General features: G+C 69.6%; 47 protein-coding genes and 3 pseudogenes (1 of these 50 running past the window's edge). 25 read left to right on the top strand and 25 right to left on the bottom strand.

Annotated features, from left to right (window positions below; translation table 11 throughout):
* On the bottom strand, positions 1–194 hold the 5' end (the start) of the coding sequence (locus ACI2LP_RS09815) for an AIM24 family protein (RefSeq protein ID WP_404723996.1). Its footprint begins 457 nt before the window's first position; only the first 194 of its 651 coding nucleotides appear in the window; it begins with the start codon at positions 192–194; its stop codon lies beyond the left edge, outside the window.
* Positions 194–832, bottom strand: a complete 639-nt coding sequence (locus ACI2LP_RS09810; protein WP_324982002.1) for an AIM24 family protein — start codon at positions 830–832, stop codon at positions 194–196. The genes ACI2LP_RS09815 and ACI2LP_RS09810 overlap by 1 nt, the downstream gene beginning before the upstream one ends.
* 196 nt (positions 833–1,028) lie before the next feature.
* Between ACI2LP_RS09810 and ACI2LP_RS09805 the strand changes: the two genes are divergently transcribed.
* Positions 1,029–1,373 (top strand): DUF3817 domain-containing protein, encoded by a 345-nt coding sequence (locus ACI2LP_RS09805; protein WP_404723995.1) that lies wholly within the window; start codon positions 1,029–1,031, stop codon positions 1,371–1,373.
* Complete coding sequence (locus tag ACI2LP_RS09800) at positions 1,370–1,663, top strand: MTH1187 family thiamine-binding protein (protein ID WP_385405816.1); 294 nt, start codon at positions 1,370–1,372, stop codon at positions 1,661–1,663. The genes ACI2LP_RS09805 and ACI2LP_RS09800 overlap by 4 nt, the downstream gene beginning before the upstream one ends.
* A gap of 18 nt (positions 1,664–1,681) precedes the next feature.
* Here the strand turns inward: ACI2LP_RS09800 and ACI2LP_RS09795 are convergent.
* Positions 1,682–1,975 (bottom strand): annotated as a pseudogene (locus tag ACI2LP_RS09795) (ArsR/SmtB family transcription factor); the annotation flags it as partial.
* Here ACI2LP_RS09795 and ACI2LP_RS09790 point away from each other — a divergent pair.
* The 4 genes and pseudogenes from ACI2LP_RS09790 to ACI2LP_RS09775 form a co-directional block, all read left to right on the top strand.
* Positions 1,933–2,340 (top strand): annotated as a pseudogene (locus ACI2LP_RS09790) (MFS transporter); the annotation flags it as partial. The pseudogenes ACI2LP_RS09795 and ACI2LP_RS09790 overlap by 43 nt on opposite strands.
* 10 nt (positions 2,341–2,350) lie before the next feature.
* The gene (locus ACI2LP_RS09785; protein WP_404723994.1) at positions 2,351–2,860 is read left to right on the top strand and encodes a MarR family winged helix-turn-helix transcriptional regulator; all 510 of its coding nucleotides are present in this window, start codon (positions 2,351–2,353) and stop codon (positions 2,858–2,860) included.
* A gap of 117 nt (positions 2,861–2,977) precedes the next feature.
* Positions 2,978–3,301, top strand: a complete 324-nt coding sequence (locus tag ACI2LP_RS09780; protein ID WP_404723993.1) for a DUF3817 domain-containing protein — start codon at positions 2,978–2,980, stop codon at positions 3,299–3,301.
* Positions 3,302–3,376: 75 nt separating this feature from the next.
* The gene (locus ACI2LP_RS09775; protein WP_404723992.1) at positions 3,377–5,077 is read left to right on the top strand and encodes a methylmalonyl-CoA mutase; all 1,701 of its coding nucleotides are present in this window, start codon (positions 3,377–3,379) and stop codon (positions 5,075–5,077) included.
* A 187-nt stretch (positions 5,078–5,264) separates the two neighbouring features.
* Here ACI2LP_RS09775 and ACI2LP_RS09770 read toward each other — a convergent pair whose 3' ends face one another.
* Positions 5,265–5,912, bottom strand: coding sequence for a TetR/AcrR family transcriptional regulator (locus ACI2LP_RS09770; protein ID WP_404724436.1), 648 nt, complete (start codon positions 5,910–5,912; stop codon positions 5,265–5,267).
* 230 nt (positions 5,913–6,142) lie between these two features.
* Between ACI2LP_RS09770 and ACI2LP_RS09765 the strand changes: the two genes are divergently transcribed.
* The 4 genes from ACI2LP_RS09765 to ACI2LP_RS09750 all read left to right on the top strand — a co-directional run bounded on the left by ACI2LP_RS09765 (position 6,143) and on the right by ACI2LP_RS09750 (position 10,341).
* Positions 6,143–7,111: a tetratricopeptide repeat protein gene (locus tag ACI2LP_RS09765; protein ID WP_404723991.1), complete on the top strand. Its 969-nt coding sequence runs from the start codon at positions 6,143–6,145 to the stop codon at positions 7,109–7,111.
* A 654-nt stretch (positions 7,112–7,765) separates the two neighbouring features.
* A complete protein-coding gene (locus tag ACI2LP_RS09760) occupies positions 7,766–8,422 on the top strand; it encodes a DUF6230 family protein (protein ID WP_404723990.1) in 657 nt (218 codons plus the stop codon).
* Positions 8,423–8,519: 97 nt separating this feature from the next.
* A complete protein-coding gene (locus ACI2LP_RS09755; protein WP_404723989.1) occupies positions 8,520–9,074 on the top strand; it encodes a DUF6114 domain-containing protein in 555 nt (184 codons plus the stop codon).
* Positions 9,037–10,341, top strand: a complete 1,305-nt coding sequence (locus tag ACI2LP_RS09750; protein WP_404723988.1) for a hypothetical protein — start codon at positions 9,037–9,039, stop codon at positions 10,339–10,341. The genes ACI2LP_RS09755 and ACI2LP_RS09750 overlap by 38 nt, the downstream gene beginning before the upstream one ends.
* A 91-nt stretch (positions 10,342–10,432) precedes the next feature.
* Here the strand turns inward: ACI2LP_RS09750 and pyk are convergent, their stop codons facing one another.
* From pyk to pta, 3 genes are all read right to left on the bottom strand, one after another.
* Positions 10,433–11,863 (bottom strand): pyruvate kinase, encoded by a 1,431-nt coding sequence (pyk, locus tag ACI2LP_RS09745; RefSeq protein ID WP_404723987.1) that lies wholly within the window; start codon positions 11,861–11,863, stop codon positions 10,433–10,435.
* Positions 11,864–11,951: 88 nt separating this feature from the next.
* Positions 11,952–13,166: an acetate kinase gene (locus ACI2LP_RS09740; RefSeq protein ID WP_404723986.1), complete on the bottom strand. Its 1,215-nt coding sequence runs from the start codon at positions 13,164–13,166 to the stop codon at positions 11,952–11,954.
* A complete protein-coding gene (pta, locus tag ACI2LP_RS09735; protein WP_404723985.1) occupies positions 13,163–15,244 on the bottom strand; it encodes a phosphate acetyltransferase in 2,082 nt (693 codons plus the stop codon). The genes ACI2LP_RS09740 and pta overlap by 4 nt, the downstream gene beginning before the upstream one ends.
* 302 nt (positions 15,245–15,546) lie before the next feature.
* Between pta and ACI2LP_RS09730 the strand changes: the two genes are divergently transcribed.
* A complete protein-coding gene (locus ACI2LP_RS09730; RefSeq protein WP_404723984.1) occupies positions 15,547–16,572 on the top strand; it encodes a 6-phosphofructokinase in 1,026 nt (341 codons plus the stop codon).
* A 210-nt stretch (positions 16,573–16,782) separates the two neighbouring features.
* On the top strand, positions 16,783–17,784 hold the full coding sequence (locus ACI2LP_RS09725; protein ID WP_404723983.1) for an RICIN domain-containing protein: 1,002 nt from the start codon (positions 16,783–16,785) through the stop codon (positions 17,782–17,784).
* Between the two features lie 33 nt (positions 17,785–17,817).
* Here ACI2LP_RS09725 and ACI2LP_RS09720 read toward each other — a convergent pair whose 3' ends face one another.
* The 6 genes from ACI2LP_RS09720 to ACI2LP_RS09695 form a co-directional block, all read right to left on the bottom strand.
* Entirely contained in the window at positions 17,818–18,429 is a 612-nt protein-coding gene (locus tag ACI2LP_RS09720) for an XRE family transcriptional regulator (RefSeq protein ID WP_404724435.1), read from the bottom strand.
* A gap of 209 nt (positions 18,430–18,638) precedes the next feature.
* Positions 18,639–19,463 carry a carbohydrate ABC transporter permease gene (locus ACI2LP_RS09715; RefSeq protein ID WP_404723982.1) on the bottom strand — a complete coding sequence of 275 codons (825 nt, stop codon included), beginning with the start codon at positions 19,461–19,463 and terminating at the stop codon, positions 18,639–18,641.
* Positions 19,463–20,329, bottom strand: coding sequence for a carbohydrate ABC transporter permease (locus ACI2LP_RS09710; RefSeq protein ID WP_404723981.1), 867 nt, complete (start codon positions 20,327–20,329; stop codon positions 19,463–19,465). Before ACI2LP_RS09710 ends, ACI2LP_RS09715 begins: the two co-directional genes overlap by 1 nt.
* Complete coding sequence (locus ACI2LP_RS09705; RefSeq protein ID WP_404724434.1) at positions 20,326–21,681, bottom strand: extracellular solute-binding protein; 1,356 nt, start codon at positions 21,679–21,681, stop codon at positions 20,326–20,328. The genes ACI2LP_RS09710 and ACI2LP_RS09705 overlap by 4 nt, the downstream gene beginning before the upstream one ends.
* Positions 21,682–21,822: 141 nt before the next feature.
* Positions 21,823–22,509, bottom strand: a complete 687-nt coding sequence (locus ACI2LP_RS09700; protein WP_404723980.1) for a response regulator — start codon at positions 22,507–22,509, stop codon at positions 21,823–21,825.
* A gap of 61 nt (positions 22,510–22,570) precedes the next feature.
* Positions 22,571–24,199, bottom strand: coding sequence for an ATP-binding protein (locus ACI2LP_RS09695; RefSeq protein ID WP_404723979.1), 1,629 nt, complete (start codon positions 24,197–24,199; stop codon positions 22,571–22,573).
* Positions 24,200–24,324: 125 nt separating this feature from the next.
* Between ACI2LP_RS09695 and ACI2LP_RS09690 the strand changes: the two genes are divergently transcribed.
* Together ACI2LP_RS09690 and ACI2LP_RS09685 are read left to right on the top strand one after the other, a co-directional pair.
* Positions 24,325–25,698: a cation:dicarboxylate symporter family transporter gene (locus ACI2LP_RS09690; RefSeq protein ID WP_404723978.1), complete on the top strand. Its 1,374-nt coding sequence runs from the start codon at positions 24,325–24,327 to the stop codon at positions 25,696–25,698.
* A 73-nt stretch (positions 25,699–25,771) separates the two neighbouring features.
* Positions 25,772–26,203, top strand: a complete 432-nt coding sequence (locus ACI2LP_RS09685) for a hypothetical protein (protein WP_404723977.1) — start codon at positions 25,772–25,774, stop codon at positions 26,201–26,203.
* 3 nt (positions 26,204–26,206) lie between these two features.
* On the opposite strand, the gene ACI2LP_RS09680 is transcribed toward ACI2LP_RS09685, so the two are convergent.
* The 4 genes from ACI2LP_RS09680 to ACI2LP_RS09665 form a co-directional block, all read right to left on the bottom strand.
* Positions 26,207–27,157, bottom strand: coding sequence for a DUF1996 domain-containing protein (locus ACI2LP_RS09680; RefSeq protein ID WP_404723976.1), 951 nt, complete (start codon positions 27,155–27,157; stop codon positions 26,207–26,209).
* 21 nt (positions 27,158–27,178) lie between these two features.
* Positions 27,179–28,645 (bottom strand): glycoside hydrolase family 16 protein, encoded by a 1,467-nt coding sequence (locus tag ACI2LP_RS09675; protein ID WP_404723975.1) that lies wholly within the window; start codon positions 28,643–28,645, stop codon positions 27,179–27,181.
* Between the two features lie 446 nt (positions 28,646–29,091).
* Positions 29,092–30,000: an aldo/keto reductase gene (locus ACI2LP_RS09670; protein ID WP_404723974.1), complete on the bottom strand. Its 909-nt coding sequence runs from the start codon at positions 29,998–30,000 to the stop codon at positions 29,092–29,094.
* On the bottom strand, positions 30,000–30,926 hold the full coding sequence (locus ACI2LP_RS09665; protein ID WP_404723973.1) for an NAD-dependent epimerase/dehydratase family protein: 927 nt from the start codon (positions 30,924–30,926) through the stop codon (positions 30,000–30,002). The genes ACI2LP_RS09670 and ACI2LP_RS09665 overlap by 1 nt, the downstream gene beginning before the upstream one ends.
* 64 nt (positions 30,927–30,990) lie before the next feature.
* On the opposite strand from ACI2LP_RS09665, the gene ACI2LP_RS09660 reads away from it, so the two are divergent.
* The 4 genes from ACI2LP_RS09660 to trxA all read left to right on the top strand — a co-directional run bounded on the left by ACI2LP_RS09660 (position 30,991) and on the right by trxA (position 33,289).
* Positions 30,991–31,509, top strand: coding sequence for an Lrp/AsnC family transcriptional regulator (locus tag ACI2LP_RS09660; RefSeq protein ID WP_404723972.1), 519 nt, complete (start codon positions 30,991–30,993; stop codon positions 31,507–31,509).
* An 82-nt stretch (positions 31,510–31,591) separates the two neighbouring features.
* Positions 31,592–32,479, top strand: a complete 888-nt coding sequence (locus ACI2LP_RS09655) for an NAD(P)-dependent oxidoreductase (RefSeq protein WP_404723971.1) — start codon at positions 31,592–31,594, stop codon at positions 32,477–32,479.
* A 46-nt stretch (positions 32,480–32,525) separates the two neighbouring features.
* Positions 32,526–32,960 (top strand): MerR family transcriptional regulator, encoded by a 435-nt coding sequence (locus ACI2LP_RS09650; RefSeq protein WP_404723970.1) that lies wholly within the window; start codon positions 32,526–32,528, stop codon positions 32,958–32,960.
* Positions 32,957–33,289 (top strand): thioredoxin, encoded by a 333-nt coding sequence (gene trxA / locus ACI2LP_RS09645; RefSeq protein WP_404723969.1) that lies wholly within the window; start codon positions 32,957–32,959, stop codon positions 33,287–33,289. Before ACI2LP_RS09650 ends, trxA begins: the two co-directional genes overlap by 4 nt.
* A 165-nt stretch (positions 33,290–33,454) precedes the next feature.
* Here trxA and ACI2LP_RS09640 read toward each other — a convergent pair whose 3' ends face one another.
* The 3 genes and pseudogenes from ACI2LP_RS09640 to ACI2LP_RS09630 form a co-directional block, all read right to left on the bottom strand.
* Positions 33,455–34,072 (bottom strand): DUF3455 domain-containing protein, encoded by a 618-nt coding sequence (locus ACI2LP_RS09640; RefSeq protein ID WP_404723968.1) that lies wholly within the window; start codon positions 34,070–34,072, stop codon positions 33,455–33,457.
* A 752-nt stretch (positions 34,073–34,824) separates the two neighbouring features.
* On the bottom strand, positions 34,825–35,343 hold the full coding sequence (locus ACI2LP_RS09635) for a S1 RNA-binding domain-containing protein (protein ID WP_404724433.1): 519 nt from the start codon (positions 35,341–35,343) through the stop codon (positions 34,825–34,827).
* Positions 35,338–35,874: pseudogene (locus tag ACI2LP_RS09630) on the bottom strand (DUF6817 domain-containing protein); the annotation flags it as partial. The pseudogene ACI2LP_RS09630 and the gene ACI2LP_RS09635, both read right to left, overlap by 6 nt.
* A gap of 148 nt (positions 35,875–36,022) precedes the next feature.
* Here ACI2LP_RS09630 and ACI2LP_RS09625 point away from each other — a divergent pair.
* Positions 36,023–38,233: a HelD family protein gene (locus ACI2LP_RS09625; protein WP_404724432.1), complete on the top strand. Its 2,211-nt coding sequence runs from the start codon at positions 36,023–36,025 to the stop codon at positions 38,231–38,233.
* Here ACI2LP_RS09625 and glgB read toward each other — a convergent pair.
* The 5 genes from glgB to ACI2LP_RS09600 form a co-directional block, all read right to left on the bottom strand.
* Positions 38,208–40,601: a 1,4-alpha-glucan branching enzyme gene (gene glgB / locus ACI2LP_RS09620; protein ID WP_404723967.1), complete on the bottom strand. Its 2,394-nt coding sequence runs from the start codon at positions 40,599–40,601 to the stop codon at positions 38,208–38,210. The two genes, ACI2LP_RS09625 and glgB, sit on opposite strands and share 26 nt — an antisense overlap.
* Positions 40,602–40,629: 28 nt before the next feature.
* Complete coding sequence (locus tag ACI2LP_RS09615; protein WP_404723966.1) at positions 40,630–42,018, bottom strand: maltokinase; 1,389 nt, start codon at positions 42,016–42,018, stop codon at positions 40,630–40,632.
* A 154-nt stretch (positions 42,019–42,172) separates the two neighbouring features.
* Positions 42,173–43,879, bottom strand: coding sequence for a maltose alpha-D-glucosyltransferase (gene treS, locus ACI2LP_RS09610; RefSeq protein WP_404723965.1), 1,707 nt, complete (start codon positions 43,877–43,879; stop codon positions 42,173–42,175).
* Positions 43,876–45,882, bottom strand: coding sequence for a maltotransferase domain-containing protein (locus ACI2LP_RS09605; RefSeq protein ID WP_404723964.1), 2,007 nt, complete (start codon positions 45,880–45,882; stop codon positions 43,876–43,878). Before ACI2LP_RS09605 ends, treS begins: the two co-directional genes overlap by 4 nt.
* Before the next feature lie 361 nt (positions 45,883–46,243).
* Positions 46,244–47,173, bottom strand: coding sequence for an SDR family oxidoreductase (locus ACI2LP_RS09600; protein ID WP_404723963.1), 930 nt, complete (start codon positions 47,171–47,173; stop codon positions 46,244–46,246).
* A 117-nt stretch (positions 47,174–47,290) separates the two neighbouring features.
* Between ACI2LP_RS09600 and ACI2LP_RS09595 the strand changes: the two genes are divergently transcribed.
* From ACI2LP_RS09595 to glgP, 6 genes are all read left to right on the top strand, one after another.
* On the top strand, positions 47,291–48,259 hold the full coding sequence (locus ACI2LP_RS09595) for an AraC family transcriptional regulator (protein WP_404723962.1): 969 nt from the start codon (positions 47,291–47,293) through the stop codon (positions 48,257–48,259).
* A gap of 88 nt (positions 48,260–48,347) precedes the next feature.
* Positions 48,348–49,784, top strand: coding sequence for a 4-hydroxyphenylacetate 3-hydroxylase family protein (locus ACI2LP_RS09590; protein ID WP_404723961.1), 1,437 nt, complete (start codon positions 48,348–48,350; stop codon positions 49,782–49,784).
* The gene (locus tag ACI2LP_RS09585) at positions 49,781–51,196 is read left to right on the top strand and encodes an MFS transporter (RefSeq protein WP_404723960.1); all 1,416 of its coding nucleotides are present in this window, start codon (positions 49,781–49,783) and stop codon (positions 51,194–51,196) included. Before ACI2LP_RS09590 ends, ACI2LP_RS09585 begins: the two co-directional genes overlap by 4 nt.
* 123 nt (positions 51,197–51,319) lie before the next feature.
* Entirely contained in the window at positions 51,320–52,441 is a 1,122-nt protein-coding gene (locus ACI2LP_RS09580) for a monodechloroaminopyrrolnitrin synthase PrnB family protein (protein WP_404723959.1), read from the top strand.
* Positions 52,442–52,464: 23 nt separating this feature from the next.
* The gene (locus ACI2LP_RS09575; protein WP_404723958.1) at positions 52,465–53,751 is read left to right on the top strand and encodes an FAD-dependent monooxygenase; all 1,287 of its coding nucleotides are present in this window, start codon (positions 52,465–52,467) and stop codon (positions 53,749–53,751) included.
* A gap of 140 nt (positions 53,752–53,891) precedes the next feature.
* Positions 53,892–56,558, top strand: a complete 2,667-nt coding sequence (gene glgP, locus ACI2LP_RS09570) for an alpha-glucan family phosphorylase (RefSeq protein ID WP_404723957.1) — start codon at positions 53,892–53,894, stop codon at positions 56,556–56,558.
* Positions 56,559–56,700: the final 142 nt, after the last annotated feature.

The following is a 56,700-nucleotide window of genomic DNA, read 5'->3' as shown; positions in this document are numbered from 1 at the left end:
GTCATCAGCGGGGTCGCCTCGTTGGCCACCCGCCGGCCGATCATCGACATCAGGCCGCCCTGGCCGCCCTGGATGTTCGGCGTGAAGCTGACATCGCCGCGGTACGCGAGCATCGCGCCGCGCTGGCTGAACATCTTCTGGCCGGGGACCACCGTCGCCTCGACCATCTTCGAGTTGATCTCACGGAACGGCATCAGACGTCGCCCCCGATGGTGTTCCGCTCGCTCGGCTGCACGTACACCAGACCGTCGCCCTCGAAGCGGATCTGGAAGGCCTCGCCGCCGCCCTCGCCCAGGAAGGTCCGGAAGGTCACGCCGGACTGGAAGTCCTGCCGAAGGTTGCCCTGGTGCGCGATATACGCGCCGGGGTCGACGGAGAGCGGGTACTGGGGCGTCACCCGCAGCACCACCGCCGGGCCGTCCGACATGATCGCCGCCTGGCCGTTGCCCTCGACGGTCGTGGTGAACAGGCCGTTGCCCGTCGCACCGCCGCGCAGCCCGGTGAAGGTGGTCCCGGTGCGCAGCCCGGCGTCGGTGCAGAGCAGATTGCTCGCCTCGACATAGAGCTTGTCGCCGTGCAGGTTCACCAGGTTGATCTCGGAGGCGCGGTCGGCGAAGAAGCAGGTGCCCTGCCCCTTCACTTCCATCATCACCATCTGTTCGCCGGTGAGGCGGCGGGTGACCATCCCGCGGATGCCCTCACCGCCGCCGGACATCTTTTTGAACGCCATCTGGCCGTCGTAGGCGACCATCGAGCCGTTCTTCGCTTTGACGGCGTCGCCGGTCATGTCGACGGCGAGCACCTTGCTGCCTTGGAGTCGGAACGTTGCCACGGGGTGACGTTAACGGTCAGTGCGCGGCGCGAACAGATCCCCCGGGAGGATACGAACCCCGACTTGTCCCCGATGCTCCGTTTTCTGCCGGGACACCCCGGACCATGGCTCGGCCAGGACGGCTGCCACAATGGGTGGGCGCTTGTGAGTGCATTCACAAGAGATCACTGCCGCCTCACCCACCGAAGGTGCCCCCGTGGACATCAAGACCGCCTCGTCCCTCCACCGCCTCCGCCTGGTCTCCGCGCCGGAGGCCGTCTCCTTCCTCCTGCTGCTCGTCTGCTCGGTGCTCAAGCGCACAACGGAGTTCAACGCGGTCCCGGTCATGGGCGCGGTCCACGGCGTGCTCTTCATCCTGTACGTGCTCTTCTGGCTGGACGCCTGGAACCGCACCAAATGGGACAAGAAGACCGCGGCCCTCTACTTCGTGCTCTCCGTCCTCCCCTTCGGCGGCTTCGTCGCCGAGCGCAAGCTCAAGCGCGCCGCCGAGGACGAGGTCATCGCATCCCGCGCCCGCCACGAAGGCAAGGTCAACGCATGATCGTCGCCTTCTCCGTCACTCCGCTGGGCGTCGGCGAGGATGTCGGCGAGTACGTGGCCGACGCCGTGCGCGTGGTCCGCGAGTCCGGTCTGCCCAACCGTACGGACGCGATGTTCACCTCGATCGAGGGTGACTGGGACGAAGTGATGGACGTGGTCAAACGCGCCGTCGCCGCGGTCGAGGCCCGTGCCCCGCGCGTCTCCGTCGTCCTCAAGGCCGACATCCGCCCGGGTGTCACCGACGGACTCACCTCCAAGGTCGAGACGGTGGAGCGCCACCTGTCCGCCTGAGCCCTCTGCGACCGTGCCTCAATTGCTGTGGCCCGCCAGCGCGATGCCCAGGGGTGTGCGTTCGTACAGCACCTGATGTCCGTAGCGGCGCGAGGTGAGCAGCCCCGCGTCGCGCAACACCGACAGGTGCGCCGACACGGACGAGGGTGCGAGACCGAGGAGTTGCGCGAGCGCGGTCGTGCCGGCGGGCTCGTCGAGCGCGAGGAGCACGGCGGCGCGACGGTCGCCGAGCAGGCGCGTCAGGGGCGCGACGCAGGTCGCCGTGCGCCGGCTCCGCGCTGGGCTCCGCCACCCGCTCCCGTATCGTCTTGCCGCTGGCCGCCGTCACCCTCCTCCCGCTCACCGTCTACGCCGCGACGCCTGGCCTCGGCTGGGCCCTGGTCGCGCTCATGCTCAGCGGCGCCGGATCCGCGTACACCCTCGGTCTCGACCGATGGCTCATCGAGGAGATCCCCGAGGAACTGCGCGGCCGGGCCATGACCCTGCTCACCGCCGGGCTGATGACGATCCAGGGCGTCGGCATGGCGCTGGCCGGGCTGGCGGCCGAGTTCTTCCCGGTGAGCACGGTCGTTGCGGCCGCCGGAGCCCTCGGCACCCTCAGCTGTCTGCTGCTGGTCGCCGAGGCCCGAAAGACCGAAGAGCGAGACGGGGCTGACCGCAATATGACCAGTGGGTAGGGTCGGTGCCGTGCCGAAGCCGCTCAGCCTTCCCTTCGATCCCATCGCCCGCGCCGACGAGCTCTGGCAGCGGAGATGGGGCCCCGTGCCCTCCATGGCCGCGATCACCTCGATCATGCGCGCGCAGCAGATCCTGCTCGCCGAGGTCGACGCCGTCGTCAAGCCGTACGGACTCACCTTTGCGCGGTACGAGGCACTGGTGCTGCTCACCTTCTCCAAGGCCGGTGAGCTGCCGATGTCCAAGATCGGCGAGCGGCTGATGGTCCACCCCACCTCGGTGACCAACACCGTGGACCGCCTGGTCAGGTCCGGCCTGGTGGCCAAGCGTCCCAATCCCAACGACGGCCGCGGCACCCTTGCCTCCATCACCGACAAGGGCCGCGAGGTCGTCGAGGCGGCCACTCGCGACCTCATGGAGATGGACTTCGGGCTCGGCACATACGACGCGGAGGAGTGCGCCGAGATCTTCGCGATGCTGCGCCCGCTGCGGATCTCCGCCCAGGACTTCGACGAGACGTAGGCGAGAAGCAGCCGGGAAGCAGGGGTAACCAGGCCGGAAGCAGACGCCAGGCAGGCGAGAGGCAGGCCACACGCCCCGGGCGAAGATCGGCCCCCCAGTCCCGTTACGCTCGGTCCCATGAAGTCGAATGTGCTGTCCCGTTACCGGGTGATGGCGTACGTCACCGCCGTGTGGCTGCTGGTGTTCACCGCGGCGATCATCCTGAAGTACGGGTTCGAGACCGGCGACACCATGTTGATCTCGCAGATCCACGGTGTGCTGTTCATCATCTACGTGATCTTCGCCTTCGATCTCGGCTCCAAGGCGAAGTGGCCGCTCGGCAAGCTGCTCTGGGTGCTCGCCGCAGGCTGCATCCCCGGGGCCTCCTTCTTCGTCGAGCCGCAGGTCACCCGCGAGGTCCGTCCGCTGATCACGGGCGCCCCCGCGACCGCGGAAGCGTAAATCGGACCGGCGCGCGTAAGGCTCGCGCCGGTCAGCCATCGACATTTACTAGGACGTCCTAGTAAATTCGTAGGCATGGACGCTGACGCCATCGAGGAAGGCCGCCGACGCTGGCAGGCCCGTTATGACAAGGCCCGCAAGCGGGACGCGGACTTCACCACGCTCTCCGGGGACCCGGTGGAGCCGGTCTACGGGCCCCGGCCCGGGGACGCCTACGAGGGCTTCGAGCGGATCGGCTGGCCGGGGGAGTACCCCTTCACTCGTGGCCTGCACCCGACCGGCTACCGCGGCCGCACCTGGACCATCCGCCAGTTCGCCGGCTTCGGCAACGCCGAGCAGACCAACGAGCGGTACAAGATGATCCTCGCGGCGGGCGGCGGTGGTCTGAGCGTCGCCTTCGACATGCCGACCCTGATGGGCCGCGACTCCGACGACCCGCGCTCGCTCGGCGAGGTCGGTCACTGCGGTGTGGCCATCGACTCCGCCGCGGACATGGAGGTCCTGTTCAAGGACATCCCGCTCGGCGATGTCACGACCTCGATGACGATCAGCGGGCCCGCCGTGCCCGTCTTCTGCATGTATCTCGTCGCCGCCGAGCGCCAGGGCATCGACCCCGCCGTGCTCAACGGCACGCTGCAGACGGACATCTTCAAGGAGTACATCGCGCAGAAGGAGTGGCTCTTCCAGCCCGAGCCGCATCTGCGTCTGATCGGCGACCTGATGGAGCACTGCGCGCAGGGCATCCCCGCGTACAAGCCGCTGTCGGTCTCCGGCTACCACATCCGCGAGGCGGGCGCGACGGCCGCGCAGGAGCTCGCGTACACGCTCGCCGACGGCTTCGGCTACGTCGAGCTGGGCCTGAGCCGCGGCCTGGACGTGGACACCTTCGCGCCCGGCCTGTCCTTCTTCTTCGACGCGCACCTCGACTTCTTCGAGGAGATCGCCAAGTTCCGTGCGGCACGCCGGATCTGGGCGCGCTGGATGAAGGAGGTGTACGGCGCGCAGACCGACAAGGCGCAGTGGCTGCGCTTCCACACCCAGACCGCAGGCGTCTCGCTCACCGCGCAGCAGCCGTACAACAACGTCGTGCGCACCGCGGTGGAGGCGCTCTCCGCGGTGCTCGGCGGCACCAACTCCCTGCACACCAACGCCCTGGACGAGACCCTCGCACTCCCCAGCGAGCAGGCTGCGGAGATCGCCCTGCGCACCCAGCAGGTGCTGATGGAGGAGACCGGCGTCGCCAACGTCGCCGACCCGCTGGGCGGTTCGTGGTACGTCGAGCAGCTCACCGACCGCATCGAGGCCGACGCCGAGAAGATCTTCGACCAGATCAAGGAGCGCGGCCGCCGGGTGCATCCGGACGGCCGGCACCCCATCGGCCCGATCACCTCCGGCATCCTGCGCGGCATCGAGGACGGCTGGTTCACCGGCGAGATCGCCGAGTCGGCCTTCCGCTACCAGCAGTCCGTGGAGAAGGGCGACAAGCGGGTCGTCGGCGTCAATGTCCACCACGGGTCGGTCACCGGCGATCTGGAGATCCTGCGGGTCAGCCACGAGGTGGAGTGGGAGCAGGTCCGGGAGCTCGGCGAACGCAAGGGCAAGCGGGACGACGCACGCGTGCGGTCCTCGCTGGACGCGATGCTGGCCGCGGCGCGGGACGGCTCGAACATGATCGAGCCGATGCTGGAGGCGGTGCGGGCCGAGGCCACGCTGGGCGAGATCTGCGACGCGCTCCGGGACGAGTGGGGCACGTACACGGAGCCGCCCGGCTTCTGACGGACTGTCCGGCCGGCGGGGCGCGCGATGCGCCCCGCCGGCTGTGCGACAGCCCGAGCCGGGCGTTGCGCCCGGGCGGGCCCGCGGTGGCGTCCAGCCGCTGTGGGCGACGCCGCGTCGGCCGTACGTGGCGAGCCCGCGCCCGGCACCCGTTCGGCCCCCGTGGCCCTGTCCGCCGGTTCAGGCGTCAGTTCTCCAGTGAGGCAAGCCCCGACACCAGCAGCGTCGTAAAGCTTCGGGCCCACTCCTCGTCCACCGGCTCCGCGCTGACCAGCGCCCGGTGCACCACCGCTCCCGCGATCACATCGAAGATCAGATCCGCATTGCGCCCCGCCGCCTCCGCGTCCTCCTCGTACGGAAGCTCGCCGCGGGCCTGCGCGCGGGCGCGGCCCTCCAGTACCAGGCGCTTCTGGCGGTCCACGATCGTCGAGCGGATACGGCTGCGCAGCGCGTCGTCCCGCGTCGACTCCGCGACCACCGCCATCAGCGCCGTCTTGGCCTCGGGCCGGGCGAGCAGGGCCGCGAACTGCAGCACCACCCCCTCCACATCGGCCATCAGGCTTCCGAGGTCGGGGAGTTCGAGCTCGTCGAAGAGGACGGCGACGGCGTCGACGACGAGCTCGTTCTTGTTCGCCCAGCGCCGGTAGAGGGTCGTCTTGGCGACTCCCGCGCGGGTGGCCACGTCCCCCATCGTCAGCTTCGACCAGCCCAGCTCCACGAGCGCCGCGCGCGTCGCCTCCAGGATCGCGGTGTCGGCCTCGATGCTGCGAGGCCGTCCCGTACGACCCGTACGCAGGGATTTGGGGCGGGTGTGGCTGCACATGCGGCCGACCATACCGGCCGGTAGGCGATTCGCTGTGAGCCAGTTCACCGGAGGAATCTCACACGCGTGCGGCCTCCTCCAGTTACGCTACGACCCGTAGCGAAAAGCTGGGCGAAAGCCGGGGCACTCGCAGCGACAACCACAGGCGCCGGGTGGGGACCCGGTACCGAACATTCTTGCCAGTGCGGTGGGCTTTTGGCCGCACTTTTCACATGCGCGCGCGGAAGGGGGAGGATGTACTCATGCAGCCTAGGAACATGTCCATGAGCGGCGTCGTCGACCTTGCCGCGGTGAAGGCGGCCGGTGAGGCCAAGGCCAAGGCGGAGCAGGCCCGGGCCGAGTCCGCCCGGCAGGGCGGCGGCGGTGCCGTGTCTTCTGCCAGCCTCGTGATCGACGTCGATGAGGCCGCCTTCGAGCGCGACGTCCTCCAACGCTCCACCGAGGTCCCGGTCGTCATCGACTTCTGGGCCGAATGGTGCGAGCCGTGCAAGCAGCTCAGCCCGCTCCTCGAGCGGCTGGCCACCGAGTACAACGGCCGCTTCGTGCTGGCCAAGGTCGATGTCGACGCCAACCAGATGCTGATGCAGCAGTTCGGGATCCAGGGCATCCCGGCCGTCTTCGCGGTGGTGGCGGGGCAGGCGCTGCCGCTCTTCCAGGGCGCGGCCCCGGAGGCGCAGATCCGCCAGACGCTCGACCAGCTGATTCAGGTCGCCGAGGAGCGCTTCGGTCTGACCGGTGTCACGGTCGACCCGGACGCGTCGGCCGAGCCGGCCCCCGCCGCGGTGCCGGTGGGTCCGTACGACGCCCTGCTGGAGGCGGCCGTACAGGCGCTGGACGCGGGCGACTTCGGCGGCGCCGTCCAGGCGTACAAGAACGTGCTCTCCGACGACCCCGGCAACAGTGAGGCCAAGCTGGGCCTCGCCCAGGCCGAACTGCTGGCCAGGGTGACGGACATGGACCCGCAGAAGGTGCGCCAGGAGGCCGCCGAGAACCCGTCCGACGTGGCGAAGCAGATCGCCGCGGCCGACCTCGACCTGGTCGGCGGTCATGTGGAGGACGCGTTCGGCCGGCTCGTCGAGGCGGTGCGCCGCACCGTGGGCGAGGACCGGGACGCGGCGCGGGTGCGGCTGCTGGAGCTCTTCGAGGTCGTCGGTCCGGACGATCCGAGAGTGACGGCGGCGCGCTCGGCGCTGGCACGAGTGCTCTTCTGATCGGATGTTTGAAGCGCTTGTGTGGAACGCACGGTTCCGCCTGGTGTGACGGATTTGCGGCGGCGGCGTCTGTAGGATGCCGCCGCCGTTTTGGCGACACAGTGACAAAACGCGGTTCTGCTTTACCAAAACTTGGCAATCGCACGCGCTGTTACTCGCAGTAAATCAACCCGTATGTTCTGTCCGCATATTGGCGGCAATTTCCTCCTCCTGGTTACCCCCTGGTTCCACCCTGCGTGGCCACCCGACATCAGCCGGTCGTGGCGTGGTTATCAGGCCGTTACTAGTGGGTAACGAAGCCTCTTGTGCCGCAGCCGGGAATGGACCACGATCGGCCACGCTCGGTCCAATACCGCACCAGCCCGGCCCCCAGCCGTGCCGCGGGGTTTGGGTCCCCACCGAGCCGACCGGCGGCAGTGGCGCCGGTCGCGGACAGGGGGGTTCCTGCGCAACAGCAGGGCCTGTCCGGCAGGTTGTGCGTGATGCGTCAGGCGCGACCAGTGGTTGTCGCTCGGGGGTGATCGCCGGTGTTTCGGACGCAGCAAGCGCCTGAAAGTACAGGCGCTCTCCTTCCCGAGGACGTAGCACTTCTCCCATCCCAGGCCGGACCTGAGGGTCCGGACCGGAGATGTACGTCCGAGAAGGAGGAAAGTCATGGAGTCAGTGACTCGGGGCGGAACCAGATGGAAGCGGTTCGCCCTTGTCATGGTGCCGAGTGTGGCCGCAACGGCTGCGATAGGCGTCGGTCTGGCACAGGGAGCGCTCGCAGCGTCCTTCGCTGTGTCCGGCCAGGAGTTCAAGGTCAAGGCCGGTCACCTCACGGGCCATGGCTTCGCGCAGTACGGCGGCGTGGACATGGGGTACGCCGACGTCAAGGGTGACGCGAAGACCGCGCACCCGGTGGCGATCTCGTCGTTCCAGAACGCCACGATCAACAACATGTGCCAGTCCGTGGTGACCGATGTGCCGTTCGTCGGCAAAGTCACCCTGAAGCTGAAGGCCGGCGACAAGGAAGCGGTTCAGGCGAAGAACCTCTACCTCGACGTCTCCGAGCTGGACGCCGATGCGACGTTCACCAACATCGACATCGGCGTCGCGGCCAGGGACACGGCCGCGTCCAAGGGCGGCAAGGGCCCCGAGATCAAGCCGCGCGAGAACTACCTCGAGAACGGGTTCGCGCAGCAGGCCGAGGTCGCGGAGCTCGACGGTGTCGAGCAGAAGGCGTGGGCGACCACCGCCGGCACCTTCAAGCTCAGCGGTCTGAGCATGCGCCTGCTCAAGGGCTCGGGCGCCGGCATCGAGTGTTACTGACGGTCATCCCGTCAGGGCGGGCGGGGAAGCCTGTGGCAGCCTCGCCCGCCCGCCTTCTTCTTCACAGAGCAACGCCAGTTCCAGGGAGCTGTTTTCCATGAGCGCCGAGTCTGCAGTGTCACCGGGGCGGGACGAGCACTACCTTCGCGTCATTCGGCGGGGCTTCCGCACCTGGCGGGGGCAGCGGCCCTTCTGGGCGGGTCTGTTCACCGTGCTCGGCGGAATCCCCATCGCCTACTTCCCGTACGCGAGCTTCAAGCTCGGCCACATGACGCTCTCCATGTCGACGACCGCGGGCGCGGGCTCGCTGATCATCGGCGTGCTGTTGGTCACGCTGGGTCTGACGCTCTGGTTCCACCCCATCGTCAGGGTATTTGCGGGTGTTGCCACGATTTTGCTGGCACTGATCTCGATTCCGATCGCCAACCTGGGCGGCTTCGTGATCGGCTTCCTGTTCTCCCTCATCGGCGGGGCACTCGCGCTCTCGTGGGTGCCGGAGAAGAAGCCTGTCGCCCAGCCGGCCCCGGCCAAGGAGTCGGCGCCCACGCCCGATCCCGCAGAGGCACCCGTAGCGGAGCAGTGGGACACGTACGGCGTGGACACGCACAAGACCAATGACGAAGGCAACGGCGGGAGGAACAGTGCCGGGTGATGTCACACCGCTGACCACGGCTGGAGGCGATGGCACGCAGCCGAGAAAGGGGCCGCGGCACGCGGCCCCCCGCAAGTCGCTGCTGACCAAACTCCAGATGCCGGCCGGCAAGGCAATAGCCCTGGCTGCGATGCCGACCGCTGTGTTCGTGGGCATGGGGCTCACCCCGAAGCTGGCACTGGCCGAGGACAAGGACATTCCGTTCGCCCCCGGGCCGTGTGTGACCCGGTCGGACGAGCCCGCGGAGTCCGAGTCCCCGAAGCCTTCCGACTCGGCGAAGCCGTCCGAGTCGCCGTCGGAGAAGCCCGAACCGACCGCGAGCGAGTCGGCCGGTGACAAGGACGAGCCGAAGCCGTCCGAGACGCCGTCGGCCGCCGACGCGGGCAAGACCGCGGAGACCGAGGCGCCCGTCGCGCAGGCGACGCCGAGCGCGACCGAGACCAAGAACCCGCTGGACCCGCTGGGTCTCGGCGACGCGCTCAAGGACCTGTTCGACGGCCCCGACAAGGAGCCCACGGCCAGCCCCACGCCGACCGCGACCGCGTCCGAGACCGCCAAGCCGACCGAGGAGCCGACGGCGAAGCCGTCCGCGACTCCCTCCGAGAAGCCGTCCACCAAGCCCGCCGACCCGGTCGACGGGACGGCGGACAAGGCCAAGGACGCCATCAAGGACGCGGCGGACAAGGCCGGGGCTACGACCGAGGAACTCGACGACGCGGTCAAGGGACTCGACCCCAAGAAGGACGAGGACATCCCGGACGGCGCCAAGCCGCGCTTCCCGTGTCCGACGTCGGACCCCAAGGCCATGGCCGCAGCGGACATGGAGCAGGGCATCCCGCTGCTCCCGGACGACCCGTGGATCCTTGAGAGCTCGAAGCTGACCCTGACGGGCCTGGACTACAAGGGCATCGTCGAGGTGAAGACGGGCAGCGGCAAGGTCAAGAAGGTACTGAAGTTCACGGCTTCGGGCGTGGACATCAAGGACCTGCACCAGCTGGTGGTCGGCCCGAAGGGCACCACCTCGCACGTCGAGGCGAGGAAGGGCTCCACCTCGACGATCCGCAACGGCACGGTGACGATGTACACGGAGGAGCTGAAGGGCAACCTCTTCGGCCTCATCCCGATCACGTTCAGCCCACAGACGCCTCCGCCGCTGAATGTCCCCTTCGCCTTCTTCACCAACGTGAAGGTGACGCAGGCGGGCCAGTTCGGCGGGACGCTGACGGTGCCGGGCCTGCACAACTACTTCACCGGTGGCAGCATCTGATCTTCCGGGAGCCGCGGAAAGGGCTGTGGGCCGCACCCTCGGGGGTGCGGCCCGCAGTCGTGTGGCTGCCCATCTCTGCAGGCGCGTGGCCCTACTTCGCGTCGACGCCGCCCAAGTGGTGCACCCGCACCATGTTCGTCGTCCCCGGAACACCGGGCGGCGACCCCGCCGTGATGATCATGGTGTCGCCCTCGTTGAAGCGCTGCAGCTTCAGCAGCGCCGCATCGACCAGGTCCACCATCGCGTCCGTCGTCTCCACGAACGGTGCGAGGAAGGACTCCACGCCCCAGCTGAGAGTCATCTGGTTACGCGTGGACTCGTCCGTCGTGAAGGCCAGGATCGGCTGCTCCGCGCGGTAGCGGGAGAGCCGGCGGGCCGTGTCTCCCGACTGGGTGAAGGCGACCAGGGCCTTGCCGCCGAGGAAGTCCGCGATCTCGCAGGCGGCGCGGGCCACCGAACCACCCTGCGTACGCGGCTTCTTGCCCGGGACCAGCGGCTGGAGGCCCTTGGAGAGCAGCTCCTCCTCCGCCGCGACCACGATCTTCGACATCGTCTTGACGGTCTCGATCGGGTAGGCGCCGACCGAGGACTCGGCGGAGAGCATGACGGCGTCCGCGCCGTCCAGGATCGCGTTCGCCACGTCCGACGCCTCGGCGCGCGTCGGGCGGGAGTTGGTGATCATCGACTCCATCATCTGGGTCGCGACGATCACGGGCTTGGCGTTGCGGCGACAGAGCTCGATGAGGCGCTTCTGCACCATCGGGACCTTCTCGAGCGGGTACTCGACGGCCAGGTCGCCGCGCGCGACCATCACGCCGTCGAACGCCATCACGACGTCCTGCATGTTCTCGACGGCCTGCGGCTTCTCCACCTTGGCGATGACGGGGACGCGGCGGCCCTCCTCGTCCATCACCTTGTGGACGTCCTTGACGTCGCTCGCGTCCCGTACGAAGGAGAGCGCGACCAGGTCGCAGCCCATCCGCAGGGCGAAGCGGAGGTCCTCGACGTCCTTCTCGGACAGCGCCGGGACATTGACCGCCGCGCCGGGCAGGTTGATGCCCTTGTGGTCGGAGATCACGCCGCCCTCGACGACGATGGTCTTCACGCGCGGACCCACGACCTCGACGACGCGCAGCTCGACGTTGCCGTCGTTGATCAGGATCTGGTCGCCCTTGGAGACATCCCCGGGCAGGCCCTTGTACGTGGTGCCGCAGATGGACTTGTTGCCCTCGACATCCTCTGTGGTGATGGTGAACTCGTCGCCGCGGACCAGTTCGACCGGCCCCTCGGCGAAGGTTTCCAGACGGATCTTGGGGCCCTGGAGGTCGGCGAGCACGCCGACCGCCCGGCCGGTGTCCTCGGACGCCTGGCGGACGCGGTGATACCGCTCCTCGTGCTCAGCGTGGGTCCCGTGGCTCATATTGAAACGGGCCACGTTCATACCGGCCTCGATGAGCAGCTTCAGCTGATCGTACGAGTCGACGGCGGGGCCCAGTGTGCAGACGATTTTGGAACGGCGCATAAGGCGATCCTATCGGTTTGTTTCTATGGGGAATATTCCGTCTGGTGGAATGTACAAATGGGCGGGCCGCCGCTCAGGCGTGGGCCCTTTATGCACCCTCGGGGGCGACCAGAGCGAAGGTCTGCCGGGCGATCTCCATTTCCTCATCCGTCGGTACCACTGCCACCGCGACCCGTGCGGAAGCCGCCGAGATGATCCGTGCCCGGTCTGAGCGCTCGGCGTTGAGCTCCGGGTCCAGCGTCATCCCCAGCTCCTCCAGGCCGGCGATGGCAGCCTCGCGCACCGGCGCCGCGTTCTCACCGACCCCGGCGGTGAAGGCGATCGCGTCCACCCTGCCGAGTACCGCGTAGTAGGCACCGATGTACTTCTTCAGACGGTGGATGTAGATCTCGAAGGCGAGCCGCGCCCGCTCGTCGCCCTCGTCGATCCGGCGGCGGATCTCCCGCATGTCGTTGTCACCGCACAGACCCAGCAGGCCGCTCTTCTTGTTGAGAAGTTCGTCGATATCGTCCGCCGACATTCCCGCGACCCGCTTGAGGTGGAACGTGACCGCGGGGTCGATGTCACCGGAGCGGGTGCCCATCACCAGGCCCTCCAGCGGCGTCAGCCCCATCGAGGTGTCCACGCACCGGCCGCCGGCCACCGCCGACGCGGATGCGCCGTTGCCCAGGTGCAGCACGATGACGTTCACCTCGGACGGGTCCTTGCCGAGCAGGGCCGCGGTCCGGCGGGAGACATACGCGTGCGAGGTGCCGTGGAAGCCGTAGCGGCGGATCCGGTGGGCGTCCGCCGTCTCGATGTCGATGGCGTAGCGGGCGGCCGACTCCGGCATCGTGGTGTGGAACGCGGTGTCGAAGACCGCGACCTGCGGCAGGTCCGGGCGCAGCGCCTGGGCGGTACGGATGCCCGTGATGTTCGCCGGGTTGTGCAGCGGAGCGACCGGGATCAGCCGCTCGATCTCCGCCATCACCTCGTCGGTGATGAGCGTCGGGGCCGTGAACTTCAGCCCGCCGTGCACCACCCGGTGGCCGATGGCGGCCAGTTCGGGGGAGTCGAGGCCGAGCCCGTCCTGCGTCAGCTCCTCGGCGACCGCCTTCAGGGCCGCGCTGTGATCCGCGATCGAGCCGATGCGCTCGCGCTTGCCGGCGCCGCCGGTCAGCGGGGTGTGCACAAGACGCGATGTCTCCTCGCCGATGCGCTCGACGAGCCCGACGGCCAGCCGGGAGGCGTCGCGCATGTCCAGAAGCTGGTACTTCACCGACGAGGAACCGGAGTTGAGTACGAGGACACGAGTGGCGGTCATGCGGGGAGCTCCTGACCCTGGGCCTGGATCGCGGTGATCGCGACCGTGTTGACGATGTCGCTGACGAGCGCGCCGCGCGACAGATCGTTCACCGGCTTGCGCAGACCCTGCAGCACCGGCCCGACCGCCACGGCACCGGCCGAGCGCTGCACGGCCTTGTAGGTGTTGTTGCCGGTGTTGAGGTCGGGGAAGATCAGCACCGTCGCCCGGCCCGCCACCTCGGAGTCCGGCAGCTTTGTCGCGGCGACGGACGGCGCGACGGCCGCGTCGTACTGGATCGGGCCCTCGATCCGCAGATCCGGGCGCGCCTCGCGCACCAGCTTGGTCGCCTCGCGCACCTTGTCGACATCGGCGCCGGAGCCGGAGGTGCCGGTGGAGTAGGAGAGCATCGCGATCCGCGGCTCCACGCCGAAACGGGCCGCCGTCGCCGCCGACTGGACCGCGATGTCCGCGAGCTGCTCGGCGTTCGGGTCGGGGTTGACGGCGCAGTCGCCGTACACCAGCACTCTGTCGGCGAGGCACATGAAGAAGACGGACGAGACGATCGAGGCGTCCGGCTTAGTCTTGATGATCTCGAAGGCCGGGCGGATCGTCGCGGCCGTGGAGTGCACCGCGCCCGACACCATGCCGTCGGCCAGGCCCTCCTGGACCATCAGCGTGCCGAAGTAGTTCACGTCCGCCACGACGTCGTACGCCAGCTCCACCGTCACGCCCTTGTGGGCGCGCAGCTGCGCGTACCGCTCCGCGAAGCGCTGGCGCAGCTCGGAGGTCTGCGGGTCGATCAGCCGGCTGCCGCCGAGGTCGATACCCAGGTCGGCGGCCTTCTTGCGGATGATCTCGGTGTCCCCGAGCAGGGTCAGATCGCAGACGTCGCGGCGCGCCAGCACATCGGCGGCGCGCAGGACCCGCTCCTCGGTGCCCTCGGGGAGCACGACGCGGCGGCGGTGGGCGCGGGCCTGCTCGAGGAGGTCGTGCTCGAACATCATCGGGGTGACCCGGCCACTGCGGGCCACCGCGAGCCGGGCCAGCAGTTCGCCGGTGTCGACATGGCGCTCGAACAGGCCGAGCGCCGTCTCCGCCTTGCGCGGCGTGGAGGCGTTCAACTTGCCTTCGAGGCCGAAGAGTTCGGTCGCGGTCGGGAAGCTGTTGCCGGGGACGGAGACCACCGGGGTGCCGGGTGCGAGCCGGGCGGCGAGCGTCAGGATCTCCTCGGTCGGCCGCTCGTTCAGCGTCAGCAGTATGCCCGCGATGGGTGGGGTGCCCGCCGAGTGCGCGGCCAGCGCGCCCACCACGATATCGGCGCGGTCGCCGGGGGTGACGACCATGCAGCCGGGAGTCAGAGCGTTCAGGAGGTTCGGCAGCATCGCGCCGCCGAAGACGAAGTCGAGCGCGTCCCGGGCCAGGCCCGAGTCGTCGCCGAGCAGCACGGTGCCGCCCAGGGCGTGGGTGATCTGGGCGACCGTGGGGGCCGCGAGTGCCGGCTCGTCGGGCAGCGCGTAGCAGGGGACCGGGAGGCGGGCCGTCAGCCGCTCGACGATGGTCTCGCGCTCCGCGGGGGCGACCCGGTTGACGACCATGGCGAGAACATTGCAGCCCAGGGCTTCGTACGCGCGGTGGGCGTTGCGTGTCTCGGCCCGTACCGCCTCGGCCGTCTGTCCCTTGCCGCCGACCACCGCGATCACCGAGGCGCCGAACTCGTTGGCGAGCCGGGCATTGAGCGCGAGCTCGTCGGGAAGCTGGGTGCCGGAGTAGTCCGTGCCGAGTACGAGCACGATCTCGTAGTCCCGGGCGACATGCAAAAAGCGCTCGACGATCCAGGAGACCAGCTCGTCGGTGCCCTTCTCGGCCTGCAGGGCCGCGGCCTCGTGATAGTCCATGCCGCAGGCCGACGCGGGGTCCTGCGACAGCCGGTAGCGGGTCCGCAGCAGGTCGAACAGCCGGTCAGGTCCGTCGTGCACCAGTGGCCGGAAGACGCCCACCCGGTCCACCTGGCGGGTCAGGAGCTCCATGACTCCCAGCTCGACGACCTGCCGGCCGTCCCCGCGGTCGATCCCGGTCACGTACACGCTGCGCGTCACGTGTCCTCTCCCGTCCATGCTGTCGCGTACGGAATGGGTGTTCCGCACAAAGGGGCCATATGGTCGTGCGTAAGGTGGTGTATACAAAAAATCCGCTCGGGGCGGCGCTGCCCTCTTGACAGTACCTCCGCGGGTGGTTAGGGCGCCCGCCGGACGGGGTCGGATCCAAGGGCCCCGCGAGCGAGCGCCAAGCGTCGTCCGGCCCAGTAGGCGCAGCGGCTGGGAGCGCGGGTTCCCCGAGGCCCGTGGAACAATCGAATCCGGGCTCACGTGTACCACTGACGGGCAGGAGACACAGCACAATGCGCATCGGAGTTCTCACGGCAGGCGGCGACTGTCCCGGCCTGAACGCAGTGATCCGGTCGGTTGTGCACCGCGCCCTCACCGGCCACGGCGATGAAGTCATCGGTTTCGAGGACGGGTTCAGGGGGCTGCTGGACGGCCACTACCGCATGCTCGACCTCAACGCGGTCAGCGGCATCCTCGCCCGCGGCGGCACGATCCTCGGCTCCACCCGCCTGGAGCGGTCCAGGCTGCGTGAAGCCGCCGAGAACGCTTCGGAGTTGGCGAAGAAGTACGACCTGGACGCGCTCATCCCGATCGGCGGCGAGGGCACGCTCACCGCGTCCCGGATGCTCGCCGACGCCGGGATGCCCGTCGTCGGCGTACCGAAGACCATCGACAACGACATCTCGTCCACCGACCGCACCTTCGGCTTCGACACCGCCGTCACGGTCGCCACGGAGGCCATCGACCGCCTCAAGACCACCGCGGAGTCGCACCAGCGCGTGATGGTCGTCGAGGTCATGGGCCGGCACGCGGGCTGGATCGCGCTGGAGTCGGGAATGGCGGGCGGTGCGCACGGCATCTGTCTGCCCGAGCGGCCCTTCCAGGTCGAGGACCTGATGAAGATGATCGAGGAGCGTTTCTCGCGCGGCAAGAAGTTCGCGGTCATCTGCGTCGCGGAGGGAGCGCACCCGGCCGAGGGCTCGATGGACTACGGGAAGGGCGAGATCGACCAGTACGGCCACGAGCGTTTCCAGGGGATCGGCAACCGCCTCGCGTCGGAGCTGGAGAGGCGGCTCGGCAAGGAGGCGCGGCCGGTGATCCTCGGGCATGTGCAGCGCGGTGGCACGCCGACGGCGTACGACCGGGTGCTCGCGACGCGCTTCGGCTGGCATGCGGTGGAGGCGGTGCACCGCGGGGAGTTCGGGATGATGACCGCGCTGCGCGGCACGGACGTGCTGATGGTGCCGTTGGCGCAGGCGGTCACCCGGCTGAAGACCGTGCCGGGGAACCGGATGCTGGAGGCGGAGTCGGTCTTCTGACCCTGCGCCTGCGAGGTCCCCGGACAGGGCCTAGTGGCCTTGATCGCACCCCCGTGGGCGATCAAGGCCACTCGCGCTTCCCCCGTCCCTTTCCGCCGCGGATGGCGCAGATCACTCTTGAGCGAAGTGGCGTGAATGACAAGGCTGTTCCGTGTCCGGGACATGTCCCAGCTCTGTCCCAGCACGTGTGAAGTGGAGAGGGAGGGACGTATGGCCTCAGCCGGGCAGAGCGCTCCGGATCCGGAACTGGCCCAGAACTCGGCCGAGTTCGTCGCCCAGATGCAGGCGCTCAAGGAGTGGTCGGGCCTGACCTACCGGGAGTTGACGGCCCGGGCCGACGCTGCCGGTGACGTACTGCCGCGCTCGACCGTCGCCAATATGCTCAGCCGCTCCACGGTGCCGCGCGAGGAACTGGTGGCGGCTTTTGCGCGCGCCTGCGGCTGCGGCCCCGGGGCGACCGAGACCTGGCTGCGCGTCCGCAAGGAGCTCGCCCGGCGGGAACGGCAGTCCCTTGAGGTGCCTGAGTACGACGTCGGCGACATGGAGCCGGGCCCCGGTGCCGAGGAGCCGCCGCCGGCACAGCCGCGCAGGCCCTGGCTGGTCCGCGCCGTGCTGCCGTCGGCCGTCGCGGTGCTGGGTGTGGCCGCGCTGGCGGTGACGCTCGCGACCCGCGACTCCGACGCGTCGAAGGAGGAGGGCAGGAAACAGCGGCCGAGCGCGGCGAAGACGGAGAAGCCGGTGACCTACCTGCCGCCGGGCCCTCCCCGGCCCGGGCGCCTGCAGATCAGGGCCGTTCACTCGGGGCTGTGCCTGGCGGAGGACGGCGGGCAGAACGGTCAGCTCTACCAGCAGCCGTGCGCCCCCGGCACCATCCCGCGCTTCTCCCTGAAGCAGGTCGGGCCCGGCTGGCGGATCGTGACCTTCCACAAGACGTACGGCGAGGGCTGCACCGGCGTCATGGAGAAGTCGACGGAGATCGGCGCCCCCGTCGAGGACCAGGAGTGCGGCAAGCGTGGCCCGGCCGAGGCCTTCCGCTTCGAGCCGGTGGGCACGCCGGTACGTGGCTACCGGCTGCGGCCTGTGCACACCGGCCTCTGCGCCGGGGTGGAGAACGCCGTCACCAGGTCTGGCGCCGAGATACGCCAGCTGGCCTGCACGGAGGACGGGAAGGGCCAGCTGTTCGCGTTCGAGCGCGAGGCAGGTACGCCGTAGCGGGCGCCCGAGCGCGGCGCGCCCCGCCAGGGCCTAAGCGCGGGCCAGCGCCCAGAAGTGCTCGACGATCCGGTCCAGGAACTCCCGGCCCGGCTCACCGGTGTCCTGAGAGGCCGGGCCCCAGCTGAGCGTCGCCACCATCCGGGACTGGTACTCCGAGTGCAGCTGTTCCAGCACGTCCTCGATGTGCTCCCGGTCCATCGGCAGCATCTTCGCCACCGGGCGCACATACGCCTGCCAGCGCGCCTTCACCGCGTCCCGCAGCACCTCCGCGAGCTCGGGGTCCCGCCCAGTGGCCATCAGCAGCTCGCGCGGCCCCAGGTCCAGCACCTCGGCGAGCAGGGTCGTCTGCCGCTCATTGCCGCGCCAGCGCCCGGTCTGCTCCATGCGCAGATACGCACCCGCCTCCATGCCCACCCGCCGCGCCAGGTCGTCGGGCGCGAACCCGCGCGACATCCGGTGTTCGCGCAGGGTGGTCGCCTCGGTGAGCAGATCGGTCGGCGCACACCACAACACCCCGGCGAGCGCGGTGAGTTCACGCGAGCCGGGAGCGGCGAGCCCCCGTTCCCAGGAGACCACCGTGTCGGGTGAGACGTGGAGCCCGTACTGCGCGCGCAGACCGTACGCGACATGGCCGGGAGCCATACCGAGGGCCTCGCGCAGTCGGCGCGCGGCGGGGGCATTGAAGGGCGGGGACGGGGTGTGGTGCTGCACGCGGCCACGCTAGAGGGCGAAGAGGCGCGGCGACTACGGTGTGTTCACCCAACGCGACTTGTCGTAGGAAGGTATGAGCTGATCGCTACCGTTTGGTAACGTCGCGTGAGGGATCACTGTGCCGAGGGGATGCCCGGCCGTCAACCCTTGACCGCGCCACCCAGCGCGAAGCCGCCGCCCAGCCTGCGGGCGATCAGCACGTACAGCACCAGCACCGGCGCCGAGTACAGGATCGAGAACGCCGCGAGCTGGCCGTAGATCACCGAGCCGTAGTTGCCGAAGAAGGTGAAGATCGAGACGGACGCGGGCAGTTGCTCGGGGCTCAGGATCAGCATGAACGGTACGAAGAAATTCCCCCAGAGCTGGATGAAGGTGTAGATCGTCACCACGGTCAGCCCCGGCCCCATCAGCGGCAGCACCACCTTGACCAGCGTCTGCAGACTCGACGCGCCGTCCGTCCAGGCCGCCTCCTCCAATACCACCGGGACGCCGTCCATGAAGTTCTTCATCAGCCAGATGGCGAACGGCAGGGAGGAGGCGGCGAGGAAGAGACCCGTGCCGTACATCGTGTCGATCAGATCGACCTGTACGAACAGGCCGTAGACCGGGACCATGATCGCGGTGATCGGCAGGCAGGTCGTGAACAGGATCGTCAGCAGATACGAGCGCCCCCAGCGCGACTGGTGGCGCGAGAGCGGATACGCGGCGAGCGCCGCGCAGACCACCGTCAGCAGGGTCGCGCCGCCGCACAGCAGCAGGCTGTTGAGCATCGGCGTGAAGGTGATCTCGTCGGTCAGCACCGCGTCGAAGTTGTCCGCGGTGACCGCCGAAGGGGCTCGCAGGCGCAGGTCCGCCTCCGTGTCCAGCGAGGCCAGCACCAGCCAGATCAGCGGCAGCGCGAAGGCCGCCGCGGTCAGCAGCAGGGCGGCGTCGGCCGTGAGCCGGGTCCGGGTGGTCCGGCGCATCACAGCTCCACCTTCATCAGACGCAGATAGACGACCGAGAAGAGCGAGCCCACCAGCAGAAGCAGCAGCGCCACCGCCGTGCCGTAGCCGATCAGGCTCTTCAGGAACGCCTGGTCGTACATGAACACCGGCAGCGTCTGGCTGCGGTTGCCGGGTCCGCCCCGCGTCATCGCCCAGATCAGTCCGAAGACCGACAGCGTGGAGAGCGTGTTCAGCATCAGATTCGTGCCGATGGAGCGGCGGATCATCGGCAGCGTGATGTGCCAGACACGACGAGGGCCGCTCGCCCCGTCGACCTCCGCCGCCTCCGTGATCTCGCGCGGGATCTCGGCGAGCGCGGCCGAGTAGATGAGCATCGAGAAGGCGGTCCCGCGCCAGACGTTGGCGAAGGACACGGCCAGGATCGGCAGCGTGAACAGCCAGTTCTGGGAGGGCAGATGGAGCCAGTCGAGCAGGGCGTTCAGCGTCCCCTCGCGGCGGAAGAAGGTGTACAGCAAGAACGCTGCGACGATCTCCGGCAGCACCCAGGCGGTGATCACCAGGGTGCCGGTGAGGGTCCGTACGGGACGGGACGCGGCCCTCATCAGACCGGCCAGCGCCAGGCCAAGGGTGTTCTGGCCGAGCACCGCCGAGACAAAGGTGAAGACGAGGGTGAGCCAGACGGCGTTACGGAAGTCGTCGTCCGCGAACGCCCGGCGGAAGTTGTCCAGGCCCACGAAGCCGGAGCCGGACGCGCCCGTCAGCTGGGTGTCGGTGAAGGCGATCCAGACGCAGTAGCCGATCGGGCCGGCCAGAAAGAGCAGCAGCAGGAGGGTGGCGGGGGCGATCGGCGCCCACCGCCAGGGCCACCTTCGCTCCGTGCTCACCTGGTGACGACCGCGCCGTCGACGATGGTCTTCAGCTGGTCGTCGTACGCCTTCGCCGCGTCCTTTGCCGAAGCGTCACCCGTGGTCACCTTCTCCATCGCCTCGCCGATGGCCGAGGAGACCTGCGGATAGACGGGCAGCGCGGGCCGGTAGTGCGTGTACTGCACGAGCCCGGTGAAGAAGTCGATGCCCGGCATCGACCTGAGATACCTCGGATCGGCGGCGACGTCCTTGCGTACCGCGATCTGGGCGTCGACGATCGTCCACTCGACCGCGTTCGCCCTGGTCTGCATCGTCTTGATGAACTCCCAGGCCAGATCCGCGTTCTTGGACTTCTGCGGGATCGCCCAGGTCCAGCCGCCGGACATCGACACCTTGCCGGGGGCCTGACCGTTCTGTGTCGGCATCGGGGCCCGGCCGAGCTTCTGCTCCCAGTCGGGCCACGCCTTGGGGCCCTTGTTCACCCAGTTCTGGCCCATCCACGATCCGTCGAGTGCGATCGCCAGCTTGCCCTCGGGCAGAAACTCGGTGGCCACACGGGTGTTGACGTTCGGGTCGAGGGCGTCGGAGACGTCGGGGCCGAGCTTTTGCGCGTACACCGTCCGTACGAAGTCGAGCGCGTCCCTGAAGCCCTTGCTGCCCGTCACCCACTTCTTGGCGGCCGGGTCGTAGAGGGGGTCGGCGCCGGTGCCGTACGCCAGCATCTCGAAGCCCTGCATCACGGCCGCCTCGCCGACTCCCTTGCCGGTGTAGACATTGAGCGGGATGACGCCGGGGACCTTCTGCTTGATGGTGCGGGCGGCGGTGAGGATCTCGGCCCAGCTCCTCGGCTGCCAGTTCGCGGGCAGGCCGGCCTTGGCGAAGATCTCCTTGTTGAACCAGAGGCCGCGGGTGTCCGTGCCGTCCGGGATGCCGTACGTCCTGCCGTCCTCGGCCTTGGCCGCGGCCTTCGCCGTGTCGGCGAACTGGCTCCACACCGCCCACGTGCCGATGTAGTCGTCGAGCGGCTTCAGATACCCGGCCTTGATGTCGGAGTTGATCCGGAAGGTGTCCTCGTAGACCAGGTCGGGCGCGGTCTTGGAGGACCGCATCATCTGCTGTGCCTTGGTGGCGTAGTCGTTGTCCGGCGCCTGGATCGGGACGAGTTTGACCTTCTTGCCCGGGTGGTCCTTCTCGAACTGCTTCTTCATCGACTCCAGGAACTGGTCCTTGAAGCGGATGTTGTTGTCGGTCGAGCGGTTGTAGGCGACCTTGACGGTGTCGGCGCTGCTTCCGGAGCCGGAGCCGCAGGCGGTGAGCGAACCGGCGGCGAGCGTGGTGACGAGGAATAAGAGCGGGGCGGTGGGGCGCACGGGCACGACCTCCTCTTCAGCCGTGAGGGCTGCCCCGAGAACGTAGGACTGCCCGTGACCAAGGTCAATCCCCATGCAAGCCAAGGTCGTTGGCCAGGTCCTGTCCGGTCGGTCAGCCCGGCCTGATTGGCCGGACAGGGCCTAGCGGCGGGCCGGCTTCCAGCGGTACTGGAGCTCGGGGCGCCCGATCTGTCCGTACTGCGGGGCGCGTGCGGCGCGGCCCTCGGTGACCAGATGCTCCAGATAGCGGCGCGCGGTGATCCGCGAGATCCCGACGGCCGCGGCGGCCTCGGTTGCGGTGAGCCCGGCGGCGGATGCGCGCAGGGTACGGGTCACCGCGGCCAGCGTCGGGGCGCTCAGTCCCTTGGGCAGACCCCCGACCTGGGGTGCGCGCAGCGCGCCGAGCGCGCGGTCCACCTCGTCCTGGCCGCTGGCCTCACCGGCGGCGGCGCGGAACTCGGCGTACCGGGTGAGACGGTCGCGGAGGGTGGCGAAGGTGAACGGCTTCAGGACGTACTGGACGACGCCGAGGGAGACGCCCTCGCGGACGATCGCGAGGTCGCGGGCGGAGGTGACGGCGATGACGTCGGCGGAGTGCCCGGCGGCACGGAGGGACCGTACGAGATGGAGGCCGTGCCCGTCGGGCAGATAGAGGTCCAGCAGCAGCAGATCGACCGCGGTCCGCTCCAGCAGCCGCACGGCTTCGGACCGCGAGTGCGCGACCCCGGCGACGTCGAAACCGGCGACGCGACGGACATAGAGGGCGTGTGCGTCGGCGGCGACGGGGTCGTCCTCGACGACCAGAACTCTGATGAGGGTGTCGCTCACCTGGCCACCTCCGTGGTGCGCTGCGCGCGGGCGCGGATCGTGGCCCTGCGCGGGGCGTTCGTCATGTGCGCACCTCACTCGTCTGCAGCGGCAGGCGTACGGTGAACTCCGCACCGCCGTCCGGACCCTGCGTCAGATCCACCGTGCCGCGGCTACGGTGCACCGCCTGGCGGACGAGCGCCAGCCCCAGGCCCCGGCCCGCGCCGTGGGTGGACCAGCCGCGACGGAAGACCTCCTCCGTGTCCGCCGGGTCGATGCCCGCACCCGTGTCCGCGACACTCAGCAGCAGCTCGCCGTGGTCCGCGTGCGCGGTGACCGTCACCCGGGCGCGCGCCGGCCGCCCTCCGTCCCCGGTCCGGCTGCCCGCCGCCGCCTCCGACGCCGCGTCGACCGCGTTGTCGATCAGGTTGCCCAGGATCGTCACCAGGGTGCGGGCCGGCAGCGAGGGCGGCAGGACGCCGTCATCGATACGGCTGTCCTCCGCGAGGACCAGCTCCACGCCGCGCTCGTTCGCCTGCGCCGCCTTGCCGAGCAGCAGCGCGGCCAGCACCGGCTCACCGACCGCGCCCACCACGCGGTCGGTCAGCACCTGCGCCAGCTCCAGCTCCGCGGTGGCGAAGTCGATCGCCTCGTCCGCCCTGCCGAGCTCGATCAGCGAGACGACCGTGTGAAGCCGGTTGGCGGCCTCGTGCGCCTGGGACCGCAAGGCCTGGGTGAAGCCGCGCTCGGAATCCAACTCGCCCGAGAGCGCCTGGAGTTCGGTGTGGTCCCGCAGCGTGACCACCGTGCCGCGCTGCTCCCCGCCCACGACGGGACTGGTGTTCACCACGATGACCCGGTCGGCGGTCAGATGGACCTCGTCGACCCTCGGCTCGGCCGCCAGCAGCGCGCCGGTCAGCGGGGCCGGCAGGCCGAGCTCCGCCACCTGGCGGCCCACCGCGTCCTCGTCCAGGCCGAGCAGCTCCCGCGCCCCGTCGTTGACCAGCGCGATCCGTCGCCGCCCGTCGAGCATCAGCAGCCCCTCACGCACCGCGTGCAGCGCGGCCTCGTGGTAGTCGTGCATCCGGCTCAGCTCGGCCGCGTTCATACCGTGCGTGTGCCGCCGCAGCCGCGCGTTGATCACATACGTACCGAGGCCGCCGAGCGCCAGTGCCCCGCCCGCCACCACGAGCAGCCCGGCCACCTGCTTGCTCGCCTGCTCGCTGATCTTCTCGATGGTGATGCCCGCGCTGACGAGCCCGGTGATCTTCCCGTTGTCGTACACGGGAGCCACCGTCCGTACCGAGGGACCGAGCGTACCCAGGTGCTTCTCGCTGTAGATCTTGCCCTGCAGCGCCTCGTCGATGCTGCCGAGGTACTTCCTGCCGATCTCGCCCGGCTCCGGATGCGTCCACCGGGTGCCGTCCGGAGCCATGATCACGATGAAGTTGACGCCCGCGTCGCGGCGCAGCCGCTCCGTGTACGGCTGAAGCTGGTCCGTCGGATGCGCGGAGCGCACCGCGGCGACGACCGAGGGGGACCGGGCGACGGCGGTTGCGGCGGCCCTGGACTGCCGGCGTGCGGTCTCCTCGGCCTGGGAGCGGTCGGTGAGATAGGTGAAGAGCGCGCAGCCCGCGACGATCGCCGCGACCAGTACGACCTGCATCGCGAAGAGCTGACCCGCGAGGCTGCGGGGGCGAGGTATGCGCATGCAGTCAGTCTGCCTGGCCGGAATTGCGTGAACGAAACGAACGTAACGGTGACCGGGGTCACAGGGTGGTGGATAGTCGCGGCATCCATAGGGACATGGACGCATGTGAAATCTAGGAGGACCCCGTGGCCACAGGAGCCGTCAGGCGGGACCGGACCCACTATCTCTACATAGCCGTGATCATCGCGGTGGCGCTGGGCATCGCCGTTGGCCTGGCTGCCCCCGAGTTCGCCGTCGAGCTCAAGCCACTGGGTACCGGCTTTGTGAACCTGATCAAGATGATGATCTCGCCGATCATCTTCTGCACGATCGTGCTGGGCATCGGCTCGGTACGGAAGGCCGCCAAGGTCGGGGCGGTCGGCGGTATCGCGCTCGGCTACTTCGTGGTGATGTCGCTGGTCGCGCTCGGCATCGGCCTGGTCGTCGGCAACATCCTGGAGCCCGGCACGGGCCTGGCCCTGACCGACGCGGTCAAGGACGCGGGCCAGGGGGCGGTCTCCACCGAGGCCAAGGACACCACCGAATTCCTGCTCGGGATCATCCCGACCACGATCGTCTCGGCCTTCACCACGGGTGAGGTCCTGCAGACGCTCCTCATCGCGCTGCTCGTCGGTTTCGCGCTGCAGGCGATGGGCTCGGCGGGCCGGCCGGTGCTGCGCGGCGTGGAGCACATCCAGCGGCTCGTCTTCCGCGTGCTCGCGATGATCATGTGGGCCGCGCCCATCGGTGCCTTCGGCGCGATCGCCGCGGTCACCGGGTCTGCCGGCCTGGACGCGCTCAAGAGCCTCGCCGTGCTGATGCTCGGCTTCTACGTCACCTGCTTCCTCTTCGTCTTCGTCGTGCTCGCCACGCTGCTGCGCGTCGTCGCGGGCCTCAACATCCTCACGTTCTTCAAGTACCTGGGCCGGGAGTTCCTGCTGATCCTGTCCACCTCCTCGTCCGAGTCCGCCCTGCCGCGGCTCATCGCCAAGATGGAGCACCTGGGCGTGAGCAAGCCGGTGGTCGGCATCACCGTTCCGACCGGCTACTCCTTCAACCTCGACGGCACCATGATCTACATGACCATGGCTTCGCTCTTCATCGCGGATGCGATGGGGCAGCCGATGTCGCTCGGCGAGCAGATCCCGCTCCTCCTCTTCCTGTTCGTCGCCTCCAAGGGTGCTGCGGGCGTCACGGGCGCCGGCCTTGCGACACTGGCGGGCGGTCTGCAGTCGCACCGCCCCGAACTGGTCGACGGCGTCGGCCTGATCGTCGGTATCGACCGCTTCATGAGTGAGGCGCGTGCGCTGACCAACTTCGCGGGCAACGCGGTGGCGACGGTGCTGGTCGGGACATGGACGAAGGAGATCGACAAGGCGCGGGTGGACGAGGTGCTGGCCGGCCGGATTCCGTTCGACGAGAAGACCCTGCTCGACGACGCCCGCGCTGACGAGACGCCGGAGGCCGACGTCGAGGTGCCGGAGCAGCGGGACGATGACGGGGTCCCGGCGAAAGTCTGAGAGCGGGACCTTAGGAGGGCCTGGCATCCGGAGGGCCTGACCTTATGAGGTCCTGACATCCGGAGGGCATGACATGAGCCGGGACCGGCGCACTCGGGGCGCCGGTCCCGGCTCCTTCCGTAGCGCCGACCCCGGACCACCGGCGGGCGGAACAGCCCGCCCCCGGCCTATAGCCCCGCCACGATCTCCCGCGCCCGCTCGGCCCCCACGCCCGACCGGTGCCGCGGCCGCCGAAGCTGTCACGGACGCCTCCACGGATGCCGACGCTGCTACGGAGGCCGCCCCGGCCGCGGAGGCGATCACCGACGAAGTGGTGGTCCGTACCGAAGGCACCACGGCCTCCTTCGCCAAGGAACTGGTGCGGCGCTCGGTCCTGGTCGGCGCGGAACGGGGCGCGCCGCGCACCGGTTCCGAGGACGTCCGGACCGCGCTCGACGAACTGCTCTCGGACCGGGACGCCCTGACCCGCAGGCTGCTGGGCGTCCCGGACCCGGAGGCGGAGTAGCAGTCACTGCTGGATCGGATTGCCGTCCGTCCCGCAGATGTACCCCGCGACGATGCAGTTGGCCACCCGGCGCTTCAGCTCACCGTCGTCCCACGCGTTGAAGAAGTCGCCGTGGAAGGTGTAGCCGGGCGCGTTGGTGACATTGGCTCCGTTCCTGGTGCCCGCGAGGGTGAGCCCGCCGCCGTTCACCGGCCAGGTGATCAGCAGTTCAAGACGCGGCACGACCACCGGGTGCGAGGCGGGACAGGTCTGCCCCACCGCGTACGCCATGTGATCCCGGTGGTTGGCGGTGTCCAGGTTCTTCCCGTCCCAGCAGGTCGGGAAGTCCAGATAGTTCTCCAGCTTGGTGCCGGGCGGGCAGTTGATGAAGTCCCGGCTGGACTCCGGCCGGCCCACGCACGACCAGCGTGCGGCCGGGTTCTGGTCGGGCGCTGTGGCCAGGGCGTTGCCGACGACGTACCGCAGGCCGCGCGGATGGGCGACGGCCCGGGTGTGGTCGGTGATGCCCTGGTAGTAGACGGTGACCCGTTCGGGGGCCACGGGCACTCCGTTCTGGTAGAGGGTGGGGGTCCAGTATGAGGAAAGGTCGGTCTTCGGCGTGCAGTTGGTCGTGCCTGCGGCCAGCGACTGGAGCGTCGAGGACGCGTTCGCCGTCCGGTTTCCGTAGAACTCATGGATGTGGGAGCGGCCAGCCTGACCGGGGAAGACGATGGGGTCGTCACCCTGGCGGTGGCTGGAGAAGCAGTCCGCGCGGAATTCGCTGCCGCGGACCGGCGCCGCCGCCTGGGCGACGATCGCGGCCGCCTGTTCAGCGGTGAAGGAGTACGCGTGGCCCGCATGGCCCGTGTGACGCGAGGCCGCATCAGGGGCCGGTGAATCGCTCCTCGTGGTCACCCATCCCGCCGTGATCAGGAAGATCACGGCCGCGGTGCTCGCGAGCATTCGGCGGAACATGTGTCGGTCCTCCCGTCAGGATCAGTCGAAGGGGATGCGTACGACGGACTGGTTCCCGACGCCGAGCGTGCTGGCGCCGTTGCCGATGGCGCTCCAGACCTCGATCTGCACCTTGCCGTTGGTCAGATCGCCGAGCGCTCCGGTGGCCGACCTGACGCCCTTCGCCTGCGTGTAGTGCTCGTAGCCCGTCACGGGATCGGTGGCGAAGTAGTTGTACGTCTCCGTCCGGTCCCAGCTGCCGTCGCCGGTACGGTCGTAACTCACCCTGATCTGCTGACCGTTGGCGACCGTGGAGCCCGCGTCCACGAACAGGTCGAACTGCGTGGCCCCGCCGTTGTACTTCCGGGTGATCCCGGTCGAGGTGAAGACCTGCGGGTTGTGCGGGGTGCCGTCGTAGTTGGCGCCGCCCGCCGACGCCAGGCTCAGCGTCGCCGCCGAGGCCGCCGCCTCGCCGGCCCCGCCACCCGTACGCAGATACAGCTGCGAGGAGCCGGACGGCGGCGGTGTGGTGGGCGGCGGCGTGGTCGGCGGGGTTGTCGAGCCGGCGCCGCGGGTCCAGACGGCCACGTAGTCGACGAGCATCGGGCGGCCGGGGACGGTCGCCGCGGTGGGGGTCTTGCCCGCCAGCGCGTCGGGGAACGCGCCGCCGATCGCGACATTGAGCAGGATGAAGTAGCCCGCGTGATTGGTCATGTTCGCCCAGGTCCCGGCGTCCACGCGGTTCTCGGCGACGCTGTGGAAGAGCTGGCCGTCCACGTACCAGCGCAGCTCATTGGGCGAGACGGAGCGGTCCCACTCGAAGCGGTAGGTGTGGAAGGCGGACTGGCAACTGGCCCCCGGGCAGGCGCGGTTGTTGGCGATGCCGCTGGTCTCGTTGCAGGGACCGCCGGGATTGACGCCGCAGTGCAGGACGCCCCAGACGGAGTTGATCCCGTTGACGTTCTCCATGATGTCGAACTCGCCGATGGACGGCCAGTTCCAGTAATTGCCGCGGTAGGGGGAGCCGAGGGCCCAGAAGGCGGGCCAGTAGCCGAGCGCGGCCTGGCCGGTGACATTGGGCATCTGGATGCGGCTCTCGATGCGCAGGGTGCCGCCCGCGGGCGCCTTGAAGTCGGTGCGCCGGGTCTCGATCCGGCCAGAGGTCCAGTTGCCCGCGCCGTCACGGAGCGGGTTGATGCGGAGGTTGCCGCCTCCGTCGAGGGAGAGGTTGTCGGGGTTGTCGGTGTAGTTCTGGATCTCTCCGGTGCCCCAGTTGCCGGGCCCGCCGGGGTAGGCGTGGCCGAGGTCGATCTGCCAGTTGGCGGACGAGGGCAGGGTGCGGTTGGCGCCGTTGAAGTCGTCGCTCCACTGGAGGCTCCAGCCGGGCGTGGGGGGTACGTCGCCGCGCGCGGACCCGGCGCCGGTGACGGCGATGAACCCGGCGAGGGCGACGGCGAGGGCGACGATCAGGGTGAGGAAGGGGGTGCGTCTGATGCGGCTCGTGCTCAAGGAACACCTCCGGGAGGACGGTGCAAAGCGGGTCTTGAGAGCGCTCTCACCAACAGTTTTGTAGATGTAGGCAGAGCGCCCGTCAATAACCCTGGACCGTTAACTTCCTGAACGCGGTACCCGAGTTGGGCTGAATGGCTGGTCAGGAGCGAGGAGGTCGGTGGGCACCCGGAATTTGTTCATCCGCGAGGGCGGCGGGTGCGGGGCGGGACGTGGCCGGCCCGGCGGTCGTGGCGTCGAGTCGTCGGACTGGCGAACTGGCGAACTGGCGGACCGGCGTGGTGGCGTCGGCTCGGCGCCCAGGTGCCCAGGCATGGCGGGCGTGCGGGCGTGTGTGCCTGCCGGGCCGGGCGCGAGGACGACGGCGGCGCGGCGCCCTGCGGCGCCCCGGCGCCCCGGCGCACGGGCGTTCGGGCGTGCGGCCTGCTGGCGCCGAGCCCGACGTTCTAGCCGGCCGCTCCCGGGCGGCCGGCCGTCGCGTTCAGCTCCGCCAGTTCTCCCTCGTCCAGCACCAGATCCGCGGCCGCCGCCGAGGCCCGGATGCTCTGCGGGCGGCTTGCCCCCGGGATCGGGATCACCGTCGGCGACTGCGCCAACAGCCAGGCCAGCGCCACCTGTTGGGGGCTCGCGCCGTGCTCGCGGGCCACGCGGTGGAACGCCTCGTACGGGCCGGGCGTGGACGGGCGGCCGGAGGGGCCGTCCAGGGAGCTGCGGGAGATCCCGCCGAGCGGGCTCCACGGCATGAAGGCGAGTCCCAGCTCCGCGCAGAGCCGCAGCTCCGGCTCGCTGTTGCGCACTTCGGGCGAGTACCGGTTCTGCACGGAGACCAGCCGGTCGCCCAGCACCTTCCTGGCCAGCCGGATCTGGTCCGCGTCCACGTTGGAGATCCCCGCGAGCCGGATCGTTCCCTCCTCCAGCAACTCCCGGAGCGCACCGAGCGAGTCGGCGAAAGGGACGTTCGGGTCCGGCTTGTGCAGCTGGTAGAGGCCGATCGCAGCGACGCCCAGCCGGGCCAGCGATCCCCTGGCGGCCCGCTTCAGGTGGCCCGGGTCGCCGTTGACCGTCCAGTCGCCGTCGTCCGTCCGGCCGCGGCCGCCCTTCGTGGCGACCAGGACGGAGTCCGTGTCACCTCCGTACGCGGCAAGCGCGCGGGCCACGAGCAGCTCGCCCGGACCAGGCTCCCCGCCCGGCGCGTAGTACGAATCGGCCGTGTCGATCAGGGTCACGCCCGCGTCCAGGGCGGCATGGATCGTGGCGAAGGCCTGCCGCTCGTCGGGGTGCCCCTCGATGGACAGCGGCATCGCGCCGAGCCCGATCGCACCGACCTGGAGCTCGCCGAAGCTGCGGTACCGCATTACTTCCCCTCCTTGCCCGTTGCGCCCGTTGCGCCCGAGTCAAGCGTCTCCACGATTGCCTTCGGCAGCCATTGAGAGCTGTGCCGGAAGGTGTAACCCAGTTCCGCCGCACGTGAATTGTCCATGCCGTATGAACGGAAGAAGGAGAACGGCGAGACCTCACCCACCTCCACCGGAAGGAACTCCGCCTTTCCGCCCACCTTGCGCTCGATTTCGGCGCAGATGTCGTCCGTCGTCAGTAGTCCGTACGCATTTGCATTCACCGGACCGGTGAATTCCCGGCCCGCCGTCCAGGCCAGGAAATCGGCGATCTCCTCCACGTAGACATAGGTGGCGGGATGGTTCTCAGCGGGTACGGCGATCGGCTCGTCCGCCCGGATCCGGCTCGCGTAGTGGTCAACCCGTCCGGTGAAGTCGTCGGCCCCGCCCAGTACATGCGCAACGCGCACGGACACGTAGGGGAAGCCCGCATCCCGCGCCAGCACCGCCTCGGCCTGGCGCTTTCCCTCGCCGTAGTACTCCTCGCGGTAGTTCGCGTCGTCCCACGGGGCGGTCAGGTCGACGGTTACCGTCAGCGGGTCGACGGCGTCCTCGCGCACAAGGGTCGTGGAGTGCTCGTACTCGTACACCTCGACGGTGGACGTCATCACATAGCGCCCGGTGCGGCCCGCGAACACCCGCCGGGCGATGTCCGCCTGGCGCGGTGTGTAGCAGACCTGGTCGAAGACGACGTCGAAAGCGCGCGAACCGAGCGCGGCTCTCAGCGAATGCTCGTCGTCCCGGTCCGCGACCAGATGGGTCACCCCCTCGGGTGGTGCGGACGACCCGCGATTGATGACCGTCACCCGGTCTCCCGATTCCAGCAGCCGGGCTATCAGCCGCTTTCCGAAATAGCGGTTTCCGCCGATGACGCAGATCTCACGCATTCCCAACTCCCTCTCTCCGTACGTCAAGTGTTACGTTTGCGGGCCACGTCCTGAAGGGGGAGACATGGGAGATCCGGCCGTCCTGCCGAAAGAACCACGGAATCTGCGAGCCGCCACCGGCGAATCCTCTGCGGCCGCCTTCGACCCCGTCGACCGGCAGATTCTGGAACTCGTCCAGACGGACGGCCGCATCAAACTCAGCGAACTCGGCCGCCGGGTGCGGCTGAGTCCGGCGGCGGTGACGGAACGGGTCCGCCGACTGGAGGCGTGCGGCGCGATCACCGGCTATGGCGCGCATGTCTCCCCGACTCGTCTGGGGTACGGGATTCAGGCGTTCATCCGGGTCAATCCGCACGGCGGGTACAACCTCAAACACCCCAGGACACTGGAACTGCTGGCCCGTCCCGAGGTGATCGAGGCGCACCATGTCGTCGGCGAGGACTGCTGGATCCTCAAGGTCGCGGTGACCGACACCGTCCACCTCGAAGACGTACTGGAGCAGACCTCGGCACTCGGGCGTACGACGACATCGGTCGTGCTGACCTCGCCGCTGGAGCGGAAGCCACTGCTGCCGCCGCAGTGACCTCGATGTTTACCTTTCGGTGAGTACCAGACTTATTTGTAGGTACTTGTGGGGGAGTGAGCGGCCAACAAGCATGGCCGTCATGTCTGCGAAGAACACCCCGCTCACTTCCGTCACCGTCATCGGCCTCGGCGCGATGGGCCGGGCGCTTGCCGGCGCCCTGCTCGACGCGGGCCACCCCACCACGATCTGGAACCGCTCTCAGGGCAAGGGCGACGAGTTGGTCGCCCGCGGCGCGGTGCGTGCCGCCACCGCTGAAGAGGCCTTACGAGCAAGCGAGTTGACCGTCGTCTGCGTCGTCGACTACGACGCCGTAGAGACCATCCTCCATCCGCTGAGCGATGCGCTCCAGGGCCGCGTGCTGGTCAATGTCACCTCGGACACCCCGGAGCGCTCGCGGCAGACCGCGGCCTGGGCGGCCGAGCGTTCCATCGCCTATCTGGACGGCGCGGTGATGGTGCCGACCCCCCTCATCGGCTCGCCCGATGCGCTGCTTTTCTACTCCGGCTCGCAGGAGGCGTTCGAACGGTACGAGTCCACCCTGAAAGTGCTCGGCGGCAAGGCCGCGTTCGTCGGCACTGACCCCGGGCTGGCCGCGCTCTACGACCTGTCCCTGCTGGACTTCTTCTACGGCAGTATCTCGGGCCTGGTGCACGCCTATGCACTGGCCACGGCCGACGGGGTCAAGGCCGCCGACATCGCCCCGTATCTCCACACCATCGTCCAGATCCTGCCGCCCATCGCGCAGTACACGGCGGCCAACATCGACGCAGGCGACTATCCGGGGGCGCAGGCGAACCTCGGCATGATGGCCGCGGGCGTCGAGCACATCCTGCACGCGGCGCGCATGCGTGGGCTCGACGTGTCCCAGCTGGAGTCCATCAAGTCCGTCGCCGACCGGGCAATCGTGCAGGGCCATGAGTCCCACGACTGGGCGAGCACGTACGAGGCGCTGAGGGGCCGGAACTGAAAAACCCATTGCCTTGACGTCCGCGTCAAGGATTACCGTCGAGGTCATGCGAATCGGCGAGCTCGCGGAGCGGGCGGGCACCACCACCCGCACCCTGCGCTATTACGAGTCCCGCGGGCTTCTGCCCGCCCGGCGCGCGGTGAACGGCTATCGCACGTACGACGAGGACGATCTGCGGCTGCTCCAGCAGATCCGGACCCTGCAGGACTTCGGGTTCGACCTGGAGGAGACCAGACCATTCGTCGAATGCCTGCGCGCCGGGCACCCCGCCGGGGACTCCTGCCCTGCCTCGCTCGCCGTCTACCGGGCCAAGCTCGGCGAACTGGACACGCTCATCGAGCAGCTCCAGTCGGTGCGTTCCCAGGTCGGGGTGCAACTGGCGCGCGCCGAGCGGGAGGCGCAGGCACTTCAAGCGCAAGCCGATGTTCCGGGCGGGCCCGATCCGCGCTGTGAGCTGACCTACGGAGGGGAAGACGAATGATCCACGCAACAGGCGTCGCCGAGGTGACGGACACCGACTTCGACGACGAGGTCCTCAAGGCGGATCGCCCCGTCCTGGTGGAGTTCACCGCCGACTGGTGCGGCCCGTGCCGCCAGCTCGCGCCCGTGCTCAGCGCGCTGGCGAGTGAGGAGGCCGACCGGCTCAAGGTGGTGCAGCTCGATGTGGACACCAACCCGGAGATCACGACGCGGTACGCGGTGCTGTCGATGCCGACGCTGATGGTGTTCCGCGAGGGGGAGCCGGTGAAGTCGATGGTGGGTGCCCGGCCCAAGCGCCGACTGCTTCAGGAGCTGGAGGACGTCATCTAGTCGCGTACGCGGTGCGCGCTGTGCACAGTCATCCCGCGTCGGCGCAGGCGCCCGGCCGGCTGTTCCGGCCGGGCGCCCGTCCCGTCCCGTGTCTCACAGACCAGGTCAGGTGGTGTGAACGCTGCCGGGATCCCCTCGTGAGGGAGTGCCCGAATGCTCTGTGTGTCAGAGGCGTGCCGGAGGGGTGGGTGCCGGTGTGCGGCGGCACACACTGATGAACTCGTAGACGGCGCCGTAGGGCACTTCGGCGGTCGGAGTCTTCGCCGGGTCACAGGATCCGGCCGGGGCCACGCCGCCGCTGGTGTTCAGGCGGCGGATCTTCACCACCTCGGCCAGCTTGCCGGTGGACCTGCCCGACTGTGTGGCGGTCAGCTCCAGTTCGGGGATGTTGCCCGGGCCGTTCGGGGTCTTGCTCGCCACCTTGCCGGTCACGGCGCTGCCGTCCCGGGCGATCCACTGCGGGGGGCCGGAGTCGGGGTTCACGAACGAGTGCTTGATGCCGCCCTGAAGGGTGGCGCGGACGCCGCGCTGGGTGAAGGCGAAGGTGCCGTCCGCCTGTTGGGTGCAGGCGTAGATCTGGACTCCGGAGATCACCGACGCCCGGAAGGAGCGCTCGACGGTGCCCTGGGCTGCGGCGGTGACCTGGGGTGCGTCGGCCTGTGTCCCGGTCTGAGAGGCGAAGCCGGATCCGGTCGTCACGGCGAAGCCGCCCGCCACTATGCCGGCGCCCGCGACCAGCCAGGCGATCTTCTTTCTCCCGGTGGCGGTTCGTTTCCTGGACATTCCACTCCTCATTTCGTCATCACGTACGGAGAGTTGAGAAATCGCACCGTGGAAGCGTGAAAGGACGCATTCCAGGGCGAAGGTACTGCGCGCTTTTCCCGCCTCACCCTCTCCATTCTCCGGAGCGGATGTCAACCTCGACCAACCGTATTACCAGAGCTACTTGGACGGTGATTGCCGGAACCCCTGCCGATCATTCGACCGGTGCAGAGATCTGCTCTGCGCCCTGATGTACGCGCCGGGTCCACCAGGTACTCAGGCGTCGCCGAACTCCTTTCGGGAACGTGCCGGAACGCGGTGACAGGGGAATGGTCGGCCCTGGATGTGGCGAGCAGATGTCAAGATAATCGCAGGTCAGGGCAGTTCGATGAACTCTGGCAGATTCTCCTTCGGTGGTCCCGAAGTCTTTGCTCTGAGGACCGAAACGCCCCACCGAAGCGACCGAAACATTACGGCCTGCGGGCCGTTGCTCTTGCCTGCGTCCACCGCGCCCTGATGCCATGGGACCTCGCCCTGGGTGCGTTCCTCTTCCGGTTTCCCGAGAATGCGGTCCGAGTATGAAGGGGGCGGCGGCCGGAAGGAATTTGGAATGGTGATTCCGGACTTCCGAAGACGAACCGGCGCCGTTACCAAGTCGTCAGAGCGCCTTTCACCTGGTCCCACAGGCACAGCGGCCTGTGTTGGTGCACGGCGGTCCATGCCCGAGAATCGGAACCGGCAAGGAACGAATCAACCGTCGTACGGGGGAAGGGTCACGTTGTCCCGCCCATTCGGACCGTGAGGCGGACCCGGCGGGAGTTGATGTTGATTGCCGCGATCTCGACGTCGACCTCGTCGCCCGGCTGCAGTTCGCGCCCATCGAGTTCGCCCCGGTGAACGAGCCCCTCGATGCCGTCGTGCACCCGGATGAACACTCCGAACGGCACCGACCTGGTGACCTGACCGCGCACCACGTCTCCGAGCCGCCGCGTGCGCGCGAGTTCCCGCAGCGGGTCGGGCGTCAGGTCCTTCAGTGACAGCGAGACTCGCTCGCGGGACATGTCGACGCCCAGGACCGTGAAGGGCAGCTCCTGTCCCTCGCGGATCACGTCGGCCGGTGAGTCGACGGGGCTCCAGGACACCTCGGGAATGTTCATCTGCGCCTCCACACCACCCAGTTCCACAAAGGTGACACCGAAGCTCGCGATGTGGGAGACCACACCGGCGACGACCTGGCCCCGCTCAAGGCCCTGGAGAAAATCGAGCCGTTCCTCGGCCCGCAGGGTGAGCACCTCGCGTACGTCCACCCACGCCGCCTCGCTCAACAGCCCGCGCCACCTCGTGAACAGGCGCAGCAGTTCCCCGCCCCACCGCGCCCGGAACGCAGCGTCGCCCCGCGCCAGGTCGAGTTCATTGACCGCCGTCAGTTCCGCGAAGTCCTGCCGTTGAGCAAGACTGGGCGTGTACGTCACTCCCGTGAAGCGGTCGCGGAAGGCCGCGTCGGCGTCCGCGAGCGTTGCGTACGAGGCCGACCGGTCGCAGCTCGCGTAGAAGTACACGAGCTCCTCCGCCTCCGTGCCGATCACCGCCGCCAGCTCGGCCCGTCTCTCCAGTGGCAGCAGCCCGGTCGCGAAGCCGTCCGTGCCGTAGAACGCGTGGCACAGGCCGGCCAGTTGGAGTTCCGGGCGGGCGCCCCACTCCGACAGGCGCTGCCGGACCCGGTCCAGGTGGGCGAGCAGTGTGCCGCCGGGGTGGTCCAGGTCCCCGGCGCCGTGGCTGCGCAGCAGTGCGGTTGCTTCTGTTGTACTCCCCGATATGTCCACGAACACAAAAATACCCCGGAACCGAATTGACGGCCGGGGTCTTTCTCTGGGTATATTTGGTGTTTGAGTGTTCGCGTGCACTAAGGAACACAGAGAAGTTCAATAAAGGCACTGTATCGCGTCAGGAGCTGAATTGTCAACCGGGGAAATGCGGCAGGAACAACAATTCGTCTCGCTCGCCCACGAGCGGCTCGACCAGCTCAGGGCCGAGGCCGAAGCCGCCATGAACGCCACGATCGCGCAGGTCAGCACGGGTCGTCAGGCGCGCGTGGAACGCGATGTCGGCGTGGTCGAGCACTCCGCATCGCTCGCCGCGCTGAATGCCGCCGACGTCGGGCTCTGTTTCGGGCGCATCGACCTGCGTGACGGAGTCACGTACCATATCGGGCGCACGGGAATCCGGCGGGACGACGCAGAACGGACTCCGTTGCTGATCGACTGGCGGGCTCCCGTCGCGCGGCCGTTTTATCTCGCGACCGGATATGAACCGATGGGGCTGCGCCGCCGCAGGCACATCACCACCCAGGGGCGGACCGTCACCGCCCTGCACGACGAGATCATGGATCTCGCCGACACCACCCGCACCGGATACGAGTCGCACGACGCCGACGAGGTGCTGCTCGCCGCGCTGAACAGTGCCCGTACCGGGCGCATGGGCGACATCGTGTCGACCATCCAGGCCGAGCAGGACCACATCATCCGCGCCCCGCAGCGCGGAGTGCTCGTCGTCGAGGGCGGACCGGGGACCGGCAAGACCGCGGTCGCTCTGCACCGGGCCGCGTATCTGCTGTACGCGTACCGGGAGCAACTGGCCAAGCGCGCCGTGCTGATCGTCGGACCCAACCCGGTCTTCCTCGGCTACATCGGCGAGGTGCTGCCCTCGCTCGGTGAGACGGGCGTGCTGCTGGCCACGGTCGGCGAGCTGTTCCCCGGCGTCACGGCCACGGGCACGGACAGCCCCGCGGCCGCGGCGGTCAAGGGCCGGGCGGACATGGCCGGCGTACTGGCCGAGGCCGTACGGGACCGGCAGCAGGTGCCCGAGAAGGACGCGCCGATCGTCATCCGGCACGACGACGGAGATCTGCTGCTCGACTGGGACATGGCCGTCGAGGCCCGGCACAAGGCCCGTGAGACCGGTCTGCCGCACAACCTGGCCCGCCCGCACTTCGTCTTCCGGATCATCGACGACCTGACCACCCAGCTCGCCGACCGGATCGGCGCCGACCCGTACGGCGGCCCCAACTTCCTCGGCCCCGACGACATCGCCCAGCTCGGCAAGGGCATCGCCGCCAGCGCCGAGGTGCACTCCGCCATCGCGTCGCTCTGGCCCCCGCTCAGCCCGCAGAACTTCCTCGCGGACTATCTCGCCGATCCAACACATCTGCCGGAAGACGACGCGGAGTTGATCCGGCGCACCGGCACCGCGCGCACCGGCACCGCCTGGACCCCCGCCGACGTGCCCCTCCTCGACGAGGCCGCCGAGCTCCTCGGCGAGGACAACTCCGCCGCCCTCGCCGCCGCCGAGGCCGAGCGGGCCCGGCAGATCGCCTACGCACAGGGCGTCCTCGACGTCTCGTACGCCTCCCGTACCTACGAGTTCGAGGACAAGCAGGACATCGACGAAGACGCCTCCGAGGTCCTCGCCGCGCACGACATCATCGACGCCGAGCGCATGGCCGAGCGGCAGGAGGAGGCCGACCACCGCAGCGCCGCCGAGCGTGCCGCCGCCGACCGGACCTGGGCCTTCGGGCACATCATCGTCGACGAGGCGCAGGAGCTGTCGGCCATGGCCTGGCGGCTGCTGATGCGGCGCAGTCCGACCCGCTCGATGACCCTCGTCGGCGACCCGGCGCAGACCGGGGACCTGGCAGGTTGCGACTCCTGGCAGGAGATCCTCGCCCCGTACGTCCAGGACCGCTGGGAGCTGGCCCGGCTCGGCGTCAACTACCGTACGCCTGCCGAGATCATGGAGTACGCGTCCCGGCGGCGCCGGGTCACCGACCCCGCCTTCGAGCCGCCGCGCTCCATCCGCTCGACGGGGGTACCGCCCTGGGAGCGCACCCTGCCGCTCGGCGAGGTGGCCCGGCTCGCCGCCCGGGAGACCCCGCAGGAGGGCAGGCTCGCGGTGATCGCCCCGCGCGAGCGGCACGCCGAACTCGGCGGTCTGGAAGCGGACGACGGGCCGCTGGATCTGTCCCGGCCCGTCGTGCTCATCGACCCCCGCCAGGCGAAGGGCCTCGAGTTCGACACCGTCCTCGTCGTCGACCCCGACCGGATGAGCGCCAACGACCTCTATGTGGCGCTCACCCGGGCCACCCAGCGACTCGGGATCATCAGACCGGCCGCAGCCACACCGTAGCCAGCGGCGGCAGCGTCAGCTGGATGCTCCCCGGGCGGCCGTGCGACGCGACCGACTCGGGCTTCAGCGGGTCCGGGTTGAGTACGTCGCCGCCGCCGTAGCGGGCCTCGTCCGTGTTGAGGACCTCCGTCCACGCCTGGGCCGGGTCCGGCACACCCAGACGGTACTCATGGCGCACCACCGGCGAGAAGTTGCTCACGGCCAGCAGCGGTGAGCCGTCCGCGGCATGGCGCAGGAAGGCGAAGACATTGTCCTCGGCGGCGTCGCCCACCACCCAGGCGAAGCCCTCGGGGACGGTGTCCCGCTGCCAGAGCGCGGGGGTCGCCGCGTACACCGTGTTCAGCTCGCGGACCAGGTCCCGCACGCCCCGGTGGTCCGCCTCCGCGGCGTACGACGGGTCGAGCAGCCACCAGTCGGGGCCGTGACCCTCCGACCACTCCGCCCCCTGGGCGAACTCCTGCCCCATGAAGAGCAGTTGCTTGCCCGGATGGGCCCACATGAAGCCCAGATACGCGCGATGGTTGGCGCGCTGCTGCCACCAGTCGCCGGGCATCTTGCTCACCAGCGCCCGCTTGCCGTGCACCACCTCGTCGTGCGAGATCGGCAGCACATAGTTCTCGCTGTACGCGTACACCATCGAGAAGGTCATCTCGTTGTGGTGGAACTTGCGGTGCACCGGCTCGTGCACGACATAGCCCAGCGAGTCGTGCATCCAGCCCATGTTCCACTTCAGGCCGAAGCCGAGGCCGCCGAAGCCGCCCGGGCCCACATGGTGGGTGGCGCGCGTGACGCCGTCCCAGGCGGTGGACTCCTCGGCGACGGTGACGACGCCGGGGCAGCGCCGGTAGACCGTGGCGTTCATCTCCTGCAAGAAGCCGACCGCGTCCAGGTTCTCCCGGCCGCCGTGCTCATTCGGCGTCCATTCGCCATGCTCGCGGGAGTAGTCGAGGTAGAGCATCGAGGCGACCGCGTCGACCCGCAGCCCGTCGATGTGGAACTCCTCGCACCAGTACACGGCGTTGGCGACCAGGAAGTTGCGTACCTCCTTGCGGCCGTAGTCGAACTCGAGCGTGCCCCAGTCGGGGTGCGCGGCCCGCGCCGGGTCGGCGTGCTCGTACAGCGGGCGGCCGTCGAACTGCGCCAGCGCCCAGTCGTCCTTCGGGAAGTGCGCCGGCACCCAGTCCACGAACACGCCGATGCCCGCCCGGTGCAGGGCGTCCACCAGATGGCGGAAGTCGTCGGGGGTGCCCATCCGGGCGGTCGGGGCGTAGAAGCCGGTGACCTGATAGCCCCACGAGCCGCCGAAGGGGTGTTCGGCGACCGGCATCAGCTCCACATGCGTGAAGCCCAAGTCCTTGACGTACGCGGGGAGTTGGACAGCGAGCTGGCGGTAGGTGAGCCCCGGGCGCCAGGAGCCCAGATGCACCTCGTAGACGGAGAGGGGCGACTCGTGGACCGGCCGGTCGGCGCGCCGTGCCAGCCACTCCTCGTCCCGCCACACATGGTGGGACTCCGTCACGATCGAGGCGTTGGCGGGCGGCACCTCGGTGCGCCGGGCCATCGGGTCGGCGCGCAGGGTGTGCGAGCCGTCCGGCCGGGTGATGTCGAACTTGTAGAGCGCGCCCTCGCCGACCCCCGGCAGGAACAGCTCCCACACGCCCGACGAGCCGAGCGAGCGCATCGGATACCCGGTGCCGTCCCAGTAGTTGAAGTCGCCGACCACCCGCACCCCTTGGGCGTTGGGCGCCCACACCGTGAACCGGGTGCCGGTCACGCCCTGGTGTGTCATGGGGTGCGCGCCCAGTGCCCGCCACAGCTCCTCGTGCCGTCCCTCGCCGATCAGATGCAGATCGAGCTCCCCGAGCGAGGGCAGGAAGCGGTACGGATCCTGCACCTCGATCTCGATCCGGGCCCGGGTCACGTCCGAAGCCTCGCCCGTGTCGCCGCCCGTGCCGTCGTCCGACGCCTCGTCCGAGGTCTCGCCGCTGTCGTAGGCGACAAGCAGCTGGTACTCGGGGGCGGTACGCAGGGGCAGCACTCCCGAGAAGAACCCGTCGCCGTCCTCGTGCAGTTCGGCCCGCAGGCCCTTGGCCAGCATGGTCACCGACCGTGCGAACGGACGCAGTACGCGCAGCTCCATGCCGCCGCGCACCGAGTGCACCCCCAGCAGGGCGTGCGGATCGTGGTGGGAGCCGGCCAGCAGCCGCCCCCGGTCCCCGTCCGCGAGCGGGTGCGCGGCCCGCACTCCATGGCTGGCCCCGGTGCGCGGACGTGGCGCCGCGCTCTGCCGGCGGCCGGGCCCGGTGTCGGACGTCCGCTTGGGCCCATCGGGGTCGGAGGAATTACGGGACGGGGGTCGGGCGGTCACGGGGGTCGGCCTCCTTGGGCAGTGGGGTTCAGGTGAGGGCGGCGAGGCGGTCGATCGCGGCCATCGGCACCGGCAGCCAGTCGGGGCGGTGCCGGGCCTCGTAGACGACCTCGTACACGGCCTTGTCCGTCTCGTAGGCGCGCAGTAGTTCGGGCTCGGCGCGTGGGTCGGCGCCGTCGGCCTCGGCATAGCCCTCGCAGTACGCCGTACGGCAGCGCTCCGCCCAGGCCGGGTTCCACGGGCGGTGGGTGCGGGCCGCGTAGTCGAACGAACGGAGCATGCCCGCGACATCGCGCACCGGGGGCTGGGGCCTGCGACGCTCGCCGAGCGGGCGCGCGGGCTCGCCCTCGAAGTCGATGACCGACCAGTGGCCGTCGCTCCGCCCGCCGCCGCCGCGCAGCGTCTGCCCGAGATGGAGGTCGCCGTGGACGCGCTGGGCCCGCCAGGAGCGGCCGCGCCTGCCCAGCGTGGCGATGGCGTCGAAGGCCGCTCGCAGCCGGGGTGCGTACGGCTGCAGGGCGGGCACCGCCTGCGCGGCCGCCTCCAGACGCTGGGTCATCGCGGCCGCCAGGTGCTCCGTCTGCGGCCGGGTCAGCATCACCGTGGGCAGCTCGCCCGCGAGCGCGGTGTGCACCTCGGCGGTGACCCGGCCGAGCGCGCGGGCCTCGTCGGCGAAGGAGTGCCCGCCGGCCAGCGAGTCCAGCGCGAGCACCCAGCCGTCCCGTGAGCCGCGCAGGAAGGGCTGCAGCACACCAAGGGTGTACGGCTCGGGCGCGGTGGTCTCGTACCAGGCGACGGGCGCGGGCACCCGGCTGCACCCGGCGCGGGCCAGCGCGAGCGGCAGCTCCAGATCGGGGTTGGGGCCGGATTGCACCCGGCGGAAGAGCTTGAGGATGTACGCATCGCCATAGACCAGCGAGGAGTTGGACTGCTCGGCCTCCAGCGGGCGGGCGGTCAGGCCGCCGGGGATGGCCGGGGCCACCTCGGACCGGTCGAAACGCAGTGGCCCGAGCGCGCCCGGCGTACGCAGCCGCTCCAGGATCAGATCCGCCAGGCGCGGGTCGTGCAGGCCCTCGTAGACCGTGCGCCCGGCCAGCGGGCCCTCGGTGAGATGGCCGATCAGTGCGGGCGCGAGATGCGGCGGCAGCGTCGTGCGTACGCCGAGGAGCAGTTGGTAGCAGTCCTGCGCCGAGGGGGCGGGAAGCCCCGGCTGCTGGACGCGCAGCAGCAGATGCAGCAGTCCCGGACCGGGCGCCGAGTCCAGGGGCAGCAGCTCGGTCGCGGAGACGAGCGAGAAGCCGGTGACGGGGTGCCCCTTGCCCGCGAACCACCGCTGCCTCGGCAGCCAGCTGTGCAGGAGTGGGGCGAGTGACGGGAGAAGAGCGACGGGAGTCCGGGTGGATGCAGCCTCCGACATGGCATCGCGTCCTTTCCCCGGGTACACCACGAATGCGCAGAGTGTCCCGGATTACAGCAGTGGCTGTCCGGCGGCGCGCGGGGATGAAGGGGAGAGTGCCCGGTGCGGGGCGGCGGAAACCGCCCCGCGGGAGGTACCTCTCGTTACACGTGCATCATGTGGCGCCGGCATCCTTTCTCAGCCGGAACCAGTAGAAGCCGTGGCCGGCGAGCGTCAGCAGATAGGGCCACTGGCCGATGGCGGGGAAGCGGACCCCGCCGATCAGCTCCACCGGATGCCGTTCGGCGAAGGTGCGCAGATCGAGCTCGGTGGGCTGCGCGAACCGCGAGAAGTTGTGCACGCAGAGCACGAGATCGTCCTTGTACTCGCGGGTGAAGGCGAGCACCGCCGGGTTCGACGAGGGCAGTTCCGTGTACGAGCCGAGCCCGAAGGCGCGGTTCTGCTTGCGGATCTCGATCATCCGCCGGGTCCAGTGCAGCAGCGAGGACGGGGACGCCATCGCCGCCTCCACATTGGTGACCTGGTAGCCGTAGACCGGATCCATGATCGTGGGGAGGTAGAGCCGGCCGGGGTCGCAGGAGGAGAAGCCCGCGTTCCGGTCCGGGGTCCACTGCATCGGCGTCCGCACGGCGTCCCGGTCACCGAGCCAGATGTTGTCGCCCATCCCGATCTCGTCGCCGTAATAGAGAATCGGCGATCCGGGCAGGGACAGCAGCAGCGCCGTGAACAGCTCGATCTGGTTGCGGTCGTTGTCCAGCAGGGGCGCGAGCCGGCGGCGGATGCCGATGTTGGCGCGCATGCGCGGGTCCTTGGCGTACTCCGCGTACATGTAGTCGCGCTCTTCGTCCGTGACCATTTCGAGCGTGAGCTCGTCATGGTTGCGAAGGAAGATGCCCCACTGGCAGTTCTTCGGGATGGCCGGGGTCTTGGACAGGATTTCTGAGACCGGGTAGCGGGACTCGCGCCGTACGGCCATGAAGATCCGGGGCATCACCGGGAAGTGGAAGGCCATATGACACTCGTCGCCGCCGGCCGGGAAGTCGCCGAAGTAGTCGACGACGTCCTCTGGCCACTGGTTGGCCTCGGCGAGCAGCACGGTGTCGGGGTAGTGCGCGTCGATCTCCTTGCGCACCCGCCTGAGGAAGGAGTGGGTGGCGGGGAGGTTCTCGCAGTTGGTGCCCTCCTCCTGGTACAGGTAGGGCACGGCGTCGAGACGGAAGCCGTCGATGCCCAGGTCCAGCCAGAAGCGCAGCGCCGAGATGATCTCCTCCTGCACCGCGGGGTTCTCGTAATTGAGATCGGGCTGGTGGGAGAAGAAGCGGTGCCAGTAGTACTGCTTGCGCACCGGGTCGAAGGTCCAGTTGGACGTCTCGGTGTCGACGAAGATGATCCGGGCGTCCTGGTACTGCTTGTCGTCGGGCGCCCAGACGTAGTAGTCGGCGTACGGCCCTTCGGGGTTGCTGCGGGACTCCTGGAACCACGGGTGCTGGTCGCTGGTGTGGTTCATGACGAAGTCGATGATGACGCGCATGCCGCGCTGGTGCGCGGCGTCGACGAACTCCACGAAGTCGGCGAGGTCGCCGAAGTCGGGGAGGACCGCGGTGTAGTCGGACACGTCGTAACCGCCGTCCCGCAGAGGGGACTTGAAGAACGGTGGCAGCCAGAGGCAATCGACCCCCAGCCACTGGAGATAGTCAAGTTTGGCGGTGATGCCCTTGAGGTCGCCGATGCCGTCGCCGTTGCTGTCCTGGAAGGACCGCACCAGGACTTCGTAGAACACGGCCCGCTTGAACCAGTCGGGGTCGCGGTCCTTGGCGGGGGTGTCCTCGAACGTGTCGTGGACGGGCTCATTGACGATCATGATGTGGGTGACCCTCCGGTCGGCGGGGACGGTCGCAGGACGACGATGTGCGCGGGCGTGACACCCGGCTCGAGGCGCACATACGTGGCTCTGCCCCAGTGATAGGTCTCGCCGGTGAGCTCGTCGCGCACCGGCGCACTCTCGTGCCATTCGAGGCCGAGGTGCGGCATGTCCAACGAGACCGTGGCCTCCTGGGTGTGGTGGGGGTCGAGGTTGGCAATCACGATGACGGTGTCACCGGTGTTCGACCCCGGGCTCCCGGCGGATTTCGAATACGCAATCACCGCCTCGTTGTCGGTGTGATGGAAGTGGATGTCCCGCAGCTGCTGGAGAGCGGGGTGGCGGCGCCTGATCCGGTTGAGCGCGGTGATCAGGGGCGTGATGGTGCGGCCCTCGCGCTCCGCCGACTCCCAGTCCCGCGGCCGCAGTTGGTACTTCTCGGAGTTCAGATACTCCTCGCTCCCGTCCCGCAGGGGAGCGTTTTCGCACAGTTCGTAGCCCGCGTACACGCCCCAGGAGGGCGACATGGTGGCGGCCAGTACGGCCCGCACCTCGAAGGCCGGGCGGCCGCCGTGCTGGAGGTAGGCGTGCAGGATGTCGGGGGTGTTCACAAAGAAATTGGGACGCATGTACGAGGCGGCGTCGCCGGACAGCTCGGTGAGGTACTCGGTCAGCTCCTGCTTGGTGGTACGCCAGGTGAAGTACGTGTACGACTGCTGAAAGCCGATCGCGGCCAGCGTGTGCATCATCGCCGGACGGGTGAATGCCTCGGCCAGAAAGACCACATCGGGGTCGGTGCGGTTGATGTCCGCGATCACCTTCTCCCAGAAGACGACGGGCTTGGTGTGCGGGTTGTCGACGCGGAAGATCCGTACGCCGTGGTCCATCCAGAAGCGCAGCACCCGCACGGTCTCGTTGACCAGACCGCGCATGTCCTTGTCGAAGGCGATCGGGTAGATGTCCTGGTACTTCTTTGGCGGGTTCTCGGCGTACGCGATGGTGCCGTCGGCGCGGTGGTGGAACCACTCCGGGTGCTTCTCGACCCAGGGGTGGTCCGGCGAGCACTGCAGCGCGAAGTCGAGAGCCACCTCCATGCGCAGGTCCCGCGCGGTCTCGACGAAGTGGTCGAAGTCGTCGAACGTGCCGAGGTCGGGGTGGAGCGCGTCGTGGCCGCCCTCGGCGGAGCCGATGGCCCAGGGCACGCCGACGTCATGGGCCGCGGGGGAGAGGCTGTTGTTCGGGCCCTTGCGGAACGTGGTGCCGATGGGGTGGACGGGCGGCAGATAGACGACGTCGAAGCCCATCGCGGCGACGGCGGGCAGCCGTTCGGCGGCGGTGCGGAAGGTGCCGGAGACGGGCGGGGCGCCTTCCTCGACGACGGCGCCCTCGGAGCGCGGGAAGAGCTCGTACCAGGAGCCGAAGAGCGCCCGGCGGCGCTCGACCTGCAGGGTCAACGGGCGGGAGCAGGTGACCAGTTCGCGCAGTGGATGACGGGTGAGGGCGGCGGTGGCGTCGGGGGCGAGAGCGGCGGCGAGCCGGGCGGCGGCGGACCGGTCCTCGTCGCGCAGTGCGTCGACGGCGGCCAGTACGGCCTCCCGGCCGTCGCGCTTGGGGACGTCGGCGGCGGCCCGCTCGTACAGCTCCGCGCCCTCGGCGAGGACCAGCGCGGTGTCGATGCCGGCCGGGATCTTGATCTGGGCGTTGTGCTGCCAGGTGGCGACGGGGTCGCTCCACGCCTCGACGGCGTACGTCCAGCGCCCCTCGGCGTCCGGGGTGACATCGGCGCCCCACCGGTCGGTGCCGGGGGCGAGCTCGCGCATGGGGGTCCAGGGCCCGGGGTGCCCGCTCGGGTCGCGCAGCACGACATTGGCGGCGACCGCGTCATGGCCTTCGCGGAAGACGGTGGCGGTGACCGAGAAGGTCTCACCTTCCACGGCTTTCGCGGGCCTCCTGCCGCAGTCGACTTGAGGGCGGACGTCGAGGACGGGGATGCGACCGATCATGGGATCACCTGAGGGCTGTGCGGGCAGGGCGGTTTGAGCGGGTTGTTCCTTTTTGCGGGGCTGGTGGGTTCTTTGTAGCTGCTCAGTCGACGACTGGCGGGCTGCGGGCATGGCCGCTCCTGTCCGCGTTCACTCGGGTGGGCGGAAGAATGTTGAGAAGCGTGCGGTGGCCCCCGTACCGAATGAGCCTTCCCACGGTCTTCGGGTGGGCAATCCGGTGCTTTGTTAACTACTAGGACGTAGGTGCTCGCACAAGAGAGGAGGGACGCGGAGAGACCGGCCGCGTCCTGATGACGAGGCCGGTCCCAGTGGTCCGCTTCTTCTTCTTACGCGCCCCAGCTCGGCTCGGGCCTCTTGTGGCTCACGGCTGGTCACCCGACCACATCTGCCACGGCTGGCGCGCCACCCACTCGTCCACCTCGGCCGGCTTCAGCGAGAGCGCCGCCGCCGACTCCCCCTGGTCGCCCGCCATCAGGCCCGGCTCCAGGCCCGTCGCCATGTAGTGGTAGATCCCCGCCACCCCGGCCGCCGACTCCGGGCCCAGGATCTGTGCGAGGCTCTGCTCGAAGACGGCCGGCTCCAGATGGACGTAGCGGACCTCGCGGCCCAGCCCCTGGCCGAACGCTTTCGCCAGTTCGTCGCCCGTCAGCGTCTGCGCACCGCCGATGTCGAACGTACGGCCCGCCACGCCGTCCACGGTGAGCGCCGCATAGACCGCCTCCGCCAGGTCGCGGTGGGAGATCCACGCCGTGGGCGCGTCGGTGGGCAGCGGATAGGCGAGCACGCCCTCGTTCACCAGGGCCGGGCCGTTCCACGGGCTGAAGAGGTTGTCCAGATAGATCGGCGGACGTACCACCACCAACTCCACGGCGCTCTGCGCAAGGCTCTCGCGGAACACGGTCTCCGCCAGGCGGCGCGTCTCGAAGGCCGCCACGTTCGTTGTGCGGTCCGGGACACGGGTGTTGGAGTTGTAGACGAGCCGCCGCACTCCCGCCTCGCGCGCAGCCTTGGCGATGTGCTGGGCGTACCGCATGACCTTCTCGGCCTGGTACACCAGGGGCATCATCACCGCTGCGTGCGTGGCCCCCTCGAAGAGCTGGCGTGCGTCCTCGTAGCGCCCGAGGTCGCCGCCCGCGACCGAGATGCCGGGGAGCTCCGGCCGGTCCGCCTCCGGTTTGCGGCTCAGTGTGCGTACCCGGTGGTTCCGCTCCGCCAGCAGACGGGCCGTCGCACCGCCCTGGAAGCCGGTCGCCCCCACGACCGCTACGCGCATCGGATTGTGATCGGACATGAGTCTGATGAGCCCTTCGATAGGGTGTGGCTGCTGCCGTGAACGGCTCTTCCAGGCTCGCTTCGGCGGCTTCGGCCGATCAATTAACAAACCGGGGCGGGGGTTGAAGGATCGTCCATGGAACCGACGGAGCGCGAAAGCGAGGATCTCCTCAGCGAACTGCTCAAACCCCTGCGTCTCACCGGGGTCTTCGACAGCCGCTGGCATGTCCGCGCCCCCTGGGCCATCGAGGGCGACGCAGAACAGAGCTGCGCCGTACTCCACTTCATCACCCAGGGCGGCTGCTGGATCACCGCTGAGGACCAGACCCCGATCGAGATGCACGAGGGCGACCTCGCCGTTTTCCCCACCGGGACCGCCCACCGGCTCGCCGACCGGCCCGACCGGCGGGGGCTCGCGCTCGCCGCCGTGCTGCCCGAACGGGCCCCCGGCACCTCGGGCGAGCTCCGGATCGACGGCGAGGGCCCCGAGAGCAGGCTGCTCTGCGCGGGGCTGCACTACGACGCCTCCGCGGCCACCGGTCTGTACCAGGCGCTGCCCTGGGCACTGGTGCTGGATCGCACCCAGGTGGACAAGGAGCCGCTGCTGCGCGACACGCTGCGGCTGCTCGCCGCCACCGACCGCCCGGTCGGACCCGGCGACCGGCTGATCACACTGCGCGCCTTCGAGATGGCGCTGGTGCTCGCGCTGCGGCCGCTGCTGCGCGAACTCGCCCGCAACCCCTCCGCGCTGCCCGTGTTACGCCATCCCGGCATCAGCAAGGCGATGGTCATCATCGCGACCCGGTTCGCCGAGCCCTGGACCATCGAGTCGCTCGCCCGCGAGGTCGGCATGTCCCGCTCCGCGTTCACCGCCGCTTTCCGGGAGCTGGTCGGCGAGGCGCCCGCCCGGCATCTGACCGGCCGTCGGATGCAGGAGGCGGCCCGGCTGCTGGCCGAAACCACGCTGCCCCAGTCGGCGGTGCCGGAGCGCGTCGGGTACCACAGTGCTGTCGGCTTTCACCTCGCCTTCCGCAAGTGGTACGGCATGACGCCGGGAGAGTACCGAACGGGAAGCCCCTCATCTGCATCACTGGCCGGTTCTTAATCACCGCTGGACGGTCGTTCATTGCCCAGCGTCCATGGCTGGAGCGAGGCTCGGCTGTGTCGGGGGACATTCCGTTTGAGGAGAGACGTTGACCAGGTCCGGCCAGGAATACCTCGAATCGCTCCAGGACGGGCGAGAGGTGTGGCTCGCTGGCGAGCGCGTCAAGGACATCACCCGTCACGCCGCGTTCCGCAACACCGCCGCGAGCGTCGCGCACCTGTACGACCTGGCGCACGACCCCGTACACCGCGACGTACTCGTATCCGGCGGCGTCCACCGCGCCTACACCGTGCCGCGCAGCTACGAAGACCTCGTCGGGCGCCGCAAGGCGTACAAGGTGTGGGCCGAGTCGAGCTTCGGTTTCCTGGGCCGTACGCCCGACTACATGGGGGGCGGCGCCGCCGGCTTCGCCGCCGTGCCGCACATCTTCACCACCGACACCTTCGACGGCGCCGCCAACGCCCTCGCGTACCACCGCAGGCTCGCCGAGGGCGGTCTGTACTCAGCATTCACCATCACCAACCCGCACTCGGGCCAGGGGGACGACGACCTGGTGGTGCGGGTCGTCGAGGAGAAGGACGGCGGGATCGTGGTGCGCGGCGCCAAGATGATCGGCACCGGCGCGGTCTTCGCCGACGAGGTGATCGTCGGCACGATCGAGCCGCTCGCCCCCGGGGACGTCGACCACGCCCTCTGCTTCTCCGTCCCGGTCGACACCCACGGGCTGAAGTTCGTCTCGCGCACCTCGTACGAGGCCCAGGCGCGCGGTGTCTTCGACAATCCGCTCTCGTCCCGCTTCGACGAGAACGACTCGCTGCTGGTGTGCGACGACGTCTTCGTGCCCTGGGAGCGGGTGCTGACCTACCGCAACGTGGAGGCCACCGCCGCCATGTGGTGGCAGACCCCGGCCTACCTCAACTTCGTCCACCAGGCCGCCACCCGCTTCTGGACCAAGCTCGAATTCCTCACCGGCCTCGCCATCCTGCTGACCCGGGCCGGCAACACGTACCAACTGCCGCCCGTGACCCAGGCGGTGGGAAGGCTCCTCGGCATGGTCGCCCAGGCCAAGGCCTTTGTGCTGGCCGCCGAGGCCTCGTACGAGCAGGTCGACGGCGGCCGTGGCGGGGTGATGCCGGGGACCGAGATCTCCTATGCCCAGCGCATCATGGCCGGCGAGCTGTATCCGCGTGCCGTCCAGGAGATCAAGCAGCTCGCGGGCGGCTCGGTCATCCAGCTGCCCGCCTCGGCCGAGGACCTGCTCCACCCCGAGATCGGCCCGGTCCTCTCGACGTATCTGCGGGCGCCCGGCACCCCGGCCGAGGACCGGGTCAAGCTGCTCAAGCTGGCCTGGGACGCGCTCGGTTCGGAGTTCGCCGCGCGCCACGAGCAGTACGAGCGCTTCTACCACGGCGCCCCGCACGTCTATCTGACCATGCAGACATGGGCGGGCGGCGCCGAGAGCTGCGAGAACCTGGCCCAGAGCTGTCTCGACGGATATGGCCTGGGCCATGGGAGCGGCCAGTGACCTCGGCCCGCCCAGGCGCCGCGCTCGCGCTGCTCGCCTCCACCCAGCTGCTGCTGATCATGGACACGGCGATCATCAATGTCGCGCTGCCGTCGGTCGGCGAGGACCTCGGCTCCGGCTCGGCCGGACTGTCCTGGGTGGCCAACGCCTATCTGATCACCTTCGGCGGGCTGCTGTTGCTCGGCGGCCGCGCCGCCGATCTCCTCGGCCACCGGCGGCTCTATCTCACCGGCCTCGGCCTGCTCGCCGCCGCCTCCGCGGCCGGGGGTCTGGCCGGGACCGAGGGCATCCTCATCGCCGCGCGGGCCGTGCAGGGCACGGGCGCGGCCCTCGCCGCCGCGGCCGCTTTCGCGCTGCTGCTGGGCCTGTTCCCCGACGGGCCCGGACGGCACAAGGCACTCGGCGCGTTCGCCGCGATGGGCGGACTCGGCGGCGTCACCGGCACCGTGCTCGGCGGTGTGCTCACCGACTGGTTCGGCTGGCGCTCCACGTTCTGGCTCAATGTGCTGCTCGGCCTTGTCCTCGCGGCACTGGCACTGCGCGTTCTCAACGGGGGGACGCGCAGCGCCGGTGCCGGCTTCGACATCGGCGGAGCGCTCACCGCCACCGGCGGCCTGGGCCTGATCGCGTACGCACTCGTCGGCGCGGGTGAGGCGGGCTGGACCGGCCCGCGCACCCTCGCCGCGGGCGGCGCGGGACTCCTCCTGCTCGCCGCCTTCGCCGTACTCGAGTCGCACATCGCCCGCCCACTGGTGCCGCCCGCGGTGCTCCGGCGCCCCGCACTGCGCGACGCCAACATCCTCAGCGCGCTGGCCCAGATGGCGCTGTTCCCAATGTTCTTCCTGGTCAGCCTCTATCTGCAGACCGTACTCGGGCAGACCCCGCTGACCGGCGGCCTCGGACTGCTGCCGCTGTCGCTGGTCGTCGTCGCCGTCGCACCGAGGACCGGCCGCCTCATCCACCGGATCGGGCTCAGACCCGCCATGACGCTCGGCTTCGCACTGCTCTTCGCGGGAATGATGTGGCTCGCGCTCGCACTCACCGCCGACGGCACCTTCTTCACCACCGTCCTCGCGCCCAGCCTGGTCATCGGCGTCGCACTGCCCCTGGTCATGGTCACCACCAATGTGGCCGCCACCGCCGAGGCGGCGCCCGAGGAGACCGGACTCGCCTCCGGACTCATCAACACCAGCCAGCAGTTCGGCTCGGTCCTCGGGCTCGCCGTCCTGGTGGCCGTCGCCACCGCCGGGCATGGCGCGACGGCCACCGCGCAGACCACCGGCTTCCGCTCCGCGCTACTGGTCGCAGCCGCCTTCGCGGCCCTGGCCGCCCTGCTCTCCGTACGGCTTCGGCTGCCCGCGCCCGCCATGGCGCCCCCGCGCCAGGACCGTGTGGGCGGCGCCTTGGAGTGACCGTGTGAGGCGAGAGCGTGCGGCATACGCCCACGCATGCGGCACAAGCGTCCGGTGACCGCGTGGCGCGAGCAACCCCGCATTCCACCCATTGAAGTGACATTGCCCGAGGGGGGCATTCCGTTGACCCTGTACGACCTAGTCGCGCCCGGTCCCGATCTCAGGGGCGAACCGCGCTACCGGATAGCCGAGATACGTGCGGCCGATCCGCTCGGCGCCGACGCCCTGCTCGCCGCACTGCCCGCGATGAATGCCGACGCCGATGTGCCCGCGCTCGCCGTCGCCCTGCGCACCCTGGTGCCCGACCCCGACCGGGTCGCCGCCCTCGCCGTCACCGACGCGCTCGCCGCGATGCGCGACCTGGGCATCCTCCTCGGCTCGCTCAAACGGCACGGCGCCGAGCCCGTCGCCGCGGTCCCCGAAGTCCTGCCGGTGCTGGAGGAGCTGGGCAGGCGCACCGACATGGTGCCGCGCGACACGGTGCACCACTACACGACGTGGAACCCCCTCGGTGCCCGGCAGCGCATGTACACCGGCCACACCATGGAGGGCAATCTCCAGGACGCGGTCCGGATGGTCTTCCCCAGCCTGGTGGCCGCTCTCGACACCTGCGCCGAGCTCGCCCGGATGGAGCCGTACGAACCGGGCTTCTCCCTCGCGCTCGACCGCACCGCCCAGCATGTGCAGTCCATGGTCGACTCCATCGACTTCACCGTCGCCAATGTCTCCCCGGTCTTCTTCGCCAAGGAGATGCGCTCCTACTTCGAGGAGATCGACATCGCGGGTGTCGACTACCTCGGCCCGGCCGCCGCCCAGGTGCCGCTCTGGCTGGTCGATCTGACGCTGTGGCAGAGCGACCGCAGCGACCCCGCCTACGACGCGTTCCTCGACGAGTCGGTGCAGTACAGCCTCCCCTCCTGGCGCGACCACTGCGCCGCGCACAGGGGCGGCACCTCCGCGGTCTCCAAGCTGTCCGCCGCCATCAGCTGGGAGGACGCCGAGCGGCTGCCGCCGCAGCTCGCCGCGTCCGCCGTCTCGCTCACGCGCGTGCTGCGCATCCTCAAGACCTTCCGCGCCCGTCATCTGACCATGGCCCGCAAGGCGTACAGCGAGGACGTGCGCCAGTACGAAGTGGGCAGCGGAGGGGCTCCGATCCAACTTCTACGCGCGGTGCTCGACCTGACCCGGGACAACGAGAGCCTCGTGCGCCAGTCCGCCGAGCGGCCGCGCACCCCCGTCGCCTGACCGTCCCCAGGAGGTCCCTCCCCATGCCCCACATAATGATCGCCGGCGGTGGAATCGCCGGTCTGACCGCGGCACTCGCCCTGCACAACGCCGGATTCCAGCGCATCACCGTCGTCGAGACGGTCCGCGACATCCAGCCGATCGGCGCCGGGCTGAACATCATGCCCAACGCGGTCCGCGAACTCGACGCACTCGGCCTGCTCGACCGGCTCGAAGAGCGCGCCGTACGCACCCGGGAACTGCGCTACTACCACTGCAGCGGCGGTCTCATCTCCCGCGACCGGCGCGGCCTGGGCGCCGGATACCACTGGCCCCAGCTCTCCATCCACCGCGGCGAACTCCAGCTCGCGCTCGCCGAAGCGGTACGCACCCGGCTCGGCCGCGGAGCCCTGGTCGGCGGCGTCAAGGTCACCGGCGTCGAACCGCTGCCCGACGGCAGACCCCGGGTCCAGCTGGAGCACCGCGACGGCGCCCGGCGCGGCAAGGCATCGCTCGAACCCGATGTCCTCATCGGCGCCGACGGCATCCGCTCGGCCGTCCGGGCGGCGCTCAACCCGGGCGAGGGCGAACCGCCGTGGAACGGCATGCTCATCTGGCGCGGCGTCTCCCGGATACCCGCCCACCGGATCGGCACCTTCATGTTCATCGCGGGCGACGACCGCCGCAAGGCAGTGGTCTACCCCATCACCGAGCCCGCCCGGGACACCGGCGAGGTGCTGGTCAACTGGGCGCTCGTGATGCCGGCCGACTCCGTCGAGGACGCCTGGCGCGGCGACTGGAACCGACGGGTCCCCGTCGAATCGTTCCTGCACCACTACGACGGCTGGGAGTTCGACGGAGTCAGCGTCCCCGACGTCGTCCGGGCCGCCGACACCGCGTACGAGTACCCCATGGTGGACCGCGAGCCGCTCGCGCGCTGGTCCCACGGCCGTACGACGCTGATCGGCGACGCGGCCCACGCCATGTACCCGGTCGGCTCCAACGGCGCGACCCAGTCCATCGTCGACGGCCGCGCGCTCGCCCACGCCATGGCGCTGCACACCGACCCCGCCGAAGCGCTCGCGGCATTCGAGGCCGAGCGCAGGCCCGCCATGACCGAACTCCAGCAGTCCAACCGGCAGCTCGGCCCCGAGGTCGTCATCAGCCTGGCCCATCAGCGGGCCCCCGGCGGCTTCAGCGACATCGACGAGGTGATCCCGCAGGCGGAACTCGCCGAGATCGCCGCCCGGTACGCGGCCACCGGAGCGTTCGACCCGGGGACCGTCAACCGCGGGTCCCCGTACGACCTGGCGATGCGTTCGCCGCGCTGAATGCCCCGGCGAGCGCCCCTCGGACGGCCGCGCGCCGTGGCTGCGGAGGGCGGGGTACAGATACCGTCATGGGTGACGGAAAGGACGCACACCGTCGTGCGTCCCCTCGGATGCGTACCTCCCCTGCAAAGGTGGAACCTGTGAAGGCCATTCGTCGATTCACCGTCCGCCCCGTCCTCCCCGAACCGCTCCGGCCGCTCAGCGACCTCGCGCGCAATCTGCGCTGGTCCTGGCATGCCGAGACCCGAGACCTCTTCCAGTCCGTCGACCCCGAGGAATGGCAGGCGGCGGGCGGCGACCCCGTACGGCTGCTCGGGGCCGTATCCGCAGCCCGGCTCACGGAACTGGCCGGCGACCGGCCATTTCTGCGCCGGCTGGCCGCAGTCGCCGACGACCTGGACGACTATCTGCACGGACGCAGGTGGTACCAGGCACACAGCGGCGCCGGCGCACCCGAGGGAACCGAATTCCCTGCCGCGGTCGCCTACTTCTCGCCCGAGTTCGGCGTCACCGCCGCACTGCCCCAGTACTCCGGCGGTCTCGGCATCCTCGCCGGCGACCATCTCAAGGCAGCCAGCGACCTCGGCGTACCGCTGATCGGCGTCGGGCTGCTCTACCGGCACGGCTACTTCCGCCAGTCCCTGTCCCGCGAGGGCTGGCAGCAGGAGCACTATCCCGTCCTCGACCCCAACGAGCTTCCCGTCAGTCTGCTGCGGGAGCCCGACGGGACACCCGCCCAGGTCTGTCTCGCACTTCCCGGCGGCCGCTCGCTGCGCGCACACATCTGGGTCGCGCACGTCGGTCGCGTACCACTGCTGATGCTCGACTCGGACGTCGAGGAGAACGGCTCCGGCGAGCGCAATGTCACCGACCGGCTGTACGGCGGCGGCAGCGAGCACCGGCTGCTCCAGGAGATGCTGCTGGGCATCGGCGGCGTACGCGCGGTGCGTACCTACTGCCGGCTGACAGCTCACCCCGAGCCCGAGGTGTTCCACACCAACGAGGGGCACGCCGGGTTCCTCGGCCTGGAGCGCATCCGCGAACTCGGCGAGTCCCCGGAAGACGGCGGCCGGGGGCTGGACTTCGACGCCGCTCTCGAATCCGTGCGCGCCGGGACCGTGTTCACCACCCACACCCCGGTGCCCGCGGGCATCGACCGTTTCGACCGGGAACTCGTCGCCCGTCACTTCGGCGAGCGCGGGGAGCTGCCCGGTGTCCCGGTCGAGAAGGTGCTCCAGCTCGGCATGGAGACCTATCCGGGTGGCGAGCCCAACCTCTTCAACATGGCGGTGATGGGGCTGCGGCTCGCCCAGCGCGCCAACGGGGTCTCCACGCTCCACGGCGCCGTCAGCCGCGGCATGTTCGCCGGGCTGTGGCCAGGCTTCGATGCCGAGGAGGTGCCGATCACCTCCGTCACCAACGGCGTGCACGCGCCGACGTGGGTGGCGCCCGAGGTGTTCCGGCTGGGCGCGCGCCAGATCGGCTCGAGCCGCGCCGAGGACGCCCTGTCCGTCGGCGGCCCGCAGCGCTGGGACACCATCACGGACATCCCGGACGCCGAGATCTGGGAGCTCCGCCGGGAGCTGCGCGAACAGCTCGTCACGGAGGTGCGCGACCGGCTGCGTGCCTCCTGGCGCCAGCGTGGCGCCGGAGCCGCCGAACTGGGCTGGATCGAGGGGGTCCTCGACCCCGAAGTGCTCACCATCGGCTTCGCCCGCAGGGTCCCCTCGTACAAGCGGCTCACGCTCATGCTGCGCGACCGGGACCGGCTGATGGAGCTGCTGCTGCATCCGACCAGACCGATCCAGATCGTCGTCGCGGGCAAGGCGCATCCGGCGGACGACAGCGGCAAACGCCTCGTACAGGAGCTGGTGAAGTTCGCGGACGATCCGCGGGTGCGGCACCGGATCGTCTTCCTGCCCGACTACGGCATGGCGATGGCACAGAAGCTCTACCCCGGCTGCGACGTGTGGCTGAACAACCCGCTGCGACCGCTCGAGGCGTGCGGGACGAGCGGGATGAAGGCGGCGCTGAACGGCTGCCTCAATCTGTCCGTCCTGGACGGCTGGTGGGACGAGTGGTTCGAGCCGGACTTCGGCTGGGCGATCCCGACCGCGGACGGCTCGGCGACCGACGAGGACCGCCGGGACGAGCTGGAGGCGGCCGCGCTGTACGAGCTGATCGAGAACCGGGTCGCGCCGCGCTTCTACGACCGTGGGGTCGGTGGACTGCCCCAGCGCTGGATCGAGATGGTCCGCCGCACCTTGTCCACGCTCGGACCCAAGGTGCTCGCGGGCCGCATGGTGCGCGAGTACGTCGAGCGGTTGTACGCACCCGCCGCCCGGGCCCACCGGGCCCTGGACGCGGACACCGCGCGGGAGCTGGCGGCCTGGAAGTCGCGGGTGCGGGTGGCCTGGCCGCAGGTGGCCGTCGACCATGTGGAGGCACTTGAACAGGCCGCGGCATCCGGCACGGCTGAGCTCGGCGACACGCTCGCGCTGCGGGTGCGGGTCGCCCTCGGCGGACTCCAGCCGGACGATGTGGAGGTGCAGGCGGTGGCGGGCCGCGTCGATTCCGACGACGCGATCGGCGACGCGCAGACCTCGCCGCTGAAGCCGGCGGGCGGGCCGGACCTGGAGGGCCGCTGGGTGTACGAGGGGCCGCTCTCCCTCGGCCGCACGGGGCCCTTCGGCTACACGGTGCGCATCCTGCCCGCCCATCCACTGCTGGCGGCCAGCGCGGACCTGGGTCTGGTCGCGCTGCCGACGGAGGCGACGGGGGAGGGCGCGGGAGTACTGATGCGCTGAAGGGTGGCGCGGTGCGCTGATCCGTGGTGGGGGCGGGGCCAAACCCCGCCCCACCACCTTTTTTAAAAATGTGTAATAAGAGTGTTTTACTGGCCCAAGGGTGGGCGTAGTTTACATCGCCACCCCCCGATTGACACACACC

This window comes from Streptomyces sp. NPDC019890, from assembly GCF_044903445.1.
GTDB lineage: Bacteria > Actinomycetota > Actinomycetes > Streptomycetales > Streptomycetaceae > Streptomyces.
Note: the sequence above shows the minus strand (reverse complement) of the source record. Positions and strands in the feature narration are given on the sequence as shown.

What these genes read in the sequence shown, in the direction of transcription:
- ACI2LP_RS09730 (WP_404723984.1), top strand. Translation starts at nt 15,547, where the DNA reads ATGCGCATCGGAGTTCTCACGGCAGGCGGCGACTGTCCCGGCCTGAAC.
- ACI2LP_RS09640 (WP_404723968.1), bottom strand. Translation starts at nt 34,072, where the DNA reads ATGTCCAGGAAACGAACCGCCACCGGGAGAAAGAAGATCGCCTGGCTG.
- ACI2LP_RS09765 (WP_404723991.1), top strand. Translation starts at nt 6,143, where the DNA reads ATGCAGCCTAGGAACATGTCCATGAGCGGCGTCGTCGACCTTGCCGCG.
- ACI2LP_RS09600 (WP_404723963.1), bottom strand. Translation starts at nt 47,173, where the DNA reads ATGTCCGATCACAATCCGATGCGCGTAGCGGTCGTGGGGGCGACCGGC.
- ACI2LP_RS09670 (WP_404723974.1), bottom strand. Translation starts at nt 30,000, where the DNA reads ATGCGGTACCGCAGCTTCGGCGAGCTCCAGGTCGGTGCGATCGGGCTC.
- ACI2LP_RS09685 (WP_404723977.1), top strand. Translation starts at nt 25,772, where the DNA reads ATGAGCCGGGACCGGCGCACTCGGGGCGCCGGTCCCGGCTCCTTCCGT.
- ACI2LP_RS09755 (WP_404723989.1), top strand. Translation starts at nt 8,520, where the DNA reads ATGAGCGCCGAGTCTGCAGTGTCACCGGGGCGGGACGAGCACTACCTT.
- trxA (WP_404723969.1), top strand. Translation starts at nt 32,957, where the DNA reads ATGATCCACGCAACAGGCGTCGCCGAGGTGACGGACACCGACTTCGAC.
- ACI2LP_RS09655 (WP_404723971.1), top strand. Translation starts at nt 31,592, where the DNA reads ATGTCTGCGAAGAACACCCCGCTCACTTCCGTCACCGTCATCGGCCTC.
- ACI2LP_RS09775 (WP_404723992.1), top strand. Translation starts at nt 3,377, where the DNA reads ATGGACGCTGACGCCATCGAGGAAGGCCGCCGACGCTGGCAGGCCCGT.
- ACI2LP_RS09770 (WP_404724436.1), bottom strand. Translation starts at nt 5,912, where the DNA reads ATGGTCGGCCGCATGTGCAGCCACACCCGCCCCAAATCCCTGCGTACG.
- treS (WP_404723965.1), bottom strand. Translation starts at nt 43,879, where the DNA reads ATGATCGTCAATGAGCCCGTCCACGACACGTTCGAGGACACCCCCGCC.
- ACI2LP_RS09660 (WP_404723972.1), top strand. Translation starts at nt 30,991, where the DNA reads ATGGGAGATCCGGCCGTCCTGCCGAAAGAACCACGGAATCTGCGAGCC.
- ACI2LP_RS09750 (WP_404723988.1), top strand. Translation starts at nt 9,037, where the DNA reads ATGACGAAGGCAACGGCGGGAGGAACAGTGCCGGGTGATGTCACACCG.
- ACI2LP_RS09650 (WP_404723970.1), top strand. Translation starts at nt 32,526, where the DNA reads ATGCGAATCGGCGAGCTCGCGGAGCGGGCGGGCACCACCACCCGCACC.
- ACI2LP_RS09780 (WP_404723993.1), top strand. Translation starts at nt 2,978, where the DNA reads ATGAAGTCGAATGTGCTGTCCCGTTACCGGGTGATGGCGTACGTCACC.
- ACI2LP_RS09625 (WP_404724432.1), top strand. Translation starts at nt 36,023, where the DNA reads ATGCGGCAGGAACAACAATTCGTCTCGCTCGCCCACGAGCGGCTCGAC.
- ACI2LP_RS09605 (WP_404723964.1), bottom strand. Translation starts at nt 45,882, where the DNA reads ATGATCGGTCGCATCCCCGTCCTCGACGTCCGCCCTCAAGTCGACTGC.
- ACI2LP_RS09595 (WP_404723962.1), top strand. Translation starts at nt 47,291, where the DNA reads ATGGAACCGACGGAGCGCGAAAGCGAGGATCTCCTCAGCGAACTGCTC.
- pyk (WP_404723987.1), bottom strand. Translation starts at nt 11,863, where the DNA reads ATGCGCCGTTCCAAAATCGTCTGCACACTGGGCCCCGCCGTCGACTCG.
- ACI2LP_RS09695 (WP_404723979.1), bottom strand. Translation starts at nt 24,199, where the DNA reads ATGCGCATACCTCGCCCCCGCAGCCTCGCGGGTCAGCTCTTCGCGATG.
- ACI2LP_RS09680 (WP_404723976.1), bottom strand. Translation starts at nt 27,157, where the DNA reads ATGTTCCGCCGAATGCTCGCGAGCACCGCGGCCGTGATCTTCCTGATC.
- ACI2LP_RS09715 (WP_404723982.1), bottom strand. Translation starts at nt 19,463, where the DNA reads ATGCGCCGGACCACCCGGACCCGGCTCACGGCCGACGCCGCCCTGCTG.
- ACI2LP_RS09740 (WP_404723986.1), bottom strand. Translation starts at nt 13,166, where the DNA reads ATGACCGCCACTCGTGTCCTCGTACTCAACTCCGGTTCCTCGTCGGTG.
- ACI2LP_RS09800 (WP_385405816.1), top strand. Translation starts at nt 1,370, where the DNA reads ATGATCGTCGCCTTCTCCGTCACTCCGCTGGGCGTCGGCGAGGATGTC.
- ACI2LP_RS09760 (WP_404723990.1), top strand. Translation starts at nt 7,766, where the DNA reads ATGGAGTCAGTGACTCGGGGCGGAACCAGATGGAAGCGGTTCGCCCTT.
- ACI2LP_RS09575 (WP_404723958.1), top strand. Translation starts at nt 52,465, where the DNA reads ATGCCCCACATAATGATCGCCGGCGGTGGAATCGCCGGTCTGACCGCG.
- ACI2LP_RS09725 (WP_404723983.1), top strand. Translation starts at nt 16,783, where the DNA reads ATGGCCTCAGCCGGGCAGAGCGCTCCGGATCCGGAACTGGCCCAGAAC.
- ACI2LP_RS09615 (WP_404723966.1), bottom strand. Translation starts at nt 42,018, where the DNA reads ATGTCGGAGGCTGCATCCACCCGGACTCCCGTCGCTCTTCTCCCGTCA.
- ACI2LP_RS09665 (WP_404723973.1), bottom strand. Translation starts at nt 30,926, where the DNA reads ATGCGTGAGATCTGCGTCATCGGCGGAAACCGCTATTTCGGAAAGCGG.
- ACI2LP_RS09720 (WP_404724435.1), bottom strand. Translation starts at nt 18,429, where the DNA reads ATGGCTCCCGGCCATGTCGCGTACGGTCTGCGCGCGCAGTACGGGCTC.